Source organism: Kitasatospora sp. NPDC056531 (assembly GCF_042794375.1).
In the GTDB taxonomy this organism is placed as follows: Bacteria; Actinomycetota; Actinomycetes; order Streptomycetales; family Streptomycetaceae; genus Kitasatospora.
This window is the reverse complement of record NZ_JBHTTU010000036.1, coordinates 1-41,150: the sequence shown is the minus strand read 5'-3', so window position 1 is coordinate 41,150 and position 41,150 is coordinate 1. Positions and strand designations below refer to the sequence as shown.

The 41,150-nt window shown below is 73.5% G+C and carries 34 protein-coding genes and 1 pseudogene; 14 read left to right on the top strand and 21 right to left on the bottom strand.

The genetic code is table 11. From position 1 onward, the window contains the following. Window positions 1-735, bottom strand: a pseudogene (locus tag ACFQ87_RS26620) (hypothetical protein); the annotation flags it as partial. Between the two features lie 472 nt (window positions 736-1,207). On the opposite strand from ACFQ87_RS26620, the gene ACFQ87_RS26615 reads away from it, so the two are divergent. After that, entirely contained in the window at window positions 1,208-2,689 is a 1,482-nt protein-coding gene (locus tag ACFQ87_RS26615; protein ID WP_380613340.1) for a hypothetical protein, read from the top strand. Between the two features lie 57 nt (window positions 2,690-2,746). Here the strand turns inward: ACFQ87_RS26615 and ACFQ87_RS26610 are convergent, their stop codons facing one another. Further along, window positions 2,747-3,280 (bottom strand): hypothetical protein, encoded by a 534-nt coding sequence (locus ACFQ87_RS26610; RefSeq protein WP_380613339.1) that lies wholly within the window; start codon window positions 3,278-3,280, stop codon window positions 2,747-2,749. A 287-nt stretch (window positions 3,281-3,567) separates the two neighbouring features. Between ACFQ87_RS26610 and ACFQ87_RS26605 the strand changes: the two genes are divergently transcribed. Further along, entirely contained in the window at window positions 3,568-5,067 is a 1,500-nt protein-coding gene (locus ACFQ87_RS26605; RefSeq protein WP_380613338.1) for a HEAT repeat domain-containing protein, read from the top strand. A 111-nt stretch (window positions 5,068-5,178) separates the two neighbouring features. On the opposite strand, the gene ACFQ87_RS26600 is transcribed toward ACFQ87_RS26605, so the two are convergent. The 3 genes from ACFQ87_RS26600 to ACFQ87_RS26590 form a co-directional block, all read right to left on the bottom strand. After that, on the bottom strand, window positions 5,179-6,015 hold the full coding sequence (locus ACFQ87_RS26600) for an undecaprenyl-diphosphate phosphatase (RefSeq protein ID WP_380613381.1): 837 nt from the start codon (window positions 6,013-6,015) through the stop codon (window positions 5,179-5,181). A 256-nt stretch (window positions 6,016-6,271) separates the two neighbouring features. Then, window positions 6,272-6,985: a class I SAM-dependent methyltransferase gene (locus tag ACFQ87_RS26595; protein WP_380613337.1), complete on the bottom strand. Its 714-nt coding sequence runs from the start codon at window positions 6,983-6,985 to the stop codon at window positions 6,272-6,274. Window positions 6,986-7,081: 96 nt separating this feature from the next. Then, on the bottom strand, window positions 7,082-7,633 hold the full coding sequence (locus tag ACFQ87_RS26590; protein ID WP_380613336.1) for a PadR family transcriptional regulator: 552 nt from the start codon (window positions 7,631-7,633) through the stop codon (window positions 7,082-7,084). A gap of 150 nt (window positions 7,634-7,783) precedes the next feature. On the opposite strand from ACFQ87_RS26590, the gene ACFQ87_RS26585 reads away from it, so the two are divergent. Both ACFQ87_RS26585 and ACFQ87_RS26580 read left to right on the top strand, forming a co-directional pair. Further along, entirely contained in the window at window positions 7,784-8,554 is a 771-nt protein-coding gene (locus ACFQ87_RS26585) for an alpha/beta fold hydrolase (protein ID WP_380613335.1), read from the top strand. 60 nt (window positions 8,555-8,614) lie between these two features. Beyond that, a complete protein-coding gene (locus ACFQ87_RS26580) occupies window positions 8,615-9,550 on the top strand; it encodes an aminoglycoside phosphotransferase family protein (RefSeq protein WP_380613334.1) in 936 nt (311 codons plus the stop codon). Between the two features lie 20 nt (window positions 9,551-9,570). Here ACFQ87_RS26580 and ACFQ87_RS26575 read toward each other — a convergent pair whose 3' ends face one another. From ACFQ87_RS26575 to ACFQ87_RS26555, 5 genes are all read right to left on the bottom strand, one after another. Then, on the bottom strand, window positions 9,571-10,425 hold the full coding sequence (locus ACFQ87_RS26575; RefSeq protein WP_380613380.1) for a biotin-dependent carboxyltransferase family protein: 855 nt from the start codon (window positions 10,423-10,425) through the stop codon (window positions 9,571-9,573). 45 nt (window positions 10,426-10,470) lie between these two features. Further along, complete coding sequence (locus ACFQ87_RS26570) at window positions 10,471-11,082, bottom strand: allophanate hydrolase subunit 1 (RefSeq protein ID WP_380613333.1); 612 nt, start codon at window positions 11,080-11,082, stop codon at window positions 10,471-10,473. Next, a complete protein-coding gene (locus ACFQ87_RS26565; RefSeq protein ID WP_380613331.1) occupies window positions 11,079-11,855 on the bottom strand; it encodes a LamB/YcsF family protein in 777 nt (258 codons plus the stop codon). Before ACFQ87_RS26565 ends, ACFQ87_RS26570 begins: the two co-directional genes overlap by 4 nt. Before the next feature lie 141 nt (window positions 11,856-11,996). Further along, window positions 11,997-12,521: a hypothetical protein gene (locus ACFQ87_RS26560; RefSeq protein WP_380613330.1), complete on the bottom strand. Its 525-nt coding sequence runs from the start codon at window positions 12,519-12,521 to the stop codon at window positions 11,997-11,999. Between the two features lie 82 nt (window positions 12,522-12,603). Continuing rightward, complete coding sequence (locus ACFQ87_RS26555) at window positions 12,604-12,774, bottom strand: hypothetical protein (protein WP_380613329.1); 171 nt, start codon at window positions 12,772-12,774, stop codon at window positions 12,604-12,606. Between the two features lie 377 nt (window positions 12,775-13,151). Between ACFQ87_RS26555 and ACFQ87_RS26550 the strand changes: the two genes are divergently transcribed. From ACFQ87_RS26550 to ACFQ87_RS26535, 4 genes are all read left to right on the top strand, one after another. After that, entirely contained in the window at window positions 13,152-14,708 is a 1,557-nt protein-coding gene (locus ACFQ87_RS26550) for a hypothetical protein (protein WP_380613328.1), read from the top strand. Between the two features lie 147 nt (window positions 14,709-14,855). Then, complete coding sequence (locus ACFQ87_RS26545; RefSeq protein WP_380613327.1) at window positions 14,856-15,731, top strand: hypothetical protein; 876 nt, start codon at window positions 14,856-14,858, stop codon at window positions 15,729-15,731. Between the two features lie 43 nt (window positions 15,732-15,774). Further along, window positions 15,775-20,340: a hypothetical protein gene (locus ACFQ87_RS26540; RefSeq protein ID WP_380613326.1), complete on the top strand. Its 4,566-nt coding sequence runs from the start codon at window positions 15,775-15,777 to the stop codon at window positions 20,338-20,340. A 19-nt stretch (window positions 20,341-20,359) separates the two neighbouring features. Next, complete coding sequence (locus tag ACFQ87_RS26535) at window positions 20,360-21,124, top strand: metallophosphoesterase (RefSeq protein WP_380613325.1); 765 nt, start codon at window positions 20,360-20,362, stop codon at window positions 21,122-21,124. Here ACFQ87_RS26535 and ACFQ87_RS26530 read toward each other — a convergent pair. The 3 genes from ACFQ87_RS26530 to ACFQ87_RS26520 form a co-directional block, all read right to left on the bottom strand. Then, a complete protein-coding gene (locus ACFQ87_RS26530) occupies window positions 21,121-22,035 on the bottom strand; it encodes a hypothetical protein (protein ID WP_380613324.1) in 915 nt (304 codons plus the stop codon). The two genes, ACFQ87_RS26535 and ACFQ87_RS26530, sit on opposite strands and share 4 nt — an antisense overlap. Window positions 22,036-22,084: 49 nt before the next feature. Continuing rightward, window positions 22,085-22,501 (bottom strand): hypothetical protein, encoded by a 417-nt coding sequence (locus tag ACFQ87_RS26525; RefSeq protein WP_380613323.1) that lies wholly within the window; start codon window positions 22,499-22,501, stop codon window positions 22,085-22,087. 182 nt (window positions 22,502-22,683) lie between these two features. Then, the gene (locus tag ACFQ87_RS26520) at window positions 22,684-23,379 is read right to left on the bottom strand and encodes a FadR/GntR family transcriptional regulator (RefSeq protein ID WP_380613322.1); all 696 of its coding nucleotides are present in this window, start codon (window positions 23,377-23,379) and stop codon (window positions 22,684-22,686) included. Window positions 23,380-23,769: 390 nt separating this feature from the next. Between ACFQ87_RS26520 and ACFQ87_RS26515 the strand changes: the two genes are divergently transcribed. Further along, window positions 23,770-24,324, top strand: coding sequence for a gluconokinase (locus tag ACFQ87_RS26515; protein WP_380613321.1), 555 nt, complete (start codon window positions 23,770-23,772; stop codon window positions 24,322-24,324). A gap of 73 nt (window positions 24,325-24,397) precedes the next feature. Then, the gene (locus tag ACFQ87_RS26510; protein WP_380613320.1) at window positions 24,398-25,792 is read left to right on the top strand and encodes a gluconate:H+ symporter; all 1,395 of its coding nucleotides are present in this window, start codon (window positions 24,398-24,400) and stop codon (window positions 25,790-25,792) included. A gap of 63 nt (window positions 25,793-25,855) precedes the next feature. Here ACFQ87_RS26510 and ACFQ87_RS26505 read toward each other — a convergent pair whose 3' ends face one another. Beyond that, window positions 25,856-26,479: a TetR/AcrR family transcriptional regulator gene (locus tag ACFQ87_RS26505; RefSeq protein WP_380613319.1), complete on the bottom strand. Its 624-nt coding sequence runs from the start codon at window positions 26,477-26,479 to the stop codon at window positions 25,856-25,858. Window positions 26,480-26,555: 76 nt separating this feature from the next. Here ACFQ87_RS26505 and ACFQ87_RS26500 point away from each other — a divergent pair, with 76 nt between their 5' ends. Continuing rightward, window positions 26,556-27,785 (top strand): amidohydrolase family protein, encoded by a 1,230-nt coding sequence (locus ACFQ87_RS26500; RefSeq protein WP_380613318.1) that lies wholly within the window; start codon window positions 26,556-26,558, stop codon window positions 27,783-27,785. 164 nt (window positions 27,786-27,949) lie between these two features. Here the strand turns inward: ACFQ87_RS26500 and ACFQ87_RS26495 are convergent, their stop codons facing one another. The 5 genes from ACFQ87_RS26495 to mmuM all read right to left on the bottom strand — a co-directional run bounded on the left by ACFQ87_RS26495 (window position 27,950) and on the right by mmuM (window position 34,402). Then, window positions 27,950-29,545 (bottom strand): FAD-dependent oxidoreductase, encoded by a 1,596-nt coding sequence (locus ACFQ87_RS26495; protein ID WP_380613317.1) that lies wholly within the window; start codon window positions 29,543-29,545, stop codon window positions 27,950-27,952. Between the two features lie 174 nt (window positions 29,546-29,719). Continuing rightward, window positions 29,720-31,240 carry a glycerol kinase GlpK gene (gene glpK / locus ACFQ87_RS26490; protein ID WP_380613316.1) on the bottom strand — a complete coding sequence of 507 codons (1,521 nt, stop codon included), beginning with the start codon at window positions 31,238-31,240 and terminating at the stop codon, window positions 29,720-29,722. Between the two features lie 114 nt (window positions 31,241-31,354). Then, window positions 31,355-32,074 (bottom strand): MIP/aquaporin family protein, encoded by a 720-nt coding sequence (locus tag ACFQ87_RS26485; protein WP_380613315.1) that lies wholly within the window; start codon window positions 32,072-32,074, stop codon window positions 31,355-31,357. Window positions 32,075-32,376: 302 nt separating this feature from the next. Continuing rightward, complete coding sequence (locus ACFQ87_RS26480) at window positions 32,377-33,141, bottom strand: IclR family transcriptional regulator (protein WP_380613314.1); 765 nt, start codon at window positions 33,139-33,141, stop codon at window positions 32,377-32,379. Window positions 33,142-33,397: 256 nt separating this feature from the next. Next, window positions 33,398-34,402, bottom strand: coding sequence for a homocysteine S-methyltransferase (gene mmuM, locus ACFQ87_RS26475; protein WP_380613313.1), 1,005 nt, complete (start codon window positions 34,400-34,402; stop codon window positions 33,398-33,400). Window positions 34,403-34,564: 162 nt separating this feature from the next. On the opposite strand from mmuM, the gene ACFQ87_RS26470 reads away from it, so the two are divergent. The 3 genes from ACFQ87_RS26470 to ACFQ87_RS26460 all read left to right on the top strand — a co-directional run bounded on the left by ACFQ87_RS26470 (window position 34,565) and on the right by ACFQ87_RS26460 (window position 38,288). Continuing rightward, on the top strand, window positions 34,565-35,497 hold the full coding sequence (locus ACFQ87_RS26470; RefSeq protein WP_380613312.1) for an NUDIX domain-containing protein: 933 nt from the start codon (window positions 34,565-34,567) through the stop codon (window positions 35,495-35,497). A gap of 49 nt (window positions 35,498-35,546) precedes the next feature. Continuing rightward, the gene (locus ACFQ87_RS26465) at window positions 35,547-36,095 is read left to right on the top strand and encodes an NUDIX domain-containing protein (protein ID WP_380613311.1); all 549 of its coding nucleotides are present in this window, start codon (window positions 35,547-35,549) and stop codon (window positions 36,093-36,095) included. A 129-nt stretch (window positions 36,096-36,224) separates the two neighbouring features. After that, window positions 36,225-38,288: an acetoacetate--CoA ligase gene (locus tag ACFQ87_RS26460; RefSeq protein WP_380613310.1), complete on the top strand. Its 2,064-nt coding sequence runs from the start codon at window positions 36,225-36,227 to the stop codon at window positions 38,286-38,288. Window positions 38,289-38,388: 100 nt separating this feature from the next. Here ACFQ87_RS26460 and ptsP read toward each other — a convergent pair whose 3' ends face one another. Then, window positions 38,389-40,059 carry a phosphoenolpyruvate--protein phosphotransferase gene (gene ptsP, locus ACFQ87_RS26455; RefSeq protein WP_380613309.1) on the bottom strand — a complete coding sequence of 557 codons (1,671 nt, stop codon included), beginning with the start codon at window positions 40,057-40,059 and terminating at the stop codon, window positions 38,389-38,391. Between the two features lie 103 nt (window positions 40,060-40,162). Then, window positions 40,163-40,612: a PTS glucose transporter subunit IIA gene (locus tag ACFQ87_RS26450; RefSeq protein WP_380613308.1), complete on the bottom strand. Its 450-nt coding sequence runs from the start codon at window positions 40,610-40,612 to the stop codon at window positions 40,163-40,165. Between the last annotated feature and the right edge of the window lie 538 nt (window positions 40,613-41,150).

Sequence of the window (41,150 nt, the reverse complement as noted above, 5' to 3'; positions counted from 1 at the left end):
GGGGCGGGGGGGCGGAGGGGGGGGGGGCGGGGGGGCAGAGAAGAGCAGTGCAGGAGCTTCGGGGGGGGGGGGTGGGGGGGTGGGGGGTTTTTCGGGGGCGTCGCGCTGCCGGGGACCCCGCTCCACGACCAGCACGCAGCGGTCGTGGTCGGCCGCGACCAGCCGGGGCAGCCGCACCGGCGGGCGGTGCCGGACGAACGCCCGGTAGACCGCGACCTCGTGGTGGAAGTCGGCCACCAGCTGCTCGAAGTACTCACTCCGCACCGCCTGCGGCGCCAGGCACTTGGCGACCACCGGCGCCCGCCCGATGGTGCCCGCCACCAGGATGTGGCGGCTGCCCTCGCGCAGGACCTGGCGCGGGGTGAACGCCGGACATATCCGCGCGACGCTCGCCAACGCGGCCCGTACCGCCGGGGTCTGCAGCGCCGACGGGTCGATCCGGTCGGGTCCGGCCGGCTGGCCGGGCCGTCGCGCGCGCAGCACCTGGCCGTCGGCCTGGCGGGCGAGCGGGAGGCGGTGGCCGGGCGGCGGGGCGACCTCGGGGCCGCGCAGTCCCAGCGCCGTACGGCCGGCCGGGACCCGGGCGTCCGTGGACCGGCCCTCGGTGCCGCGCGGAGCCACCGGACGGCTCGCCGGGGGCACCTGCTTCGGGCCGGGACGGCCGGCGGCTGCGGTGGGGGGGCGCAGCGCGGTGCGGGTCGCGGTCGGCGTGGGGGTGGTCGCTGAGGAGTACATGGGCTGAGGGTGGTCCCTTCCGGTCCGTCGGCGGGTTCTCCCCGCGGGGGCGGGGGAGGGCCGGTGCCGTGTGCTTCCTGGTGCGACGGCGGCCCTGCTTCGGTCGGTGGGTGGTGCGCGGGCGCCGGGCACGGACACGGGGTCGGAACCCCTGTTCGGCAGTGCTCCGGCCGTCCGCACCCTGGGGAATGCGGTCGGCCGGATCGCCGTGGCCGTGCCCGGCGCCCCCGCGCCACCCGGCCGCGCCACCCCCTCGGGTGAGGACCGGGAGCGTCCCGTGCCACGGTCGGGTGACTGCCCCGACCCTGGTGGGACGCCGCCCGACCCGAGGGGCGAGGTGGCGCACCCCTACAACACACCCATCGGGCACTGGCTTAGTAGTCTGGCGGGCCCTGGCGAACGGTGGCGAATGCTCGCCTGGCACTTGCCCGAGCCTCTAGCCTCGAAGAAGCCGAGGAACCTGGGGGCTTCATTGAGCAGGGGACCCAACACCCGACTCGCCGATCTGTTCGTCCTGACCGGATGGTCCAAGGGCGAGTTGGCGCGGCTGGTCAACCGTCGAGGTGCCGCGCTGGGGCAGCAGCAGCTGTCCACCGACACGTCGAGGGTACGGCGTTGGATCGAGCAGGGGGAGATCCCGCGCGATCCGGTGCCGAGGGTGCTGGCAGCCGTGTTCACGGAGCGGCTCGGCCGTGTCGTCACCACTGAGGACCTCGGTCTGGAACGACACCGGCCCACCAGGTCCGGAGCGGAGCCGTCCGCAGCAGTGCCATGGTCGCCGGGTCGAACAGCCGCGGTCCTCACCGAGTTCACGGGAATGGACCTCATGCTGAACCGACGTGGATTGGTGGGCGCTGGAGCCGCGCTCACAGCCGGGGCGGTCATCGCCGACTCGCTGAAGGGCTGGCTGGGCGGGGACGCCGTCGCGTACGCGGCCTCGGTGCCCGGGCCGCGCCAGGTGGTCACCGGGGGCGGAGCGCGCCCGGTGGTGGACGTGTACGACGCGGGCCCGGTCGGGCTCGACGAGGTGGAGTCGCTGGAACGTTCGGTGCAGGTGTTCCGGGCCTGGGACGCGGCGCGTGGCGGAGGGCTCCAGCGCAAGGCGGTTGTGGGTCAACTCAACGAGGTGGGCGGTCTCCTGACGAGTCGCCACAATCCGCTGGTGGAGCAGCGGTTGTGGCTGGTCGCGGCCAACCTCGCGGTGCTCGCGGGTTGGATGTCGCACGACGTGGGCCTGGAGCCCACCGCCCAGCGCTACTTCATGATCGCGGCCGAGGCGGCCAAGGAGGCCGGCGACCGGCCGCGGGCCGGCGAGGCGATCTCCCGGGCGGCGCGGCAGATGGTGCACCTGGGCCGGGCCGACGACGCGATCGACCTGATGTCGGCGGCCAAGGCCTCGGGCGGCCGGCTGCTGCCCAGAACGCGCGCGATGTTCAACACCGTCGAGGCCTGGGCGCACGCCTCGATCGGCCACTCCCAGGACACCTACCGCCTCCTCGGCGAGGCGGAGGAGTTGTTCACCGAGGACGCGCAGGAGCCGGCGCCGAACTGGATGCAGGTCTTCGACGAGGCGGAGCTGCGCGGCATGCAGGCCCTGGTGCTGCGCACGCTGTCCGAGCACGACCAGTCGGCGGCCGCCCTGGCCCGGCGGCACGCGGAGCGGGTGATCGCCCTGCGGGAGGGAACCGGTCAGCTGCGCTCGGCGCTGTTCGACCGGATCACCCTGGCCTCGGTGCACTGGATCACCGGAGAACCGGACGCGGCGGAGTTCCAGGCCAAGATGGTGATGAACCTGATCGGCCAGAACTCCTCGCACCGGACCTGGGACCGGCTGCGCGAGATGTACCGGCTGACCGCGCGGTACCGGGGACTGCCGGTGGTGGACGAGCTGCGGGCGGAGCTCGGGCGGGAGTTGCGGGCGGTGGACGCCAAGAACCGGCCGCGGCTGTCGTGAGGCGGGCGGCTCGCGCGAGCCGTTCGAGGAGGAGCGGGGCCGCGGGGTCGCGGTGGCTCAGGCCGGCGGTGCCGGCCGGAGCAGCATCCGCAGCGCGGTGACGGTGCCGTCCGCGCCGAGCACGGGTTCGCCCGCGCACTCGACGCTGTCGTGCCGTCCGTCGGTCCGGCGGAACCGCAGGGTGCCGGCGGCCGGGCGGCCGTGCACCAGGGCGTCGGTCATCATCCGGCGCAGCATCGGCCGGTCCGCCTCGGGGAGGCGGTCGGGCAGCCGGTCGAGGCTGAGCGGGCCGTGGCCCGGGTCGCAGCCGAGGAGGAGGTAGGTCTCCGCGTTCCACTGGATGCCGTCGGTCAGCAGGTCCCACTCGGCCGAGCCGACGATCCGGTCGTCGGTGCCGCCGTTGTCGATGTGGGGGCCGGACGGCTCCTGCGCCGTGCCGTCCACTCTGCCGTCCGTTCCGCTGTCGGCGCCGTCGCCCGTCTCGTCGCGGGAGCGGTCCGTGCCGCCCGCGGAGCCCGGGCCGTCCGCGCCCGCCGGGCCGTCCACCGCGGCGCTGTCCGGCGGGCGGGTGGCACCTAAAGGCATGTTCATGACGGGTCCATCGCTCGGTGCGACCAGCCGTGTGCGGGTCGTTGGGGTAGTGAGAAGACTGTCGCACAGCGTTCTCATCGCTGTGGGCGATTTGGACAGATCGCAGGCAAAATTCCCCTGGCATATGCCACTGTGGCAGCAGCCTTCGTCGCCCTGTGTGCGGAAGGGAGCGCGAGGCGGTAACCTTCGGTGATTCCGGCGCCCGGGCGCCCACCGCAGTACCGACCAGAGACCCCGGCGACGGAAATCCCGTTGCCACTACGACCGCCGCAACGGATGCTGACCTCATGTTCGAGCCAGTGATAGCACCCAGTGCCAGCCTCCTAGGCCTCCTGCAGCGAGGCCGTGGTGACGGGCAGCTCCATGCGCTGGCCGCCGACCGTGCCGAGGCCATCGCCGCGCTGGAGGAGTGCGTCACCAGGGATCCGCGGGCCGACTGGCAGGTCGAGAGCCGCTCCCTCTACTACGCCCGCCTCTACATGGAGCTGGAGGCCTCCCTCGACGGGATCGAGGACCACCTCCACTCCGCCGAGGACCTCGTCAGTGACGACGAGAACCGCACCGGTCTCGCCCTCTCCGTCCTGGGCCACCTCGCCGCCTACGGCCGGCGCGACGCGCTGCTGATGCTGCGCGAGTACGCCGCCACGGGTGCCAACTGGGCCTGGGCCCTGGACGAGCTCGCCCTTCGCGACGACGACCGCGGCCTGCTGCTGCTCGGCACCGCCGTGCTGGACCGCTTCCCGCCGGGCCCCGAGGGCGACGCCGAACTGCGCGACTTCATCCGCAACGCGTACGAGCCCCGGCCCTGGCGGCTGTGGGCGGCCTACCACCCGAGAGTCGCCGCGGCGAGCGAGCAGTCGCCCTTCGACCTCTGGCAGCGCCAGCTGAACCGCAGCGGCGTCACCCCGGGCTGGTCCACCGCCGACGTGCTGGCCTGGGCCGACCAGGGCGAGCTGGGCGGTCTCGGCGCCAGCGCCTTCCTGGCCCGCCCTGAGCCCGAGCGGGCCGAGGACGACCCGTCCGCGCCCGACGCCGTGGACCGCCGCGCCGCCGCGGCCGCCCGTTGCCTGACCGCCGTGGTCCGGCCCGAGGACCGTCCGGTCCTGCTGGAGGCCGCCCGCGACGGCCTGCCCGGCGCCCGGCGGGCCGCCCTGCGCTACCTGGTCGACCAACGGGATCCGGTCGCGATCGAACTGATCGAGGCTGCCGCAGCTGACGTGGACGAGCGGATCGTGCGGGCCGCGCTGGAGCTGTTCGGCCGGATGCGCGGCCCCGAGGTGCTGGCGCAGGCCCGCCGCTGGGCCGACCCGGCCAGCGGGGGCGCCGACAGCGCGCTCGGAGAGGCGGCCGTCCGACTGCTCGCCGACGCCGGGGAGCCGGCCGACGCGCCGCTGGTGGTCGCCGGGCTGCGCCGCTGGATGTCCGTGCGCGGGGTCAGCGGCCCCGGGCTCGGTTCGCTGGTCGACGGTGCGGGGCGGCTGGCCGCCGCCGACGCCGTACCGGTCCTGCGCCACATCTACGGGGAGGCTGCCTCCTCCGAACTGCGCGGCCGTGCCGCCCGGGCGCTCGCCGCCACCGATGTGCACTTCCCCGAGGGGCCCGCCGTCGAGTGCCTCTGGGACTGCGAGGAGTCCACGCGCGAGCTCGCCGCGCGCCATGTCGCCACCACGGGCGACGCGCGCGTGCTGGAGCGGCTGCGAAGGCTCGCCGCCGACCCGGCCGAGGAGGCCGAGGTCCACGCCGCCGTCCGCGGCCGATTGACCGCAGCCCGGGAGTTCGGGCGCTAGGTCCTCAACGTTCAGTGGGCCGGGGCACCGTGCAGGTGTCCCGGCCCACCGCTTTTCAGGCGTCTTCACGTTGTCTTCTGTGGAACGGCGTTCGACTTGTGGAACGCCGTTCTACTTGATCGCACCCGCGTCCGGGGCCAGCACGCCGCCCGCCACCAGGCCGATGATCAGGACGCCGAGCAGCACCCGGTAGACCACGAACGGCATAAAGCTGTTGTTCGAGATGTACTTGAGGAACCAGGCGATCGCCGCATAGCCGACCACGAAGGCGATCAGGGTGGCCAGGACGGTCGGCCCCCAGGCCGGGGCCGGGCCCTCGCCGATCTTGAACAGCTCCAGCGTCCCCGAGGCGAGCACCGCCGGGATCGCGAGTAGGAAGGAGTAGCGGGCTGCCGCTTCCCGGCTGTAGCCGAGCAGCAGGCCCGCGCTGATCGTGCCGCCGGAGCGGGAGACGCCCGGGATCAGCGCCAGCGCCTGGGCGAAGCCGAAGCCGGCCGCGTGCGGCAGGGTCAGGTCGGTGATCGGACGGGCACGGCGGTCGGCGCGGGTGCGGTCGGCGACGGCCAGGATCAGGCCGAAGACGATCAGTGTGGTGCCGATGATCCGGAGATCGCGCAGATGGGTCTCGACGGTGTCCTGGAACAGCTTGCCGAGGACGCCGATCGGCAGGGTGCCGATGATCACGAACCAGCCCATCCGGGCGTCCGGTTCGGAGCGCAGCGTCGGGCGGACCAGCGACAGCGCCCAGGTCCGGACGATCGCGGCGATGTCCCGGCGGAAGTAGATCAGCACCGCCGCCTCGGTGCCCAGCTGGGTGACGGCGGTGAAGGCCGCTCCCGGGTCGTCCCAGCCCAAGAGGGCGGAGAACACCCGCAGATGCGCGCTGGAGGAGACGGGCAGGAACTCGGTGAGCCCCTGGATCAGGCCGAGAACGGCCCGTGGAACCAGTCGATCACCAGGCGCCCGCCAGGGGTATCGGACGGGCGTCGTACCGGTGCGGCATGAGCGGGTCCTTGCGGGTCGGAGCGGGCGTGCGGACGACCGCGACCCGCGCGGACCAGGCCGCGCGCGGGCCCGGCGCGCGGCCGATGGTACGGGGTGAAGGTGACAGTTCTTTGTTTACCCTTTAATCGGCCTTTGCGCTCATCGATTGCGCTCTCCGGCCGCGCTCTCTGTGAAGCCCCGCGCTTCGGGCCGCCACGGCTCAGCCGAGCGGCCGGGCCCTGACCCAGGTGCGGTCCTCCGTCAGGTACCGCTCGACCTGCAGGCCGGCGTCCGCCAGGGCCTGTTCGAAGGCCTCCGTGCTGAGCGGGCGGGAGAGGAAGGTCTGCGTCCAGGTGCCGTCCGGGAATTCGTACTGCGCGTGGACGGAGTTCACCCCGTCACCCACCGGTGTGGCGGAGAGGATCCGGGCGATCCCGTCCGTCCCGATCCGGCTCTCGCGCGGCACGTTCAGGTGCCAGTCCTCGCCCTCGCGCTGCACCAGCACGCAGCCGTCCTCGGCGACATGGCGGCGGCAGGTCTCCAGCAGGCCCCGGCGGACGGCCACATCGCCGGCGTGCACCAGGAAGGAGGCGAGCATGACGACGTCGAAGCGCTCGCCGAGGTCCAGCCGCTCGATCGGGCTGCGCACGGTGCGGATGCCTCCGCGCACCCGGCCCAGCATCTCGGCGGACTCGTCCACGGCCGTCACGGTGAAGCCGCGGTCGACCAGCGGGTGGGTCATCCGGCCGACGCCGCAGCCCAGTTCGAGGATGCGCGCGCCGGGCGGCACGGCGGCCTCGATCACGTCCGGTGCGTCGCCCACCGGGAGGCGGGTCCATACCTCGACTGCGCAGCCGTCGGGGGTGATCGCGCCCGCGCCCGTGCCGTCGTAACCCTCGCGTCGTACGTCGTCCGTGTGTGTGTCGTTGCCCATGGGGCCATCGGAACACGGGCGGGGTCGGGCGGGAAGGACGGTACGGCGTCTTTCGGTCAGTGCGTCAGTGCGTCGGTGCGTCAACTCGTCGGTGCGTCAGCTCGTCGCTCCGCCGGTTCGTTCGGCCTCCGTCAGCTCGGCCAGGGTGGCGCGCAGCCAGGAGAGTTCGGCCTCGGTCGTCGCGCGGGCGGTCAGCAGCAGGCCGCGACGGAACGGATCGGCGAACTCCTCGGCGCTGCGCGGGCGGTCGCCCTCGTAGTAGAAGCTGGCCGGCTCGGAGAGGAAGTCCAGCCGGCGGCGGAGCACGGCGGCCTGGATGGCCGGGTCGTCGAGGTGGCGCAGGAAGGAGAGCACAGTGGTCCAGCGGTTGCCGTCGCTGATGTCCAGCGGCTCGGGCTCGCGCAACCGGTCGAGCAGGGCGGCGCGGCCGGCCTCGGTGAGGTGCAGCGTGTGTCGGGGAGCGGCGGCGCTGCCGGGCTCGGTCCGGCGGACCAGCAGGCCGTCGGCCTCCAGGCGCTTGATCGCGGGGTAGAGCGTGCCGTCGCTGATCGGGCGGATGTGGCCGGTGAGCCCGGCCAGGTGGCGGCGCAGCTCGTAGCCGTGCAGCGGCCGGTCGTACAGGAATCCGAGGATCGCGAGCTTCAGCATGGGGCCACTCTCTCAGATCAGCCACTCGGGGCATTGGTATATCGATGCCGTGATACATCGATGTCGAGGTATGCTCTTGGCAATTCCCTCGAACCACCCGAGCCACTCGAACCATTCGAGCGAGCCACTTCGAACCAGGAGCGTGCGCGCATGCGTGAAGCCCTCGTCACCCCGAACGGCGACCGGATCCGCTGGGTCGAGCTGCCCGGCGCCGAGCCCGCCAGGCTCTACCTGCACGGGCTGGGCGCCAGCTCGCCGGTCTACTTCGCCGCCGCTGCCGCCCACCCGCTGCTCGCCGGGCGCCGCTCGCTGCTGCTCGACCTGCTCGGCTTCGGCATCAGCGACCGGCCCGCCGACTTCGACTACACCCTGGAGGCGCACGCCGACGCCGTCGCGGCGGCCGTCGCGACGGCCGGGCTGAACCGGGTCGAGGTGGTCGGCCACAGCATGGGCGGCGCGATCGCGATCGTCCTGGCGCACCGGCATCCCGAACTGGTCGCGCGGCTGCTCCTGGTGGACGCCAACCTGGACCCGATCGCCCCCAGCCGCCAGAGGATCGGCAGCAGCGGGATCGCCGGCTACACCGAGGCGGAATTCCTGGCCGGCGGGCGGGAGGAGGTCGCCGAGCGGGTCGGACCGTTCTGGTGGTCGACGATGCGGCTGGCCGGCCCGGAGGGCCTGTACCGCAGCGCCGCGCACCTCGCCCGGGGGAGCGAGCCGACGATGCGCGAACTGCTGCTCGGGCTCGACCTCCCGCGCACCTTCCTGCACCCGGCGGCGGACGGCGACCCGGAGGGCGTCGACGGGCTGCGCGCGGCGGGCGTGCGGGTGGTGGCCGTGCCGGACTGCGGGCACAACATCATGCTCGACAATCCGGAGGGCTTCGCGTCGGCGGCCGCGGCGGCACTGCGCGCGGATTGAGTCCGAACCGGGTTGAGCGCGAACTAGGCTGAGCGGGACCGCCCGAGAGGAGCCCGTTCGATGCCCGTCGAGGTCCCCGAAGTCCCGCCCGCGCTGGCCCGGTCGCTGGAGGAGTTGCTCGGCGCTGAGGGACGCGCCTGGGTGGCCCGACTTCCCGCCCTGGCGGGCGAGTTGCTGGACCGCTGGGAGCTGTGCCCGGACGGACCGGCGGCACACGGTGTGGCCGGACTGGTGCTACCGGTGCGACGGGCCGACGGAACGCCCGCGGCGCTGAAGCTCCAACCCGTGGACGAGGAGACGGCCGGCGAGCCCGACGCCCTGCGGGCCTGGGACGGGCGGGGTGCCGTCCGCCTGCTCGACCATGAACCGGCCTCCGGCTCGATGCTGTTGGAACGGCTGGACCCGTCGCGCTCGCTACTCGGCCTGCCCGACCACCTCGCGGCGCTGCGTGTGCTCGCCGAGCTGCTACGTCAGTTGACGCAGCATCAGGCACCCGCTCAACTGCGGACGTTGACCGGCCTCGCGGACGGGCTGCTGGTGCGGGCGCCAGCCGCGGCCGGCGCCCTCGCCGACCCGGACGAGCGACGGCTGCTCGCCGACTGTGCGGCCGCCCTGCGCGAGGTGCGGGCCGAGTCCGGCGACCGGCTGCTGCACTGGGACCTGCACTACGGCAACGTCCTCGCCCCGCTGCCGGGCACCGGCCGCGGGCCCTGGCTGGCCGTCGACCCCAAGCCGCTCGCCGGGCACCCCGGCTTCGAGCTGCTGCCCGCGCTGCGCAACCGCTGGAACGACCTGCAGGCCGGCGGCGCCCCCGACCGGGCGCTGCGGCTGCGCTTCGACCTCCTGCTGGACGTACTGGAGTTGGACCGGGAGGTGGCGGCGGCCTGGACGCTGGCCCGGGTGCTGCAGAATGCGGCCTGGGCGGCGGAGGAGGGCGAGGCGACGCTCGACCCGGCCCAACGCGTCATCGCGGAGCTGCTGTTGGGCCGGGCCTGAAGACCTCGGCGCTCCCGGCCTCAGCGCTTCCGCAGCAGCACGAAGCGCACCGGCGTTCCCGGCTGGGCCTGGGCGGCCGCGGCCGGATCGGCGGCCGGGACGACGCCGATCACCGGATAGCAGCCGGTGGTCGGATGGTCGGCCAGGAAGACCACCGGCTGCCGGTCCGGCGGGATCTGCACCGCTCCCAACACCATGCCCTCGCTGGGTAGTTCGCCCTCCGGGGCGCGGTCCACGGCAGGCCCCTCGGTGCGCAGTCCGATCCGGTTGCTCGTGGCGGAGACCCGGTAGCCGTCCCGGGCCAGCCGGTCCACCGCCGAGGGCGCGAACCAGTCCGCGCGCGGGCCGAGCCGCAGCCGCAGCACCAGCTCGGCCGGGGGAGCGGGCAGCGGCACCGGGTCGGCCCGGTCCCGGTACGGCGACGGTGTGCCGACCGGTAGCCGGTCGCCCGCGGTCAGCGGGGCGGGCCCGAGGCCGGAGAGCAGGTCGGCGGAGCGGCTGCCCAGCACCGGCGGAACGGCGATCCCGCCCGCCACCGCCAGGTAGCCGCGCACCCCGGCGGTCGCCGCGTCGACCGCGACCACCGCCCCGGCCGGCACCGCGACCGGCGCGCCCCAGGCGGCCGTTCGTCCGTCGACCGTCACCGGTGCCGGTGCGCCCGTGACGGCGATCAGCACCGGCCCGAGGGCGCGCAGCGCGACCCCGCCGAGCGTGGTCTCCAGCCCGGCCGCCGCCGGCCCGTTGCCGACCAGCCGGTTCGCCGCCCCCAGCGCCGGTCCGTCCAGCGCGCCCGCCCTGGGCACCCCGAGGTGGGCGACACCGCGCCGCCCGAGGCCCCGGACGGTGGTCAGCGGTCCGGGCCGCACCACCTGCAGTGTGCTCGACTCAGCGCGCCCCCAAGCCTGTCCCCGGATCCGTTCCTAGGCCCGTTCCGCCGTGAACCGCACCCGCACCCCCGGCGTCAGCAGTGCCGCGGGCTCGCGCACCGGGTCCCAGAGCGCCAGCGCGGTGCGGCCGATCAGCTGCCAGCCGCCGGGGGAGGGGCTCGGGTAGGCGCCGGTGTACGGGCCGGCCAGGGCGACCGAGCCGGCCGGGACGGAGCTGCGCGGGGTGTCCCGGCGGGGCACCCCGTACCGCTCCGGCAGTCCGGTGAGGTAGCCGAAGCCGGGTGCGAAGCCGCAGAAGGCGACCACGTACTCCGGTTCGGTGTGGATCCGCACGGCCGCCTCCTCGGAGACCCCCCAGAGTGGGTCGGCGCCGTCGTAGACGGTCGGGACCTCCACCAGCGGCCCGCCCGCCGTCGCGGCCGCCCGTGGACGGGCGGTGCGCAGCAGCGCCGCCACCGCCGGGACGTCCGCGACGCCGTCCAGCAGCACCGTGCGCGCGGCAGGCACCAGTTCGTCGACCTCGCCGAGTTCCCCGGCCTCCTGTCGCTCGCGCAGCCAGCCGTACAGCGCGGCGACCTCGGCCGTCCCCGGGAGTTCGACCAGCAGCGCCCGCTCGCCGACCCGCCGGACCCCGCCGACCGTCATGTGAACGCCTCCACCCGGACTCCGGCGGAGGCGAGGGCGCCGCGGATCCGCCAGGCGAGTTGGGCGGCGCCGGGGGTGTCGCCGTGGACGCACAGCGAGCGGGCCTCGACGCCGATCCGCTCGCCGCCGACCGCCTCAACCGTGCCGTCCCGGGCGATGCCGACGGCGCGGGTGATCACCGACTCGGGGTCGTGCACCACCGCGTCGGGCTCGCGGCGCGGGACGAGGGTGCCGGCCCAGGTGTAGGCGCGGTCGGCGAAGGCCTCGCTGACCACCGGGAGTCCGACGCCGTCGGCGACGTCGAGCAGCCGGGAGCCGGGCAGTCCGAGGACGGGCAGCGGTCCGTCGCAGACCGCGCCCGCCCGGAGCACCCCGGCCACCACGGCCTCGGCCTGTTCGGAGTCGGCGACCACCCGGTTGTAGAGGGCGCCGTGCGGCTTGACGTAGGAGACCCGCGAGCCCGCGGCGCGGGCGAAGACCTGGAGGGCGCCGATCTGGTAGGCGATCTCGTCGGCGAGCTCCTCCGGGGGGACGTCCATCGCGCGGCGGCCGAAGCCGGCCAGGTCGCGGTAGGAGACCTGGGCGCCGATCCGGACGCCGCGTTCGGCGGCCAGTGCGCAGACCCGGCGCATGGTCGACGGGTCCCCGGCGTGGAAGCCGCAGGCGACGTTGGCGCTGGTCACCACGGACAGCAGTGCCTCGTCATCGGTCAGGCTCCAGCGCCCGAACCCCTCGCCGAGGTCCGCATTGAGATCGATCACCGCATCGGCCACGCCCGTCCGCCTCCCACCAGCTGTTGAGCCAGATGGTAGGGCCTGCGGGTGAAGCCCGGTGTCCGTGACCCGGGCCCCCGGAGGGCCCACCGGCGCGCGGTCTCAGCTCGCGCGCCCCGGGGCGGCTCGGGGGCCGCCGACTCAGCTCGCGGCCAGGCGTTCTTGGAAGGAACGTTCCAGCGGACGCAGGGACCGCAACACGATCAGCAGCGGAATGACGCCCAGGATTCCGAACGACATGTCGATAAACCGCCACGCCACCGGAATCCCGCGCAGCGGTCCGCAGATCAGCGCCAGGGGGATCACGGCACCGCAGGCGAGTACCGCCCAGCGGATCACCCAGATGTTGCGGACCGGGTCCTTGAGCGGCCCCCGGAAGGCGGCGGCGATCACCAGGTGGGCGAAGGCCAGCCAGTCGGTGCCGTACGCCAGGAAGGGGTAGCGCTCGTCGGTCTCGGCGACGCCCCGGTGGACCCGTTCGAACCAGGCGAGGGTGGCCGGGAAGTGGTCGGTCAGCGGGGCGGCCGGGCCGGAGGCGAAGTCGACCAGCCAGCGGGTCTCGGTCTCCAGCGGGAAGGCGGTCAGGCCGCTGAGCACCAGGCAGACCACGAAGAACCGGAGCCACCGCCGGGCCCGCCGCAGGATGACCGCAGGGTCGCCGTCCATCTCGCACACCTCCCGCGCGCGCCGAGCACGCGCACATGCCGAAAGTGCAGGCGGGCCTTGTCCCGTCTGCGCACAGTCGACTCTAGACCCTAGATTTGAACGTGTTCAACATGCTCTCCCCGGCGGCCGCCGGAGCGGTGGCCGAGCAGAAGGGCGGCCCGCAGGGCACGTGCGCGGCCGGCACCCCGCCGAAGGCGATCGAGCCGTACGCCAGGTTGCTGCCCTGGACGTACACCTGGGCCCCGCCGGCCACCGGCCCGCTGGCTGCCGGGTGCCGATCAGCACGGCGTCCAGGTGGCGGCCGTCCGGCAGGACGCTCACGAGACGGTCACGTGCCGGGCCGCGGGGCTCGGCACGTCGGCCGGTGCGGCGACGGCGGCACCGGTGGTGAGGGCGGTCACGGACAACGCAGCCACGAGGCCGCTTTCGCCAGTCGGGTGATCATGCGTCGATCATCACGGGACCCTCCGGCTGCCCTCGCGGATTTGTCGAATACCGGTTCGGGAATGGCGGAATCCCGTCGAAACCCCGTTCTGAATCCGGCCCGCACACCGCCTCCCACCTGCCGTCCGGCCCGCTCGCAAGGTCCGTTTCGGTCGATGTCGGTGCGAACCTCTAATCTTGTCCACCGTGACCGCCATCGCTGACCCGCCCACCGAGCACGGCCTCCGGCCGCCCGCCGGGCCCGCCGCCCCCGCGCGGCCCGCGCCCGGCCCCGCCGCCGACGAAGGCCTGGCCCGCCGGCTCAAGGCGCTGGCCTGCACGGCCCCGCTCCACGACCTGGACAACCGCAAGGTCAACCTGGCCGGCGAGTACGGCGGCTACGCGATGGCCGAGGTCGGCCTCGCCGCGATCGACCTGGTCACCCTGCACATGGACTTCGACACCGGGGCCGACCGCGAGATAGTGCTCGCCCGGCTGCTGCCCCGGGTCGCCGCCCAGGCCCCGACCCGTCACACCGCCGAGCACGAGCGGGTCGCCCGCTGGGTGCTGGAGTCGCTGATCAACGTCGGCAGCGTGGACCGCGGTTTCCGCGCCGTCTACGGCACCTTCGGCGCGGACGGCGAGTACGTCCGGCGCGACTACGACTTCAAGCTGATCGAGGAGGTCCCCGGCCCCGACGGCGGCGTCTACCTGCGCACCACCGACGAGGCCGTCAACGTCCTGGTCGGCGCGCTCGACACCGACGTCACCTCGGCGCAGATCGCCGCCGAGGTCAAGCTGGAGGTGCTGATCCGCCGCGGCCGGCTGGCCGACGCCCAGCTCGCCGCCGAGCAGGCCCGTTACCGCACCGTCCAGTACGCCGAGACGCTGCGCCGCGCCCTCGACGCCACCCGCCGTAACGTCCGGGCCGTCGACTGGATGCGCGCCGTCCCGGACCTCATCGACGAGGCGCTGGACCACATCGCCGACCGTTACCGGCACGAGAACGCGATTCTCACCAACATTCGCAAGGCCCGCGACGAGGCCGAGCCCCACACGCCTGAAGGGGCGGAGCACAAGCGCCGCGCCGCCGAGCTGCTCGACATCGTCAAGGACTGCATCCGCCGCCACACGAAGCTGCAGACCCGCCTGCTGGAGGCCGGCCCGCTGTTCCGCGCCGAGCAGGACCGCCAGGCCTTCGCCACCCCCGGAGCCCGTAGCGGCATCGACCTGTACGGACAGCTGCTCGCCCCCGTGCTGCGGCTGCCGATAGAGCAGGCCGTCCGCCCTACCGGCGCCTTCTTCACCCGCGGCGCCGGACTGCGCACGCCCGTCTCCGTCCGGGTCGCCGACCTGGTCGACCTGCTGCTCACCCCGCCGGTCGAGCGAGAGCACCTCGGCGCCGAACTGCCCGACCCGGACCTGGTCGCCACCCCGGACGACAGCCGCTTCTCCGAAGCCCAGCTGGAATCCGCCCTGGAGCTGCTCGACCTGCCCCCGGACGCCCCCCGTCGGCTCTCCGGCCTGCTCGCCGACGCCCGCAAGCAGGACCCGGAACTCCCCTACCTGGTCGCCCTGTTGGCCGTGCACGCGGCCAGCCCGCCGGTCGGCACCGCCTACCGCCAGGGCGAGGAGCGGCTGCTGTTCGCCGTGGACGACGGCACCCCGCTGCGCGACCCGGAGTTCGGCGGCGCCGACCTGATCGTCGGCAGCGCCCTGCTCGACGCGGTCGGGATGGCGGCCGACCGCAAGGACGCCGGCTGACCGGCCGGGCAGCGGCCTTCCAGGCGCCAGACCTTCCAGGCATCGAGATTCCAGGCACCCGACCTTCCAGGCACCGACCGTGACGCACCACCAGACACCGCGACCAGCAACTGGCCGCAACAGCAACAGCCCCGAGGAGCACCGCCCGTGACGACCCACCACGACACGTCCTGGGCGGCGGAGACCGAACCCGCGGCCCCCGCGCCGATCACCCCCGCCGACGTCGCCGACGCCGCCCGGCTGGTCTCCTTCGGTCTCCAGGCCAAGCTGCTCCCGGCCCGCGACGCCGAATACGCCGAACTCGTCCGCCGCCACCGCGAGGACCCGCCGTTCGCCCGCCTCGCCGACGCCATCGCCACCGGCATGGGCCTGGTCGTCCTGGAGGTCTCGCCGCGGGCCGGCATGGCCGTCGCCGCCGCCGAGGACTCGCTGTTCGCCGTCCGGATGGGCGACTACTCGCGCCGCGCCGCCTCCGAGTCCACCGACCGCTTCCTGCACGGCCTGGCCCACCTCGCCGTCGCCGCGATGGCCTTCCCCCGCCCCGAGGACCTCGCCGACGACGGCTACCTCGGCCGGATCACCGTCAACGGCGTCGACTCCTTCGTCCGCCAGGCCTGCCGCCGGCTGGAGGAGCAGGCCGACGCCGAGGGCGCCAACACCGACCCGGCCTCCGACGCCCCCGGCCTGGAGGCCGCCTGGCGGGTCTGGGCCCGGCGCACCGCCACCGGCGCCACCAAGGACGCCCGTCGCCTCGCCGGCTCCACCATCGGCATCGTCGCCAAGGCCGTCATGTTCCTGGTCGACTCCGGCTTCCTGCAGAAGGTCTCCGACGACTCCGGCGGCACCTACCGCACCACCGCCCGCTATCAGCTCCAGGTCCGCGACCTGGCCGGGAGCGCCGCGATGGCCGAACTGCTCGACCTCGGCATCGTCCCGGTCTCCGACGGCACCGCCAGCCTGCTGCCGCCGGACACCGGAGACGAGCTGGTCGCCGACGCCGGCCTGCCGTTCCACTCGCTCTGACAACCCCACAGACGCCCCACAGACGCACGGAGAACCGCCGCACATGTACGAGCTCAACCGGGTCCGCCTCTACTCGATCGGACCGGCCGGCGCCCGCTACGCCGACACGGTGCTCGACCTGCGCGGCGTCGGCGAGCCCGTCGCCGACCCGGCCCCGCAGCAGATCGGCCTGTTCGGTGAGGACACCGACGGCCCGGTCCGCCGCCCCGCCCCGGCCGGCGTGCTCTTCCTGGAGAACGGCGGCGGCAAGTCCGTCCTGCTCAAGCTGATCTTCTCGGTGATGCTCCCCGGCCACCGCAACACCCTCGGCGGTGCCAGCTCCGGCGTGCTGCGCAAGTTCCTGCTCGCCGACGACTGCGGCCACGTCGCCCTGGAGTGGCAGCACACCGTCACCGGCGAGCTGATCGTGGTCGGCAAGGTCAGCGAGTGGCGCGGCCGCCAGGTCTCCTCCGACCCGCGCAAGTTCGCCGAGACCTGGTACTCCTTCCGCCCCGGCCCCGGCCTCACCCTCGACTCGCTGCCGGTCGCCGAACGGGTCAGCCTGGCCGGCGACCAGAAGGCCCGCGGCCGCCGCCGCACCATGAAGGGCTTCCGCGACGCCCTCACCGAGGCCGGCAAGGCCCACCCCCACCTCGACCTGGTCTTCGAGGACGGCCACGACCGCTGGACCGAGCACCTCGGCGAACTCGGCCTCGACCCCGAACTCTTCCGCTACCAGCGCGAGATGAACGCCGACGAGGGCGAGGCGGCCGGCCTCTTCGCGGTCAAGCACGACAGCGACTTCACCGACCTGCTGCTGCGCGCCGTCACCGACACCCGGGACACCGACGGCCTCGCCGACCTCGTGCACGGCTTCGCCGCCAAGCTCGGCCGCCGCGCCGAACTCACCGCCGAACGCGACTTCACCGCCGGCTCGCTCGACCTGCTGGAACGCATCGTCGAGGCCACCACCGCCCGCGAGACCGTCCGCGAGGCCCACCGCACCGCCGAACGCCGCACCCGCCGCCTCGCCCACGCCCTCACCTCCCGCGCCGCCGCCGAACGCGACCGCGCCCAGGACCTCGCCATCGAGGTCGCCGCCGCCGCGAGCGCCGTCACCGCCGCCGAGGCGGACCGCACCCGGCACAGCCTGATCGCCGACGAACTCACCCACCGGCACGCCACGTTGAGCCTCGCCGCGGCCACCGCCGAGGCCGCCGCACTGCGCCGCGAACTCATCGACGCCCGCACCCTGCACTCCGCCTGGCAGGCCGCCGAAGCCGTCCTGCGCCACCGCGCCGCCGCCGACCGGGTCGCCCGGGTCGCCGCAGCCATCCGCGAGGCCGAGCTGGACGCCGCCCCCGCGCTCGCCGCCCGCGCCGCCGCCGCCACCGCGCTCGCCCGCGCCCTGGAGACCGCCGCCGCGGCCGCCGAGTCCCGCGCCGACACCGAGGAGCAGCGCGCCGGCGAGCTCCAGGCGGACGGCGCCAGGGCGCAGTCCGACGCCACCGAGGCCGCCACCGCCGCCCAGAAGGCCCGCAGCGAGGCCGAGCACCTGCGCCAGCGCCTCGCCGAGGTCGAGCAGGAGACCGCCGCCGCCGTCGAGGCCGGCTTCATCGACGCCGACGGCGACGTAGACCCGGCCCGCGCCGCACTGCACGCCGCCGACGTCGAGAAGGCCGCCGCCGCTGCCCTCGCCCAGGCCCGCACCGCCGCCGAGGCCTCCGCCGCCCGGCTGCGCGAGGCCGCCGCGGCCACCTCGCGCGCCGAACTCGCCGCCGAGCGGGCCGGCGACGCCCGCAAGGGCGCCGCCCGGGCCCTGGCCGCCGAACAGCGCACCGCTGCCCTGCTCGCCACCGAGCAGCGGCTCGCCGACCTGCTCTCCCTGACCCCGTACCAGGACGGGGCCGAGGAGGATGCCGGCTTCCTCACCCCCGCCGTGCTCGACCGCAACGCCGAGTACCTGCGCGAACTCCTCGACGAGGCCATCGCCACCGCCGAGCGCACCCTGTTCGACCTGCGCACCGCCGCCGCCGACGACTCCCGCATCCTCGCCGCGCTCGGCGACGGCGGCCTGCTGCCGCCCGGCCCCGACGTGCTGGCCACCGTCGAGTACCTCGCCGAGCACGGCATCCCGGCCCTGCCCGGCTGGCGCTACCTCGCCCAGTCCGTCGACCCGGCCGACCACGAGGCGATCCTCGCCGCCCGCCCCGAACTGGTCGACGGCGTCGTGGTCACCGACCCGTCCTCGCTGGAGCGCGCCCGCGAGGCCTTGCAGGCCGCCGCCCTGCTGCCGCGCTCCACCGTGGCCGTGGGCGCCGCCGCCTCACTGATCGCCCCGATCACCGACGAGCCCGCGTTCTTCCTGGTGCCGCCGAACCCGGCCATGCACGACGAGTCCGCCGCCGATGGCGAGCGCCGCGAACTGCGCGCCCGCGCCAGTGCCCGCGAGGAGCACATCCGCGAACTCGCCGGCCGCCTCGGCGCCGACCGCGCCCTCGCCGCCCGCCTCGCCTCCTGGCACGCCAGCTGCCCGCCCGGCACCCTCGCCGAACTCGCCGCCGCCGCCGAGGCCGCCCGCGAGCACGCCGAGCAGTCCGCCGCCGCGCTGGCCACCCTGCGCGCCGACCACGACGAGGCCGAGACCGACCACGCCACCGCCGCCTCCGCGCACGAGGAGCACCGCGAGGCCGCCCAGCGCGCCCGCCGCCGCGCCGACGCCCTCTCCGGCCTCGCCTTCCGACTGCGCGAACGCGCCAACTGGGGCCGCCGCCAGCGCGAGTTGGGCGAGGACGCCGCCGAGTGCGACCGCCGCCAGGCCGTCTGCGCCGAACGCGCCCGCACCTGCGACGAGGACCGCCGCGCCGCCCAGCGCGCCGCCGACGACGCCCGCCGCACCGGCCGCGCGCTGCGCGCCGAACGCGCCGAGATCCCCGCCGCCGAGCAGTCCGACGAGCCCGCCGAGCAGATCGCCCCCGCCGCACTGCCCGCCCTGCGCGAGGCCTACCGGGCCGCCTCCCAGCTCTACGAGAAGGTCGGCGTCGGCGCCGACCTGCGCGCCGAACAGGCCCGCGCCGAGGGTGACGAGGCCGGTGCCGCAGCCGAACTCGACCGCCTCACCAACAAGGTCCGCACCCGCGCCGAGGAACTGCTCGGCAGCCCCGACGGCGCCGACGGCCCGGCCCGCCAGGCCGCCGCCGCCCGCGCCGAGGAGCTGGTCGCCACCATCGAGGCCCGCTCCGCCGCCGCCAGCGAGCAGCTCGGCCGGCTGCGCGGCGAGGCCGAACGCTCCGCCCCCGCCGACGGCGAGGCGCACACCGAGCTGCCCGAGGACCTCGTCCCCACCGACCCCGAGCACGCCCAGACCCTGCTGCGCACCGCCACCAGCCGGCTCGCCGAGTGCCGCGAGGCCGTGGACTCGGCCCGCACCGCACACTCCGACCTCCAGCGCACCTTCGACACCGCCCAGTCCGCCGCCGCCGACTTCGACGAACTGGCCGGCCAACTGCGCGACGGCCTGCGCGACCACCAGGAGGACACGGACGACCCGGCCGAGCCGTACCTCGGCTCCCTGGCCGAGGCCCGGACCACCGCCACCGAGGCCCGACGCACCCTTCGTACCGCGGCCGGCGAGTTGTCCTCCGCCGAACTCGCCGTCCGCGACGCCTCCGACGCGCTGGTCCGGCACGCCAACGCCGCCCGCTACGAGGCCGTCCGCACCCCCGCCCGCCAGCAGATCCGTGAACTGCCCGCCTCCGCGCTGCCCGAGCACGCCGCCGCCTGGGCCGCCGCGTTCGCGCCCCGGCTGCGGGTGCTCACCGACGAGCTCACCCAGCTGGAGAAGAACCGCGGCTCGATCGTGGACCGGCTGCGCGGCCTGGTCGAGTCCTCGCTCACCACCCTGCGCGCCGCCCAGCGGCTGTCCCGGCTGCCCGAGGGCCTGGGGGAGTGGTCCGGCCAGGAGTTCCTGCGGATCCGCTTCGAGGACCCGGACCACGCCACCCTGGTCGAGCGCCTCGGCGAGGTCATCGACGAGGCCACCCGCGCCGCCGTCAAGAAGAACAGCGACCTGCGCCGCGACGGCATGTCCCTGCTGCTGCGCGGTGTCGCCGCCGCGATCGGCCCCAAGGGCGTCAGCGTCGAGATCCTCAAGCCCGACGCGGTGCTGCGCGCGGAGCGGGTGGGCGTCGGCCAGATGTCCGACGTCTTCTCCGGCGGCCAGCTGCTCACCGCGGCCATCGCGCTCTACTGCACGATGGCCGCGCTGCGCGCCAACGACCGCGGCCAGTCCCAGCTGCGCCACGCGGGCACGCTGTTCCTGGACAACCCGATCGGCCGCGCCAACGCCACCTACCTGCTGGAGCTCCAGCGGGCCGTGGCCGACGCGCTCGGCGTCCAGCTCATCTACACCACCGGCCTGTTCGACACCACGGCGCTCGCCGAGTTCCCACTGGTGATCCGCCTGCGCAACGACGCCGACCTGCGGGCCGGCCTCAAGTACATCTCGGTGGAGGAGCACCTGCGCCCCGGCCTGCCGGCCCAGCCTGACCCGGACGGCCCGACCATCCACGGCGAGATCACCGCCACCCGGATGTTCAAGCGCCCCGCGGAGGTTCCCGCGCAGTCCTGAACTGACTAGCGTGATCACCATGCTGACGATCGCGCACCTCAGTGACATCCACCTCGGCCAGGACCACCGCCGGGACCGCGGCAAGCGGGCTCGGCGGCGGGCCGAGCAGGTGATGGCGTACCTCAATGCCCTGCCCGGCCCGCTGGACGCGGTGCTGGTCACCGGCGACCTCGCCGACCACGGCCTGCCCGCCGAGTACGAGCAGGTGGCCAAGGTGCTGACCTCCCGACACCCGGTGCTCACCTGTCCCGGCAACCACGACACCCGGGCGCCGTACCGGGAGGTGCTGCTCGGCGAGGAGCCGGGGGAGGAGCCGGTGAACCGGCTGCACCGACTGCCCGGCGCCGACGTGCTGATGCTCGACTCGTCCATCCCCGGTCAGCACGACGGCCTGCTGGACGACCGCACGCTCGACTGGCTGGACGCCCGACTCGCCGAAGGCCGCACCGAGTTGCCCGCCCTGGTGGCCTTCCACCACCCGCCGGTCGAACTGCACATACCGATGGTCGACGGGATCCGCCAGTTCGGCGAGGAGCGGCTGGCGCAGGTGCTGAGCCGCCACCCCCGGGTCGCCGCCCTGCTCTGCGGCCACTCCCACACCCCCGCCGCGACCACCTTCGCCGGACTGCCGGTGCTGGTCGCGCCCGGCGTGGTCTCCACCATCACGCTGCCCTGCGAGGGCGGGCGCGGCATCTCCTTCGACCACCCGCCGATGCTCGCCTTCCACGTCCTGGACGGCGACCGGCGGCTGACCACCCACTACCGGGCGGTCCCGCTGGACTAGCTGTCCTTCAACCGGCGCAGGACCGCCATGAGTTCGGCGGGCGGCGCGATGGAGAAGGAGCGCTGGGCCTCGTCGATCTGAGTCAGGTTGGTGACCGTGCCCTGGTGCCACCAGTAGAGCCGGGGCGAGAGCGGCCCCGGGTTCTCCGAGTGGACGCGCAGCGCGATCGAGGCCAAGTCGTTGACGGCGCCCGCCACCTGCGGTTCGGCCAACGGGTGGAAGAACAGGTAGTCCCGGCTGGGCGCGGTGAACAGGGCACCGTCCTGCGCGAGTTCGCGTCCGGTCACCGCGCGGGCCAACTCGTCCAGCACCAGCGCCTTGCTGGCCGTGAACATCGAGTCGCCGGTCACCGCGTACAGGGTCGAGCCCTCGGTCGGGCCCTCCAGGGCGTCGCACTCCACCGGATCGGCGATCAGGTTGGCCCGCCCGGCGGCCCGCAGCCGCTCCAGTCCGACCTCGGCGACGAAGCGGTCGTCCAACGCCCGCACGGTGTCGGAAAGGTCGAGGTAGAGCGCCTCCATCAGGCCGGTCGCGACCGGCCGGAGGTAGCTGAAGGAGGACGCCGTCTCGGCCGGGATCGCGTCGTCGGCGAGCAGTCGGAGGTAGGCGCAGCGGAGGACGTCGTCCCGGCTCTGCGGGGTGGACTCGCCGGCGCCGGCTAGGGCGCGGAAGTGGCGCTCCACCAGCTGGGGCCACTCGCCCGGCTCGGCGCGGCGGCAGAACTCGGCGAGGTTGTACAGGTTGCTGGTGCCCTCGGCTCGCTGGACGGTCCGGCCGGCGACGGTCGCCCGCACACCGATGCCCGCGTGGTACTGCCGGACCAGCTCACGCAGGTGGTCGGCCTGGTCGGTCGTCAGGGCGGTGAGGTCGGGGTCGTACTGGGGTGCTGCCTTGGAACGGAAGAACTCCATGCGCCCGACTCCAGGGGAGTGCCCTGACGCCGGGTCGGGTGTCGTCCGGCTACGCGGTCGGCACCCGGCGCTGGTACGGCTGCTGCGGCGGGTGCGGGTGCGGGTGCGGGTGCGGGTGCTGGGGCGGGTACGGCTGCGGCGGCGCGCCGCCGGGGCGGGGGAGCGGCCGGGCGGCCGGCGGTTCGGGGGCCACCCGGCCGCCCGCCATCGGGTACGCGGAGTTCGGCCCGCGCATCCGCTGGGCGGCGACCTGGCGGGAGATCAGGATCTCCAACAGGCACCACATCGTGCCGAACACTCCGAGCCCCATCGCCATCAGCGCGGGCGTCATCAGCCAACTGCCCGCGTACGACGCCAAGGTCGCGACCACCACACCCACCAGGGTGAAGGCCAGGCAGAGCACCGCCCGGACTGCGGCGGCGCGCACCTCGTCGGGCAGGCGGCGACGGCGGCGTGGCACGGACATCGGGCGACCCCCAGGCGCGAATTCGATGGCGGACACGGAACGGGCGCACACAAAAAGCGCCCCCCTGCCTCACTCTGCCCCACCGAACCAGGACTATGCGTCCGAATCCACCGAACTGCTGCCAAATCGTGCCATCCGGGCATGCGGCAGTGCCCCGTCGGCGCACGCGCCGGGTAAGGCGCTCAGCCCAACTGCTGGTTGAGCTCCTCCAGAGCGCCCGTCACGATCGTCCGCATCGCCGCCTCGGCGTGGGCGGCGTCCCCCGCGCAGATCGCCTCCGCGACCTCGCGGTGCAACCGGATCGCGTACGACTCCGGCTGATGGGGCATCAGATGGTACTCGGTCCGCCCGGTGAGCACCGCCCCCACGGTGTCCCCGAGGTGGGCGAACATCTCGTTGCCGGACGCGCGCAGCACCAGGGAGTGGAAGGCGATGTCGTGCCCGAGGAAGGTGGTCAGGTCGGCGGCCCGCGCGGTGACCGTCAACTCCACGGCCAGCGAGCTGAGTTCGCGCCGGTCGTCGTCGGTGGCGTGCACGGCGGCGAGCGCGGCGGCGGCGGGCTCGACGGCCACCCGCAGTGAGCCGAGCGAGCGCAGCTGGGCCGAGCGGTCCGAGCCGGCCAGTCGCCAGCGGATCACCATCGGGTCGAACACGTCCCAGAGCGACTTGGGCTGCACGGTGATCCCGACCCGCCGCCGGGAGGCCACCAGGCGCATCCCCTCCAGGACCCGCACCGCCTCCCGGACCACCGTCCGGGACACCCCGAACCGATCCTCCAGCTCCTCCCCGCGCAGCACCGCGCCCTCGGGAATCTCTCCCGACGCGATCGCCGGCCCGAGCTCGTCAAGCACCCGACCGGGCAGCCCCTGGATCTCCATCCGCCCAGCCTAGACGCCCACCGCCCCGAGCCCTCACGTCACCCACCGGCGCACGCGTGACTCGCCTCACCCACCCGTCGAGCCCCCGCCCCCACCTCGACCCCCGTCCGGCCCCGCCACCCCAATGCCGTCAGCGCCCCCCGCCCGGCCCCGGCACCCCCGCCCGGGCCCCACCCACCCCCGGAGCCGAAGGCGCCCCGGCCTTCTCGGGCCCCACTCGAGCGCCATGGCATCCCCGCCTTCCCTGGCCCCACCCGATCGCCGCAGGCACCCCCCGCTTCCCAGGCCCCACCCCCAGGGAAGTAAAAGTATGACGATTTGGTTTCTGGCACTTGAATACGTCATATCTTTGAAGCGATAGTGGCGGCCTGCAACGAAGGAGCACCACCCATGGCTCTCAGCGTCGAGAACCACGACCACCCGGTCACACCCCTCACCGTCGTGGTGATGGGCGTCTCCGGCGTCGGCAAGACGACCCTGGCCCGCCTCCTGGCCGACCGCCTCGATCTCCCCTTCGCCGAGGCGGACGACTTCCACCCGCCGGCGAACATCGCCAAGATGTCCGCCGGCATCCCGCTGGACGACCAGGACCGCGAGCCCTGGCTGCGCGCCATCGGTGCCTGGCTCAAGGAGCGCACCGAGGCCGGCACCGGCGGCGTTGTCACCTGCTCGGCGCTGAAGCACGGCTACCGCGACATCCTGCGCGTGGACGCCCCGGATGCCTTCTTCCTGCACCTCAGCGGCGGACACGAGCTGGTCGAGGACCGGCTCTCCCACCGCACCGGCCACTTCATGCCGACGTCGCTGCTCGGCTCCCAGTACGCCGCCCTGGAACCCCTGGGCGCGGACGAGCGCGGCGCCGTCCTGGACGTGGGCCCGTCCCCCGAAGAACTCGTCGAGAAGGCCGTGGTGCTGCTGCGGCCCGTCAATGGAGACCTCACGTGAGCGAGCGAAGCGAGCGAGCCATCAGAAGGCGCGTATGGGCGAATGCCCCTGCCGAGCGAAGCGAGGCGGGCGCATGAGTATTGCCCCCACCCTCCTGGCGGCCGCCCCACCGGCCCTGCCGCACACCGGCAGCAACTCCCAGCTGCTGATCGCGGTGCTGCTCAGCATCGGCGCGATCGTGCTGGCGATCACCAAGCTGAAGCTGCACCCGTTCCTCGCCCTCACGATCGGCTCCGGCCTGCTGGCCGCCATCTCGGGCGCGCCCTTCGACAAGCTGCTGAGCAGCTTCTCGACGGGCTTCGGCTCCACCGTGGCCAGCGTCGGTCTGCTGATCGGCCTGGGCGCGATGCTCGGCAAGCTGCTCGCGGACTCGGGCGGCGCCAACATCATCGCGGACACCGTGCTGGCTCGGACCGGCAACAAGGCGCTGCCCTGGGCGATGGCGCTGATCGCCGCCGTGCTCGGCCTGCCGCTGTTCTTCGAGGTCGGCGTCGTCCTGCTGATCCCGATCGTGCTGCTGGTCGCCCGCCGCGGCAACGTGCCGTTGATGCGGGTCGGCATTCCGGCCCTGGCCGGTCTGTCGGTGCTGCACGGCCTCGTTCCCCCGCACCCGGGCCCGCTGGTGGCCATCGACGCCCTGAAGGCCGACCTCGGCATCACCCTGGCGCTCGGTCTGCTGATCGCGATCCCGACCCTGATCATCGCCGGTCCGTTGTTCGCCCGGGTGGCGGAGCGCTGGGTGGGCCCGCTGGAGATCCCGACCGCCATAGCGTCCGAGGAGACGGTCAAGCGCGAGCGCACCCCGTCCTTCGGCGCGGTGCTGGCGACCATCCTGCTGCCGGTCGTGCTGATGCTCGGCAAGGCCCTGGCCGACGTGGTGATCGATGACCCGAAGGCGATGGGCCAGCGGGTGTTCGACTTCATCGGCTCCCCGCTGATCGCGCTGCTCGCCGCGACCCTGCTCGCCATGCTGACGCTCGGCAAGGCAGCCGGTTTCGACAAGGCCCGGATCTCCGACACCGTCGGCAGGTCGCTCGGCCCGATCGCGGGCATCGTCTTCATCGTCGGCGCGGGCGGCGGCTTCAAGCAGACCCTGATCGACGTGGGCGTCGGCGACATGGTCAGTCACTGGTCGGGCCAGTGGCACATCTCGGCGCTGCTGCTGGGCTGGCTGATTGCGGTGCTGATCCGCCTGGCCACCGGCTCGGCGACGGTCGCCACCATCACCGCGGCCGGCATCGTCTCCCCGCTCGCCGCCAACATGTCCTCGACCCACTCGGCCCTGCTGGTGCTCGCGGTCGGTGCCGGTTCGCTGTTCCTTTCGCACGTCAACGACGCCGGCTTCTGGCTGGTGAAGGAGTACTTCGGGATGAGCGTCGGGCAGACGCTGAAGTCCTGGTCGGTGATGGAGACGGTGATTTCGGTGGTCGCGATCGCCCTGATCCTGCCGCTGAGCCTGATCATCTAGCCCGCGAGACGCGCACGAGGGGCGGCACCCGTACCGTACGGGTGCCGCCCCTTCGGCGTTCCGTCAGCGCCCCAGAAGTCCCGACAGCACCGCCGCCGTCGCCGCCATCAGCTCCTCGGCCACCGCGCCGCCCGCTGCCGTACGGGCCAGCAGGCCCTCGCGCGCCGCCAGGATCACCGCCGCCGCCTGCCGGGCGGTCGCCCCCGTAGGCACCAGCTCGGGCAGCGCCCGTTCCAGGACGTCCGCCGCCGCCCGCGCCAGCGTCCGGTCGTGCGTGGCGACCTGCTCGGCCAGCGTCTCGGACCGGGCCGCGACCAGTCGGAACTCCAGGAACAGCAGGATCCACCCGCTCTCCGCGGGCTCGACCCGCAGCAGCGCCTCGACCAGCAGCCGGGCCCGCTCCTGCGGCGCCAGCGCCTCGCAGGCGGCGGCCAGTTTCTCCAGCTCGGCCATCCGCGCGGCGGCCTGGTCGTCGAAGAGCGCCAGCAGCAGGTCCTCCTTGCCGGCGAAGTTCGAGTAGAAGGCCCCGCGGGTGTAGCCGGCCGCGGCGCAGATGTCCTCGATGCTGGTGCGCCCGAAGCCGACGGTGAGGAAGAGCTCGCTCGCCGCGGCGAGCAGCCGGGCCCGGGTGTGCACGCGGCGGCGGGGCGGTCGGGGAGCGGCGGTCTCGGCCGGGGGTGGGTTCACAGGAGAACGATACATGGTGTATTCAGTACGAGTCGTATTCAATACGGCCCGTACTGAACTGGAGGGGACGACCGCCATGACCCGACCGACCCGGCTGCTGCTCACCAACGCCCACCTGCTCCACCCCGAGGACGGCACCCGCACCGACCTGGGCTGGATCGAGACCGTCGACGGCCGGATCGCCGCCACCGGCACCGGCCGCCCGCCCGCCGCCGCCGAAGGCGTCCGGGTCCTGGACGCCGAGGGCGCCACCGTCCTGCCCGGCCTGATCGATGCCCACGTCCACCTGCTGGTCACGACCCTCGACCTTGCCGCGGTGGCGAACTGGACCCCCGGTTACCTCACCGTCCGGGCCCTCGCCGAGGCCGAGCAGATGCTGCGCCGCGGTTTCACCACCGTCCGCGACGTGGGCGGCGCCGACCACGGCATGGCCCGGGCCCTGGACGAGGGCCTCGCGCTCGGTCCGCGGCTGGTTTTCGGGGGCAAGGCGCTCTCCCAGACCGGCGGCCACGGTGACCTGCGCCCGCTCGGGGACGACTCGGTGCCCTGCTGCGAGTCCCGCCCCAACTTCGGCCGGATCGCCGACGGCGTGGACGCCGTCCGCGCCGCCGCCCGGGACGAGTTCCGCAAGGGTGCCGCCCATCTGAAGGTCCTGCTCTCCGGCGGCGTCGCCTCCCCGCACGACGAGATCGCCGCCGTCCAGTACAGCGAGGAGGAGATCCGGGCGGCCGTCGAGGAGGCGGAGAACCACAACCGGTACGTCACCGTGCACGCCTACCACCCGCGTGCGATCGACCGCGCGCTGCGGGCCGGGGTGCGCTGCGTCGAGCACGGCAACCTGCTGGACGACGAAAACATCGGGCTGCTGCTGGAGAAGGACGCGTTCCTGGTGCCCACGCTGGTCGCGTACGCGCAGACGGCCAGGCTCGGCGCCGGCTCCGGCCTGCCGCCGGCCTCCCTCCGCAAGCTGGCCGAGGTCCGCGACCAGGGCCTGGCCGCCCTGGAGCGCGCCCACCGCGCGGGCGTCAACCTGGTGTACGGCAGTGACCTGCTCGGCCCGCTGCACCCGGCGCAGTTGGAGGAGTTCACGCTCCGCGCCGAGGTCCAGCCGCCCGCCGACGTACTCCGCTCGGCCACCACGACGGCGGCCCGGCTGCTCGGCATGGCGGGGGAGATCGGCACCCTGGCCCCGGGCGCCCACGCGGACCTCCTCGTCGTCGACGGCGACCCCCTGGACGACCTCACCGTCCTCACCCGCCCCGACCGCCACCTGAAGCACGTCGTCAAGGCGGGCGTCGTCGTATAACGACGAAGGGCGGGCGTCCGGAACACCGAACGCCCGCCCGTCACAAGCGGGTTGCTTGTCGGACCTTGCGCTTACCCACCCGCACGCTTCGCCAGGCCGTTCCTACTTGGTTCCACGCTTCGCGAGGCTGTGCTTACTTGGCTCCACGCTTCGCGAGGCTGTGCTTACTTGGCTCCACGCTTCGCGAGGAAGGCCTCGACCTCGGCCCGGATCTCCGGCGTGTCCAACCCGCGCACCGTCATGGTGGTACGGCGACGCAGCACGTCGTCCGCCGTGTACGCCCACTCGCTGTCGGCCGCGTACGCGACCTGCGCCCAGACGTCCGGCCCGTCCTCGTGGATCGGCCGGCCGAGCTCCGGGTTCTCGTCGATCATGCGGGCGATCTCGAAGGAGAGGGTGCCGTAGTGGCTGGCCAGGTGCTTGGCCACCAGCGGCTCCATCCGCGAGCCCGGCTCACGGTCGATCAGCAGGCGGTGCGCCACCGCGTTCGGCGCGCCGACGCCCGGCAGCGGCACGGTCGGGGCGATCGGGGACATGTCCTCGGCGAGGCTGGTGCCGGGCACGTGGGCCAGCTTCTCCAGCACGGTGCGGCCGATGTGACGGTAGGTGGTCCACTTGCCGCCGGAGACCGACAGCATGCCGCCGCGGCCCTCGGTGACGACCGTCTCGCGCTTGGCGGCGGCGGTGTCGCCCGGGCCGCCCGGCAGCACGCGCAGGCCGGCGAAGGCGTAGGTGATCAGGTCGCGGTCGAGGTGCTCGTCGCGGATCGCGTGCGCGGCCTCGCCCATGATCTGGTCGATGTCCGCGTCGGTGGCCCGGACGTCCTTCGGGTCGCCGGTGTACTCCTCGTCGGTGGTGCCGAGCAGGACGTGGTCCTCCCACGGGATGGCGAAGGAGACGCGGTACTTGTCGATCGGGATGGTCAGCGCGGCGCGCCACGGGGAACGGCGCTTGACCACGACGTGCGCGCCCTTGGAGAGGCGGATCGACGGCGCGGCGCCGGCGTCCTCCATCGTGCGCAGGTGGTCCACCCACGGGCCGGTGGCGTTGAGCACCAGGCGGGCGTTGATGCCGAACTCGTTGCCGTCCAGGCGGTCGCGCACCTCGGCGCCGGTGACCCGGCCGGCGGTGAAGCGCAGCCCGGTGACCTCGGCGTGGTTGAGCACCACGGCGCCGGCGTCGACCGCGGCGCGCACGGTCATCACCGCGACGCGCGAGTCGTTCATCTGGTGGTCGCCGTACACGGCCACCGAGCGCAGGCCCTCGGTGCGCAGGGCGGGCACCTGCTGGGCGGCGTGCGCGGCGGTGGAGACCCGGCCCATGCCGTCGCGGAAGGCGGACAGCGCCGAGTACAGGAACACGCCGGCGCCGAGCTTGGCCGCGCCGTGCGGGCCGCCCTTGTAGACCGGCACGAAGAAGGTCAGCGGGTTGACCAGGTGCGGGGCCACGTCGGTGGAGAGCGCGCGGCGCTCCTTGTGGTTCTCCGCCACCAGCTTGACCGCGCCGGTCTGCAGGTAGCGCAGACCGCCGTGGACGAGCTTGGACGAGGCGCTGGACGTGGCGCCGGCGAAGTCGCCGGCGTCGACCATGGCGACCTTCAGGCCGGCCTGGGACGCGGTCCAGGCGACGGCCGTGCCGAGGATGCCGCCCCCGATCACCAGCAGGTCATAGGTGGCCTTGCCGAGCAGCTCGCGGGTCTCGGCGCGGGAGGCGGTGCGGCCGGCGGTGCGCTCGGCGCCCAGGGTCGGGATGGTTGCCATGGTGGTTGTGTACGGCGCGCTGGTCGGGCGGCGCCGTTACTCCTCTCGTGTACGGTGCGGCCCCTGCGGGAGAGGCCGGTCGGCCCGATGCGGCGGGCCGGTGAAACCCAGTGACACCCGTTGCCGGAACAGCGGGCGGCCGGTCGGGGCCCGGGGCCCCGACCGGCTCGTCGATCAGTTGTTCTCTTCCTCCTCCACCCAGCCCATGGTGCGCTCCACGGCCTTGAGCCACTTCTTGTACTCACGCTCCCGGGTGGCCTCGTCCATGCGCGGGGTCCACTCGGCGGCGCGGTGCCAGTTGGCCCGCAGGGTGTCGAGGTCGTTCCAGAAGCCGACGGCGAGACCGGCCGCGTAGGCGGCGCCGAGGGCGGTGGTCTCGGCCACGTACGGGCGCTCGACCGGGGCGTCCAGGACGTCGGCGATGTTCTGCATGAGCAGGTTGTTGCTGGTCATGCCGCCGTCGACCTTGAGGGCGGTGAGCTCGACCCCGGAGTCCTTCTGCATGGCGTCGACGACCTCGCGGGTCTGCCAGGCGGTGGCCTCCAGGACGGCCCGGGCCAGGTGGCCCTTGGTGACGTACCGGGTCAGACCGGCGATCACACCGCGGGCGTCGGAGCGCCAGTACGGGGCGAACAGGCCGGAGAAGGCCGGGACGAAGTAGGCGCCGCCGTTGTCCTCGACCGTGTTGGCGAGGGTCTCGATCTCGGCGGCGGTGGAGATGATGCCGAGCTGGTCGCGCAGCCACTGGACGAGCGCGCCGGTGACGGCGATCGAACCCTCCAGCGCGTACACCGGGGCCTGGTCGCCGATCCGGTAGCCGACCGTGGTCAGCAGGCCGTGGTACGAGTTGACGATCTTCTCGCCGGTGTTCAGCAGCAGGAAGGTGCCGGTGCCGTAGGTCGACTTGGCCTCGCCCTCGTCGAAGCAGGTCTGGCCGAACAGCGCGGCCTGCTGGTCGCCGAGCGCGGAGGCGACCGGGACGCCGGCCAGGTCGCCGACGGCCTCGCCGTACACCTCGGCGGAGGAGCGGATCTCCGGCAGGACGGCCATCGGCACGCCCATCGACTCGGCGATGCTCTCGTCCCAGGCCAGCGTCTTCAGGTTCATCAGCATGGTGCGGCTGGCGTTGGTCACGTCGGTGACGTGCTTGCCGCCGTTGACACCGCCGGTGAGGTTCCAGATCACCCAGGTGTCCATGGTGCCGAACAGGATGTCGCCGGCCTCGGCCCGCTCGCGCAGGCCCTCGACGTTGTCCAGCAGCCAGCGGATCTTCGGGCCGGCGAAGTAGCTGGCCAGCGGGAGGCCGGTCTCGCGGCGGAAGCGGTCCTGGCCCACGTTGCGGCCCAGCTCGCGGCAGAGCGCCTCGGTGCGGGTGTCCTGCCACACCAGCGCGTTGTGCACCGGCTCACCGGTGTGCTTGTCCCACAGGACGGTGGTCTCGCGCTGGTTGGTGATGCCGATGGCGCGGATGTCGTCCTTGGTCAGGCCGGCCTTCTCCAGTGCACCGCGGACGACCGACTGCACCCGGGTCCAGATCTCGGTGGCGTCGTGCTCGACGTAGCCGGGCTGGGGGAAGATCTGCCGGTGCTCCTGCTGGTCGACGGCGACGATCCGGCCGTCGGCCCCGAAGATGATGCAGCGGCTGGAGGTGGTGCCCTGGTCGATCGCGGCGATGTAGTTGCCAGTGGAGGTCATGTGGAAGGTCCTCGGCTCAAGTTCGGGGGGTTACGGGGTGGGTGGGCCTGACACGCACGTTCGGTACACGCTCGTCCGGTCAGTCCCCGTGCTCGGCGGGTTCCAACCCGCCCTTTAGAACAGGGCGTTGTACACGCCGCCGGCCGCCAGGCCGCCCAGGATCGGGCCGACGACCGGGACCCAGGCGTACGACCAGTCGGAGCCGCCCTTGCCGGGGATCGGCAGGATCGAGTGCATGATGCGCGGGCCGAGGTCGCGGGCCGGGTTGATGGCGTAGCCGGTCGGGCCACCGAGGGAGAGGCCGATGCCGACGACGGTGAGGGCGACGATCAGGGTGCCCATGCCGCTATCGCCCAGGCCCTTGGTGGTGCCGAGGGTGAGGATCGCCATGCAGAGCACGAAGGTGCCGATGATCTCGGTGATCACGTTCTGGATCGGGTTCCGGATCTCGGGCCCGGTCGAGAAGATGCCGAGGGTGGGCTCCTCGTTGGCCTGGAACTGGCCGAGGTAGGTGAGCCAGACGAGCGTGGCGCCGATCATCGCGCCGAGCATCTGGGAGCCGATGTAGAGCGGCACCTGGCTCCAGTCGCCGCTCTTGACCGCGAGCGCGATGGTGACGGCCGGGTTGAGGTGGGCGCCGGACTTAGCACCGGTCATGTAGGCGGCGATGAGGACCGCGAAGCCCCAGCCGAAGGTGATCGCCAGCCAGCCGGCGTTGAGGGCCTTCGACTTCTTGAGGGTCACGGCGGCGCAGACGCCACCGCCGAGGAGTATCAGGGCGGCGGTGCCGAGGGTTTCGCCGACGAAGACGTCGCCGTTGGAGAACGCGGACACAAAGACTCCCTTGTCATGGCCCGGAGGTGCGGGGGTGGGGGCAGGCGGCCGGTCGATCCCTGTGCGGGTGAGCGCGCTGGGGGAGTGATCTTCCCGGCCGTCGTTCGACAATGTCGACCGTCATGCGGAAGCTTCCTCCCCAGGTCGGCCCCACGTCAAGGCAGGGTTACGCAGCTGTGACCCTTCCCTCGGCGGGTCCATCGAAGTTACCCAGCGGAGCTCCCGGAATCAGGACAAAACGCCAAGGCGCGGACAGGCCTACCGCCCGTCCGCGCCTCAGCGTGACGATTCGACTGCTGTGCTCAGAAGCGCCCGGCGCCCAGATCGCGCGAGATCGCGCGCGCCGCGCTGCGCACAGAGGCGACCAGCGAGGGCTTCACGAAGCCGTCCTCGCAGACCCGTTCCACCGGTCCGTTGATGCACACCGCGCCCACCGGGTTGCGCCGCCGGTCCTGGATCAGCGCGCCGATCGAGGCCACGCCCTCCCAGGTCTCCTCGATCGAGTCCGCCCAGCCGCGCTCGCGGATCAGCGCACACTCGGCGTCCAGGTCGGTCGCCTCGGTCAACGTCCGCAGGGTGTACGACTCGTACGGCCCGTCGCCCAACTCCCCACGCGCGACCGGGTCGTAGGCCACCAGCACCTTGCCGAGCGCGGTGCTGTGCAGCGGCTGCATCGAACCGACCTCCAGCACTTGCCGGGTGTCGTCGGGCCGGAACACGTGGTGCACGATCAGCACCCCCTGCTGGTGCAGCACCCCCAGGTACACGGTCTCCCCGGCCGCCCGGGCCAGGTCGTCCGCCCACACCAGCGCCCGCGCCCGCAGCTCGTGCACGTCCAGGTAGCTCTGTCCGAGCCGCAGCAGCTCGGCGCCCAGCTGGTACTTGCCGCTCTCCGGGTCCTGCTCGACGAACCCCTCCTGCTGGAGCGTGCGCAGGATGCCGTGCGCGGTGCCCTTGGCGAGGTCCAGCGCCGTCGCGACCTCGGACAGGCCCAGTCGACGCTCACCGCCCGCCAGCAGGCGCATGATCGCGGCGGCCCGGGATAGCGACTGGATCGGGCCGGGCATGGGTACCTCCGCGCTGACAGGCGGTCGACAATGTCGACCGCATTGATGACGGGACGAGTCTGCCAGGCCGCCGTCCGTCCGTGCACCTTCCCCCTCGGTAACCCGTACTCGGCCGGGTGTTAACCTCCCTGGCCCCTCGGTCGACTTCTAGCCCTCCACACCGCGCCCGCCTGGCTCGCTCATGCGCCCGCCTCGCTGTGCTCGGCAGGGGCATTCGCCCACGCGCGCCTTTGATCGATTCGCTCGCTGCGCTCGCTCATGCGCCCGCCTCGCTGTGCTCGGCAGGGGCATTCGCCCACGCGCGCCTTTGATCGATTCGCTCGCTCCGTTCGCTCATGCGCCCACGCCGCACCGCCACCTCGGCCGCCAGCGCGGCGATCCCGTCCGGCCCGACCCGGCAGCAACCGCCGACCAGCCGCGCACCGTCCGCCAGCCAGCCGCCCACCCGGACCGAGCGGAAGGTCGGCTCCCCGCGCCAGCCCCGGCGGTCGGCGTCCCACTCCTCCCCGCTGTTCGGATAGACCACCACCGGCTTACCGGTCACCTCGGCGGCCAGCGCCACCGCCCGGTCCGCGTCCTGCGGCGTGCAGCAGTTGACGCCCACCGCCACCACCTCGTCCACCTCCGCGGCCAGCGCGAAGGCCTCCGCGAGCGGTTGCCCGGCCCGGGTCCGGTCGCCCGCCACGCTGTACGACAGCCAGGCCGGCACCTCCAGCCCGCGCACCAGCGCCAGCAGCGCCCGCGCCTCCTCCGCGTCCGGCACCGTCTCCAGCGCCAGCACGTCCGGCCGGGCCGCGGCCAGCACCTCCAGCCGTGGCCGGTGGAAGGCCACCAGCTCCGCCGTGCTCAGCCCGTACCGCCCCCGGTACTCCGAACCGTCCGCCAGCACCGCCCCGTACGGACCCACCGAGGCCGCCACCCAGCGTCGCCGCCCGCCCGGCTCGGCCCGCGCCGCCTCCCGGGCCAGCTCCACACTGCTCGCCAGCAGCCGTGCCGCGTCCGTGTGCCCCACCCCGCGCCGGGCGAAGCCCTCGAAGCTCGCCTGGTAGCTCGCCGTGATCGCGACGTCGGCCCCGGCCGCGAAGTACGCCCGGTGTGCCGCCACCACCGCCTCCGGGTCGTCCGCGAGCAGCCGCGCCGACCACAGCTCGTCCGACAGGTCGTGCCCGGCCGCCGCCAACTGGTTCGACATCCCGCCGTCCAGGACCAGGGGACCGGCCGCCAGCGCCGCGGCGAAGTCCGGCGGGGGAGCAATGGGCATCGGGGCCTCCTCGGGAGCGGTCCTTCCTGGTCACAGCCTAGAAGCCGGAGGCTCCCGCCGACCGGGAAAACCATTTGCCGCCGGGGAAGGCAGTCGTTACGTTGTGCTCAGACCGAGAACGACAGCACCAGGTGTCCTGGAGAGCGCGGAGAGGAGCCCGCGATGGCAGCCGACGAACCGTCCCCCCGGCCCGGCGCCGGGCCCGCGGCCGAGCAGGAGTGGCTCGCCGCGTACGACCCGCGCGCCTACGCCCCCATCGCCGTCACCGTCGACGTCGTCGCCCTGACGCTGCGCCGGGGCAACCTGCACGTGCTGCTGGTCGAACGCGGCGCCCCGCCCTACCAGGGCTGCTGGGCGCTGCCCGGCGGCTTCCTGCGCGCGGGGGAGGAGGGCCTGGACGAAGCCGCGGCCCGCGAGCTCGCCGAGGAGACAGGCCTGCAGGGCGTCTCCGAGGTCGAGGCCCGGCTCTGCCGCCTGCACCTGGAACAGCTCGGCACCTACGGTGCCCCCGAGCGGGATCCGCGCATGCACGTCGTCTCCGTCGCCTACCTCGCCTTCGCCCCCGACCTGCCCGACCCCCAGGCCGGGACGGACGCCGCGGCCGCCGCCTGGCACCCGGTCGCCGACCTTGACCTGGGCCCGCGGTCCTGCGGTTCCACTCCAGCCACCGGTGTGCCCGTCGACACCCACGGGGGTGGCGTCGACGGGCACACCGGCCCCCGCCCGATCACCCTCGCCTTCGACCACGCCCGCATCCTCACCGACGGCCTCGACCGGGTCCGCGCCAAGTTCGAGTACAGCCCGCTCGCCACCGCCTTCCTGCCGTACGACTTCACCATCCCCGACCTGCGCGCCGTCTACGAGGCCGTCTGGGACGAGAAGCTCCACCCCGGCAACTTCCACCGCAAGGTGCTCTCCGTCCCCGGCTTCGTCGAGAGCACCGGCGCCACCACCGAACGCGGCGGTGCACGCGGTGGTCCCCGAGCCCGCACCTACCACGCCGGCGACGCCCGATTGCTCCACCCCGCCCTGCTCCGCCCCGCCCGCGAAGAGCCGCCGAGCGACGCCGCCCCGGGCGACGGCCGGGCCCACTGACCACCTCGACCCCGGGAACGCCGTTGACGAACAGGGCTACGATCCGGCCATGACCACAGACGAAGCGACCCAGACCGTCCACCGGCCCTTCTCCCACTGCCACTTCTGCGGCACCCCCTACCCACCCGGTACCGACGCCTGGCCCCGCACCTGCCCCGGCTGCGCCGAGATCAGCTACCGCAACCCGCTGCCCGTCGCGGTCGCCGTCCTCCCCGTCACCCGCCCCGACGCCGACCCCGCGCTGGTCGTCATCCGCCGCACCATCGAGCCCGGTTACGGCCAACTCGCCTTCCCCGGCGGCTACATGGACTACGGCGAGAGCTGGCAGCAGGCCTGCGTGCGTGAACTGTGCGAGGAGACCGGCATTTCGGCCGACCCGGCCGAGGTCAGGCTGATCCACATGGCCTCCGACCCCAACGGCCGCTTCGTCATGCTCTGCGGACTCCTCCCCGCCCGCCCGCTCAGCGACCTCCCGCCCTCGCGCCCCACCGACGAGACCGACGGCTGGCTGCTCGCCACCGCCGACACCCCGCTCGTCTGGGACTTCCACAACGGCATCCTCCGCCGCTGGTTCGACGGCGAGTTCGCCCAGAGCTAGGCGTCCGGGCCGCCGCCGGCCAACCCTGGCGCGGCGGGCGATCACATGGCATGGTCTGCACCGACAGCCCAACCGGACGGGTTGGCCACGAGCTCTCCCGTCCCCACCACCGGCCGGGAGACCACCACCGTGAGCACCCCACCGCAGGACCAGCCGCTCTGGCGCCCGAACCCCGCTCGCGCCGCCGCCACCAGCCTTGTGGCCTTCCAGGCCTGGGCCGCCGAATACCACGGCGCCCCGGCCGCCCCGCTCGCGCCGGCCGACGACGACCAGCAGGCCGCCCAGCGCTACGCGGACCTGCACGCCTGGTCCACCGCCGATCTCGACCGCTTCTGGACCGCCGTCACCCAGTGGTTCGACGTCCGATTCACCCAGGCCCCCGAGGCGGTCCTCGCCGACCCCCGGATGCCCGACGCCGTCCTCGCCGACGAGACCCGCACCGGCTCGCAGTGGTTCCCCGGCGCCCGCCTCAACTACGCCGAGCACGTCCTGCGCCACGCCGAGGACCCGGCCAACGCCGACCAGCCCGCCATCCTCCACCTCGACGAGACCGACGAGCACCCGGTCCCGACCAGCTGGGCCGAACTGCGCCGCCAGGTCCTCGCCCTCGCCGCCGCCCTGCGCGCCCAGGGCATCGGCCCGCACTCCCGCGTCGCCGCCTACCTGCCCAACATCCCGCAGGCCGTCGTCGCCCTCCTCGCCACCAACGCCGTCGGCGCCGTCTGGACCTCCTGCGCCCCCGACTTCGGCGCCCGCAGCGTGCTCGACCGCTTCCAGCAGCTCGAACCCGACGTCCTGATCGCCGTCGACGGCTACCACTACGGCGGCAAGGCCCACGACCGCACCGACGTCGTCGCCGAGCTGCGCCGCGAACTGCCCTCGCTGCGCACCGTCGTCCACGTCCCGCTGCTCGGCGGCCCGGCCCCCGAGGGCGCCCTGGACTGGGCCGACCTCGTCTCCGGCTCGGTCCAAGGACCGGACGGCGAACCGGAGTTCGCGCAGCTCCCGTTCGACCACCCGCTCTGGGTGCTCTACTCCTCCGGCACCACCGGCCTGCCCAAGCCCATCGTGCAGAGCCAGGGCGGCATCCTCGTCGAGCACCTCAAGCAGGTCGGCCTCCACCTCGGCCTCGGCCCCCAGGACCGCTTCTTCTGGTACACCTCGACCGGCTGGATGATGTGGAACTTCCTCGTGGCCGGCCTCCTGGTCGGGTCCACGATCGTCACCTACGACGGCAGCCCCGGCCACCCCGACACCGGCGCCCTGTGGTCCGTCGCCGCCCGCACCGGCGCCACCGTCCTCGGCACCTCCGCCGCCTACATCGTCGCCAGCCGCAAGGCCGACCTCCACCCCGGCCGCGACCTCGACCTCTCCGCCGTCCGCTGCATCGGCACCACCGGCTCCCCGCTCCCGCCGGACGGCTTCCGCTGGATCTACGACGAGGTCAGCGAGGACGTCTGGCTCGCCTCCGTCAGCGGCGGCACCGACGTCTGCTCCTGCTTCGTCGGCGGCGTCCCCACCCTCCCCGTCTACCTCGGCGAGATCCAGGCCCCCTGCCTCGGCGCCGCCGTCGAGTCCTGGGACGTCCAGGGCCGGCCGCTCACCGACGCCGTCGGCGAGCTCGTCGTCACCAAGCCCCTCCCGTCCATGCCCACCGGCTTCTGGAACGACCCCGAGGGAACGCGCTTCCACGACAGCTACTTCGACATGTACCCCGGTGTCTGGCGCCACGGCGACTGGATCACCGTCACCTCCCGCGGCACCGTCGTCATCCACGGCCGCTCCGACTCCACCCTCAACCGCCAGGGCGTACGGATGGGCTCCTCGGACATCTACGAGGTGGTCGAGCGCCTCCCCGAGATCGCCGAATCCCTGGTCATCGGTCTGGAGGAGCCCAACGGCGGTTACTGGATGCCGCTGTTCGTGGTGCTCGCCCCCGGCGCCGAACTGGACGACGCGCTGATCGGCCGCATCCGCACTTCGCTGCGCACCGAACTCTCCCCGCGCCACGTCCCCGACGAGGTCATCGCCGTCCGCGGCCTCCCGCACACCCTCACCGGCAAGCGCATCGAGGTCCCGGTCAAGCGCATCCTCTCCGGCACCCCGCTGGAGAAGGCCGTCAACCCCGGCTCCGTCGACAACCTCGACCACCTGCGCTTCTTCGAGCAGCTCCGGGTCGACCGCCAGGCCTGACCGGTGCCCGAGACCGGCCCGAGGAACGCCGAAGGGGCGCTCCCCACCGCAGTGGTGGGGAGCGCCCCTTCCCGCATCCGTCCGCTCACCCGCCGGGGAGCTACTCGCCGGAGAGCACCTGCTGCACCGCGGCCCGCGCCTCCTCGGCGCTGTCCGCCGCCCGCGCGGCCTCAGCGGCCCGACGGCACTGCGCCAGGGTGTACTTGGCCAGCGCGGTCCGCACGTACGGGATCGAGGCCGCACCCATGGAGAGGCTGGTGACGCCCAGGCCGGTGAGCACCACGGCGAGCAGCGGGTCCGACGCCGCCTCACCGCAGACGCCGCAACTCTTGCCCGTCGCCTGCGCGGCCGCGGCGGCCGAGGCGATCAGGTCCAGCAGCGCCGGCTGCCACGGATCCTGCAGCCGGGCCAGCGCACCGACCTGGCGGTCCGCCGCGAAGGCGTACTGCGCGAGGTCGTTGGTGCCCAGCGACAGGAACTCGACCTCCTGCAGGATCGACCGGGCGCGCAGCGCGGCCGACGGGATCTCCACCATCGCACCGAACTTGGCGACCAGCCCGGCCTCGCGACAAGCGGCCGCGAAGTCCTTGGCGTCCTTGCGGTCGGCCACCATCGGGGCCATCACCTCAAGGTGCACCGGCAGGCCCTCGGCCGCCTTGGCCAGCGCCTGCAGCTGGGTGCGCAGCACCTCCGGGTGCTCGAGGAGCGTGCGCAGACCGCGCACACCCAGCGCCGGGTTCGGCTCGTCGGCCGGGGTCAGGAAGTCCAGCGGTTTGTCCGCGCCCGCGTCGAGCACCCGGACCACGACCCGGCCCTCCGGGAAGGCCTCCAGCACCTTGCGGTACGCCTCGACCTGCTTCTCCTCGCTGGGAGCCTTCGCCGAGTCGTCCAGGAACAGGAACTCGGTACGGAACAGGCCGACGCCCTCGGCACCGTTCTCCAACGCCGCCGGCACGTCCGCCGGGCCGCCCACGTTGGCCAGCAGCGGTACCCGGTGCCCGTCCGAGGTCTGCCCCGGACCGGAGGAGGCGGCCAGCGCGGCCTTGCGTTCGGCGGCGATCGCCCGCAGCTCGTCCTGCTTCTCCTGCGACGGGTCGAGCAGCACGTCGCCCGAGCTGCCGTCCACCGCGACGACGGTGCCCTCGGCGACGTCCGTCGCCCCCGGCAGCGCGACCACGGCCGGCACGCCCATCGCCCGTGCCAGGATGGCGCTGTGGCTGGTCGGGCCGCCCTCCTCGGTCACGAAGCCGAGCACCAGCGTCGGGTCCAGCAGCGCGGTGTCGGCCGGCGCCAGGTCCCGCGCGAACAGCACGTACGGCTCGTCGCTGTCCGGCACACCCGGCATCGGCACACCCAGCAGCCGGGCCACGATGCGGTTGCGCACGTCGTCAAGGTCGGCGACCCGACCGGCCAGGTACTCCCCGGCGGAGGCGAGCAGCGCACGGTAAGCGGCGAAGGCGTCGTACACGCCGCGCTCGGCGCTGCTGCCGACGGCGATCCGGCGGGACACGTCGGCCATCAGCTCCGGGTCCTGCGCCATCAGCGCCTGGGCCTCCAGCACGGCCTGCGCCTCGCCGCCCGCGAGGTTGCCGCGGGCGATCAGGTCTGCGGCGACCGCCTCGACGGCGGCCTGGGCGCGCGCCTGCTCGCGCGGGGCGTCCTCGGTCGGGATCTGGGTGGTCGGGGGCTCCAGGACCGCCGTGCCCATGTGCCGCACCTGGCCGATCGCGACCCCGTGGCTGACACCCACGCCGCGCAGTGTCTTCTGCATGTACCTGATTCTCCGCTGAGAGGAGCGGCCCCGCCGGGAGCCGCTGAAGGCCGAGTCGCCCCGTCAACTCCTGCGGGGCGGGTGTGTGTCGGTGGTTGAGAGGTCAGCTCCAGCTGAACAGCTTGTCGCCGGCCTGGGCCTCGCCGGCCTCGCGCAGGTCGCCGAGCGATTCGAGGGAGGCCTCCAGCGCCACGATCGGCGAGATCGGCGACTTGCCCGCAGCCTCGACGGCGGCCGGGTCCCAGCGGATGACGGCCTGACCGCGCACCACCGTGTCGCCCTTGTTGACGAGCAGCTCGAAGCCCTCGCCGTTCAGCTGCACGGTGTCGATCCCCAGGTGGGTCAGTACACCGTGGCCATCGGCGTCCACGACCACGAAGGCGTGCGGGTGCATGGAGACGACGACGCCGTCCACCGGAGCGACCGCCTCGGTGGGCTCGCGAACCGGGTCGATCGCGGTGCCCGGGCCGACCATCGCACCCGAGAACACCGGGTCCGGCACGCCGGCGAGCCCGACGACCTTGCCGGTCAGCGGCGACGTCACAGTGGTCATGGTTGTGCCTCCCAAGTGCGCAATACATCGAGCGGCCGCGCGATGCGGCACACGATCAACTGAAGCCTAAATCATGTCAACTTCGGACATCTGCTGACATTCTCGGGCGAAGACCCGCGCCCCCGCCCGCCTGCCGGCCGGCGTCTCATCGACTCACGACTGGTCTAGTCCTCTTAGTCGATGCGCCGCACTCTACAGGCATCTTGGCGAATCAGGACCATTGCTGTATATGCTCGCGAGAGCAACAAATCATGCCGCCGTCCGGGCGACCCCCGGCGCGCCCCGATTCGCGCTCCGACTGCCGACCCGCTATGGTTGGTCGAGTCGCCGCAACACGGCGGTTAACACCAGATTTCAGATGGAGAAAGCCCCGGTAAACGGAGCGGAAAACATCTGCTAAGCTGGAATCACGAAAGAACGAAGCGCCCGGAGGGCCCGCTGGTAAGGCGGTCCGAAGGAAGCGTCCGTTCCTTGAGAACTCAACAGCGTGCCAAAAGTCAACGCCAGATATGTTGACATCCCCGGCCTCAGGGTTCCT

Coding starts and splice junctions, on each gene's coding strand:
- ACFQ87_RS26510 (WP_380613320.1), top strand. CDS start 24,398: ATGAGTATTGCCCCCACCCTCCTGGCGGCCGCCCCACCGGCCCTGCCG.
- mmuM (WP_380613313.1), bottom strand. CDS start 34,402: ATGCCCATTGCTCCCCCGCCGGACTTCGCCGCGGCGCTGGCGGCCGGT.
- ACFQ87_RS26480 (WP_380613314.1), bottom strand. CDS start 33,141: ATGCCCGGCCCGATCCAGTCGCTATCCCGGGCCGCCGCGATCATGCGC.
- ACFQ87_RS26530 (WP_380613324.1), bottom strand. CDS start 22,035: ATGGAGTTCTTCCGTTCCAAGGCAGCACCCCAGTACGACCCCGACCTC.
- glpK (WP_380613316.1), bottom strand. CDS start 31,240: ATGACCTCCACTGGCAACTACATCGCCGCGATCGACCAGGGCACCACC.
- ACFQ87_RS26470 (WP_380613312.1), top strand. CDS start 34,565: ATGGCAGCCGACGAACCGTCCCCCCGGCCCGGCGCCGGGCCCGCGGCC.
- ACFQ87_RS26450 (WP_380613308.1), bottom strand. CDS start 40,612: ATGACCACTGTGACGTCGCCGCTGACCGGCAAGGTCGTCGGGCTCGCC.
- ACFQ87_RS26585 (WP_380613335.1), top strand. CDS start 7,784: ATGCGTGAAGCCCTCGTCACCCCGAACGGCGACCGGATCCGCTGGGTC.
- ACFQ87_RS26610 (WP_380613339.1), bottom strand. CDS start 3,280: ATGAACATGCCTTTAGGTGCCACCCGCCCGCCGGACAGCGCCGCGGTG.
- ACFQ87_RS26465 (WP_380613311.1), top strand. CDS start 35,547: ATGACCACAGACGAAGCGACCCAGACCGTCCACCGGCCCTTCTCCCAC.
- ACFQ87_RS26570 (WP_380613333.1), bottom strand. CDS start 11,082: ATGACGGTCGGCGGGGTCCGGCGGGTCGGCGAGCGGGCGCTGCTGGTC.
- ACFQ87_RS26535 (WP_380613325.1), top strand. CDS start 20,360: ATGCTGACGATCGCGCACCTCAGTGACATCCACCTCGGCCAGGACCAC.
- ACFQ87_RS26595 (WP_380613337.1), bottom strand. CDS start 6,985: ATGGGCAACGACACACACACGGACGACGTACGACGCGAGGGTTACGAC.
- ACFQ87_RS26520 (WP_380613322.1), bottom strand. CDS start 23,379: ATGGAGATCCAGGGGCTGCCCGGTCGGGTGCTTGACGAGCTCGGGCCG.
- ACFQ87_RS26605 (WP_380613338.1), top strand. CDS start 3,568: ATGTTCGAGCCAGTGATAGCACCCAGTGCCAGCCTCCTAGGCCTCCTG.
- ACFQ87_RS26495 (WP_380613317.1), bottom strand. CDS start 29,545: ATGGCAACCATCCCGACCCTGGGCGCCGAGCGCACCGCCGGCCGCACC.
- ACFQ87_RS26515 (WP_380613321.1), top strand. CDS start 23,770: ATGGCTCTCAGCGTCGAGAACCACGACCACCCGGTCACACCCCTCACC.
- ACFQ87_RS26590 (WP_380613336.1), bottom strand. CDS start 7,633: ATGCTGAAGCTCGCGATCCTCGGATTCCTGTACGACCGGCCGCTGCAC.
- ACFQ87_RS26500 (WP_380613318.1), top strand. CDS start 26,556: ATGACCCGACCGACCCGGCTGCTGCTCACCAACGCCCACCTGCTCCAC.
- ACFQ87_RS26540 (WP_380613326.1), top strand. CDS start 15,775: ATGTACGAGCTCAACCGGGTCCGCCTCTACTCGATCGGACCGGCCGGC.
- ACFQ87_RS26525 (WP_380613323.1), bottom strand. CDS start 22,501: ATGTCCGTGCCACGCCGCCGTCGCCGCCTGCCCGACGAGGTGCGCGCC.
- ACFQ87_RS26580 (WP_380613334.1), top strand. CDS start 8,615: ATGCCCGTCGAGGTCCCCGAAGTCCCGCCCGCGCTGGCCCGGTCGCTG.
- ptsP (WP_380613309.1), bottom strand. CDS start 40,059: ATGCAGAAGACACTGCGCGGCGTGGGTGTCAGCCACGGGGTCGCGATC.
- ACFQ87_RS26560 (WP_380613330.1), bottom strand. CDS start 12,521: ATGGACGGCGACCCTGCGGTCATCCTGCGGCGGGCCCGGCGGTGGCTC.